This is a genomic window from Methylobacterium sp. E-041 (assembly GCF_022829665.1).
Classification (GTDB): Bacteria; Pseudomonadota; Alphaproteobacteria; order Rhizobiales; family Beijerinckiaceae; genus Methylobacterium.
This window is the reverse complement of sequence record NZ_JAKSYQ010000180.1, coordinates 54,035-106,656: the sequence shown is the minus strand read 5'-3', so window position 1 is coordinate 106,656 and position 52,622 is coordinate 54,035. Positions and strand designations below refer to the sequence as shown.

68 protein-coding genes (1 of these 68 cut by a window edge) are annotated in these 52,622 nt (G+C 67.1%); 37 read left to right on the top strand and 31 right to left on the bottom strand.

The annotated features are described in order from the left end of the window. The first annotated feature begins 176 nt into the window (after positions 1 to 176). Both MKK70_RS16870 and MKK70_RS16865 read left to right on the top strand, forming a co-directional pair. Complete coding sequence (locus MKK70_RS16870; RefSeq protein ID WP_243949028.1) at positions 177 to 1,370, top strand: flagellin; 1,194 nt, start codon at positions 177 to 179, stop codon at positions 1,368 to 1,370. A 420-nt stretch (positions 1,371 to 1,790) separates the two neighbouring features. Then, positions 1,791 to 2,276 (top strand): hypothetical protein, encoded by a 486-nt coding sequence (locus tag MKK70_RS16865; protein ID WP_243949027.1) that lies wholly within the window; start codon positions 1,791 to 1,793, stop codon positions 2,274 to 2,276. 166 nt (positions 2,277 to 2,442) lie between these two features. On the opposite strand, the gene MKK70_RS16860 is transcribed toward MKK70_RS16865, so the two are convergent. Continuing rightward, positions 2,443 to 2,679 carry a DUF2171 domain-containing protein gene (locus MKK70_RS16860; protein ID WP_243949025.1) on the bottom strand — a complete coding sequence of 79 codons (237 nt, stop codon included), beginning with the start codon at positions 2,677 to 2,679 and terminating at the stop codon, positions 2,443 to 2,445. Between the two features lie 11 nt (positions 2,680 to 2,690). Further along, entirely contained in the window at positions 2,691 to 3,260 is a 570-nt protein-coding gene (locus MKK70_RS16855) for a ferritin-like domain-containing protein (protein ID WP_243949023.1), read from the bottom strand. Positions 3,261 to 3,552: 292 nt separating this feature from the next. Here MKK70_RS16855 and MKK70_RS16850 point away from each other — a divergent pair, with 292 nt between their 5' ends. Next, the gene (locus tag MKK70_RS16850) at positions 3,553 to 3,780 is read left to right on the top strand and encodes a hypothetical protein (RefSeq protein WP_243949021.1); all 228 of its coding nucleotides are present in this window, start codon (positions 3,553 to 3,555) and stop codon (positions 3,778 to 3,780) included. Between the two features lie 240 nt (positions 3,781 to 4,020). Here the strand turns inward: MKK70_RS16850 and MKK70_RS16845 are convergent, their stop codons facing one another. Beyond that, the gene (locus MKK70_RS16845) at positions 4,021 to 4,509 is read right to left on the bottom strand and encodes a hypothetical protein (protein ID WP_243949019.1); all 489 of its coding nucleotides are present in this window, start codon (positions 4,507 to 4,509) and stop codon (positions 4,021 to 4,023) included. Between the two features lie 182 nt (positions 4,510 to 4,691). Next, entirely contained in the window at positions 4,692 to 4,946 is a 255-nt protein-coding gene (locus MKK70_RS16840; protein WP_243949018.1) for a hypothetical protein, read from the bottom strand. Positions 4,947 to 6,149: 1,203 nt separating this feature from the next. On the opposite strand from MKK70_RS16840, the gene MKK70_RS16830 reads away from it, so the two are divergent. The 6 genes from MKK70_RS16830 (at position 6,150) to MKK70_RS16805 (ending at position 8,549) form a co-directional block, all read left to right on the top strand. Continuing rightward, positions 6,150 to 6,686 (top strand): DUF2059 domain-containing protein, encoded by a 537-nt coding sequence (locus tag MKK70_RS16830; RefSeq protein WP_243949014.1) that lies wholly within the window; start codon positions 6,150 to 6,152, stop codon positions 6,684 to 6,686. 30 nt (positions 6,687 to 6,716) lie between these two features. Beyond that, complete coding sequence (locus tag MKK70_RS16825; protein WP_243949012.1) at positions 6,717 to 7,016, top strand: HU family DNA-binding protein; 300 nt, start codon at positions 6,717 to 6,719, stop codon at positions 7,014 to 7,016. Next, a complete protein-coding gene (locus MKK70_RS16820; protein WP_243949010.1) occupies positions 7,013 to 7,192 on the top strand; it encodes a hypothetical protein in 180 nt (59 codons plus the stop codon). Before MKK70_RS16825 ends, MKK70_RS16820 begins: the two co-directional genes overlap by 4 nt. After that, complete coding sequence (locus MKK70_RS16815; RefSeq protein WP_243949008.1) at positions 7,189 to 7,491, top strand: hypothetical protein; 303 nt, start codon at positions 7,189 to 7,191, stop codon at positions 7,489 to 7,491. The genes MKK70_RS16820 and MKK70_RS16815 overlap by 4 nt, the downstream gene beginning before the upstream one ends. A gap of 183 nt (positions 7,492 to 7,674) precedes the next feature. Continuing rightward, positions 7,675 to 7,947, top strand: a complete 273-nt coding sequence (locus MKK70_RS16810; protein ID WP_243949006.1) for a hypothetical protein — start codon at positions 7,675 to 7,677, stop codon at positions 7,945 to 7,947. A 62-nt stretch (positions 7,948 to 8,009) separates the two neighbouring features. Further along, positions 8,010 to 8,549: a hypothetical protein gene (locus MKK70_RS16805; RefSeq protein WP_243949005.1), complete on the top strand. Its 540-nt coding sequence runs from the start codon at positions 8,010 to 8,012 to the stop codon at positions 8,547 to 8,549. A 166-nt stretch (positions 8,550 to 8,715) separates the two neighbouring features. Here the strand turns inward: MKK70_RS16805 and MKK70_RS16800 are convergent, their stop codons facing one another. The 3 genes from MKK70_RS16800 to MKK70_RS16790 all read right to left on the bottom strand — a co-directional run bounded on the left by MKK70_RS16800 (position 8,716) and on the right by MKK70_RS16790 (position 10,752). Next, entirely contained in the window at positions 8,716 to 9,576 is an 861-nt protein-coding gene (locus MKK70_RS16800) for a DUF3037 domain-containing protein (RefSeq protein ID WP_243949004.1), read from the bottom strand. Beyond that, the gene (locus MKK70_RS16795) at positions 9,573 to 10,364 is read right to left on the bottom strand and encodes a HipA family kinase (RefSeq protein ID WP_243949003.1); all 792 of its coding nucleotides are present in this window, start codon (positions 10,362 to 10,364) and stop codon (positions 9,573 to 9,575) included. The genes MKK70_RS16800 and MKK70_RS16795 overlap by 4 nt, the downstream gene beginning before the upstream one ends. 88 nt (positions 10,365 to 10,452) lie before the next feature. Continuing rightward, the gene (locus tag MKK70_RS16790; RefSeq protein ID WP_243949002.1) at positions 10,453 to 10,752 is read right to left on the bottom strand and encodes an XRE family transcriptional regulator; all 300 of its coding nucleotides are present in this window, start codon (positions 10,750 to 10,752) and stop codon (positions 10,453 to 10,455) included. 105 nt (positions 10,753 to 10,857) lie between these two features. Between MKK70_RS16790 and MKK70_RS16785 the strand changes: the two genes are divergently transcribed. From MKK70_RS16785 to MKK70_RS16745, 9 genes are all read left to right on the top strand, one after another. Continuing rightward, the gene (locus MKK70_RS16785) at positions 10,858 to 11,181 is read left to right on the top strand and encodes a hypothetical protein (RefSeq protein WP_243949001.1); all 324 of its coding nucleotides are present in this window, start codon (positions 10,858 to 10,860) and stop codon (positions 11,179 to 11,181) included. 10 nt (positions 11,182 to 11,191) lie between these two features. Then, positions 11,192 to 11,590 (top strand): hypothetical protein, encoded by a 399-nt coding sequence (locus MKK70_RS16780; RefSeq protein WP_243949000.1) that lies wholly within the window; start codon positions 11,192 to 11,194, stop codon positions 11,588 to 11,590. A 79-nt stretch (positions 11,591 to 11,669) separates the two neighbouring features. Then, entirely contained in the window at positions 11,670 to 12,011 is a 342-nt protein-coding gene (locus tag MKK70_RS16775) for a penicillin-binding protein (protein ID WP_243948999.1), read from the top strand. Between the two features lie 59 nt (positions 12,012 to 12,070). Then, on the top strand, positions 12,071 to 12,661 hold the full coding sequence (locus tag MKK70_RS16770) for a hypothetical protein (protein WP_243948998.1): 591 nt from the start codon (positions 12,071 to 12,073) through the stop codon (positions 12,659 to 12,661). A gap of 49 nt (positions 12,662 to 12,710) precedes the next feature. Beyond that, complete coding sequence (locus MKK70_RS16765; RefSeq protein WP_243948996.1) at positions 12,711 to 13,397, top strand: hypothetical protein; 687 nt, start codon at positions 12,711 to 12,713, stop codon at positions 13,395 to 13,397. Between the two features lie 14 nt (positions 13,398 to 13,411). After that, positions 13,412 to 14,578 carry a hypothetical protein gene (locus MKK70_RS16760; RefSeq protein ID WP_243948994.1) on the top strand — a complete coding sequence of 389 codons (1,167 nt, stop codon included), beginning with the start codon at positions 13,412 to 13,414 and terminating at the stop codon, positions 14,576 to 14,578. 61 nt (positions 14,579 to 14,639) lie between these two features. Then, a protein-coding gene (locus MKK70_RS16755; RefSeq protein ID WP_243948992.1) for an IS630 family transposase occupies positions 14,640 to 15,700 on the top strand; the annotation gives its coding sequence in 2 pieces (ribosomal slippage) (positions 14,640 to 15,132 and positions 15,132 to 15,700; 1,062 coding nt in all). 126 nt (positions 15,701 to 15,826) lie between these two features. Next, entirely contained in the window at positions 15,827 to 16,378 is a 552-nt protein-coding gene (locus tag MKK70_RS16750; protein ID WP_243948990.1) for a DUF3800 domain-containing protein, read from the top strand. A gap of 163 nt (positions 16,379 to 16,541) precedes the next feature. Then, complete coding sequence (locus MKK70_RS16745; protein WP_243948988.1) at positions 16,542 to 16,694, top strand: hypothetical protein; 153 nt, start codon at positions 16,542 to 16,544, stop codon at positions 16,692 to 16,694. Between the two features lie 567 nt (positions 16,695 to 17,261). Here the strand turns inward: MKK70_RS16745 and MKK70_RS16740 are convergent. The 9 genes from MKK70_RS16740 to MKK70_RS16705 form a co-directional block, all read right to left on the bottom strand. After that, positions 17,262 to 17,906, bottom strand: a complete 645-nt coding sequence (locus MKK70_RS16740) for a helix-turn-helix domain-containing protein (RefSeq protein ID WP_243948986.1) — start codon at positions 17,904 to 17,906, stop codon at positions 17,262 to 17,264. Positions 17,907 to 18,361: 455 nt separating this feature from the next. Beyond that, positions 18,362 to 18,484, bottom strand: coding sequence for a hypothetical protein (locus MKK70_RS30665; protein WP_279603682.1), 123 nt, complete (start codon positions 18,482 to 18,484; stop codon positions 18,362 to 18,364). A gap of 212 nt (positions 18,485 to 18,696) precedes the next feature. Then, complete coding sequence (locus MKK70_RS16735) at positions 18,697 to 19,068, bottom strand: hypothetical protein (protein ID WP_243948984.1); 372 nt, start codon at positions 19,066 to 19,068, stop codon at positions 18,697 to 18,699. Between the two features lie 35 nt (positions 19,069 to 19,103). Then, a complete protein-coding gene (locus MKK70_RS16730) occupies positions 19,104 to 19,319 on the bottom strand; it encodes a hypothetical protein (protein WP_243948982.1) in 216 nt (71 codons plus the stop codon). A 72-nt stretch (positions 19,320 to 19,391) separates the two neighbouring features. Continuing rightward, positions 19,392 to 19,703 carry a hypothetical protein gene (locus MKK70_RS16725; RefSeq protein WP_243948980.1) on the bottom strand — a complete coding sequence of 104 codons (312 nt, stop codon included), beginning with the start codon at positions 19,701 to 19,703 and terminating at the stop codon, positions 19,392 to 19,394. 309 nt (positions 19,704 to 20,012) lie between these two features. Beyond that, positions 20,013 to 20,585 carry a hypothetical protein gene (locus tag MKK70_RS16720; RefSeq protein ID WP_243948979.1) on the bottom strand — a complete coding sequence of 191 codons (573 nt, stop codon included), beginning with the start codon at positions 20,583 to 20,585 and terminating at the stop codon, positions 20,013 to 20,015. Beyond that, entirely contained in the window at positions 20,582 to 20,836 is a 255-nt protein-coding gene (locus tag MKK70_RS16715; protein WP_243948978.1) for a DUF6074 family protein, read from the bottom strand. Before MKK70_RS16715 ends, MKK70_RS16720 begins: the two co-directional genes overlap by 4 nt. Further along, the gene (locus MKK70_RS16710; protein ID WP_243948977.1) at positions 20,833 to 21,078 is read right to left on the bottom strand and encodes a DNA-binding protein; all 246 of its coding nucleotides are present in this window, start codon (positions 21,076 to 21,078) and stop codon (positions 20,833 to 20,835) included. Before MKK70_RS16710 ends, MKK70_RS16715 begins: the two co-directional genes overlap by 4 nt. 11 nt (positions 21,079 to 21,089) lie before the next feature. Continuing rightward, entirely contained in the window at positions 21,090 to 21,767 is a 678-nt protein-coding gene (locus MKK70_RS16705) for a hypothetical protein (RefSeq protein WP_243948976.1), read from the bottom strand. 38 nt (positions 21,768 to 21,805) lie between these two features. Between MKK70_RS16705 and MKK70_RS16700 the strand changes: the two genes are divergently transcribed. After that, a complete protein-coding gene (locus MKK70_RS16700; RefSeq protein WP_243948975.1) occupies positions 21,806 to 23,149 on the top strand; it encodes a tyrosine-type recombinase/integrase in 1,344 nt (447 codons plus the stop codon). A gap of 358 nt (positions 23,150 to 23,507) precedes the next feature. Beyond that, positions 23,508 to 23,810 carry a hypothetical protein gene (locus MKK70_RS16695; RefSeq protein WP_147859572.1) on the top strand — a complete coding sequence of 101 codons (303 nt, stop codon included), beginning with the start codon at positions 23,508 to 23,510 and terminating at the stop codon, positions 23,808 to 23,810. Positions 23,811 to 23,835: 25 nt separating this feature from the next. Here MKK70_RS16695 and MKK70_RS16690 read toward each other — a convergent pair whose 3' ends face one another. Both MKK70_RS16690 and MKK70_RS16685 read right to left on the bottom strand, forming a co-directional pair. Then, positions 23,836 to 24,270, bottom strand: coding sequence for a hypothetical protein (locus tag MKK70_RS16690; RefSeq protein ID WP_243948974.1), 435 nt, complete (start codon positions 24,268 to 24,270; stop codon positions 23,836 to 23,838). A 96-nt stretch (positions 24,271 to 24,366) separates the two neighbouring features. Next, positions 24,367 to 24,690: a hypothetical protein gene (locus tag MKK70_RS16685; protein WP_147859570.1), complete on the bottom strand. Its 324-nt coding sequence runs from the start codon at positions 24,688 to 24,690 to the stop codon at positions 24,367 to 24,369. Positions 24,691 to 24,883: 193 nt separating this feature from the next. Here MKK70_RS16685 and MKK70_RS16680 point away from each other — a divergent pair, with 193 nt between their 5' ends. Further along, complete coding sequence (locus tag MKK70_RS16680; RefSeq protein WP_147724686.1) at positions 24,884 to 25,123, top strand: hypothetical protein; 240 nt, start codon at positions 24,884 to 24,886, stop codon at positions 25,121 to 25,123. Positions 25,124 to 25,133: 10 nt separating this feature from the next. Here the strand turns inward: MKK70_RS16680 and MKK70_RS16675 are convergent, their stop codons facing one another. Further along, the gene (locus tag MKK70_RS16675) at positions 25,134 to 25,376 is read right to left on the bottom strand and encodes a DUF6894 family protein (protein WP_147724688.1); all 243 of its coding nucleotides are present in this window, start codon (positions 25,374 to 25,376) and stop codon (positions 25,134 to 25,136) included. Positions 25,377 to 25,549: 173 nt separating this feature from the next. Between MKK70_RS16675 and MKK70_RS16670 the strand changes: the two genes are divergently transcribed. The 5 genes from MKK70_RS16670 (at position 25,550) to MKK70_RS16650 (ending at position 29,589) form a co-directional block, all read left to right on the top strand. Further along, positions 25,550 to 26,056 (top strand): GAF domain-containing protein, encoded by a 507-nt coding sequence (locus MKK70_RS16670; protein WP_243948973.1) that lies wholly within the window; start codon positions 25,550 to 25,552, stop codon positions 26,054 to 26,056. A gap of 157 nt (positions 26,057 to 26,213) precedes the next feature. Continuing rightward, positions 26,214 to 26,489: a hypothetical protein gene (locus tag MKK70_RS16665; RefSeq protein ID WP_147724692.1), complete on the top strand. Its 276-nt coding sequence runs from the start codon at positions 26,214 to 26,216 to the stop codon at positions 26,487 to 26,489. A 236-nt stretch (positions 26,490 to 26,725) separates the two neighbouring features. Continuing rightward, positions 26,726 to 27,910, top strand: coding sequence for a YihY/virulence factor BrkB family protein (locus MKK70_RS16660; protein WP_243948971.1), 1,185 nt, complete (start codon positions 26,726 to 26,728; stop codon positions 27,908 to 27,910). 61 nt (positions 27,911 to 27,971) lie between these two features. Continuing rightward, a complete protein-coding gene (gene msrB, locus MKK70_RS16655) occupies positions 27,972 to 28,403 on the top strand; it encodes a peptide-methionine (R)-S-oxide reductase MsrB (protein ID WP_147729550.1) in 432 nt (143 codons plus the stop codon). Between the two features lie 265 nt (positions 28,404 to 28,668). Beyond that, complete coding sequence (locus MKK70_RS16650) at positions 28,669 to 29,589, top strand: hypothetical protein (RefSeq protein ID WP_243948969.1); 921 nt, start codon at positions 28,669 to 28,671, stop codon at positions 29,587 to 29,589. Positions 29,590 to 29,678: 89 nt separating this feature from the next. On the opposite strand, the gene MKK70_RS16645 is transcribed toward MKK70_RS16650, so the two are convergent. Then, positions 29,679 to 30,104, bottom strand: coding sequence for a L,D-transpeptidase (locus MKK70_RS16645; RefSeq protein WP_243934567.1), 426 nt, complete (start codon positions 30,102 to 30,104; stop codon positions 29,679 to 29,681). A gap of 258 nt (positions 30,105 to 30,362) precedes the next feature. Between MKK70_RS16645 and MKK70_RS16640 the strand changes: the two genes are divergently transcribed. From MKK70_RS16640 to MKK70_RS16605, 8 genes are all read left to right on the top strand, one after another. Then, a complete protein-coding gene (locus tag MKK70_RS16640) occupies positions 30,363 to 31,754 on the top strand; it encodes a dicarboxylate/amino acid:cation symporter (RefSeq protein ID WP_243948967.1) in 1,392 nt (463 codons plus the stop codon). Then, the gene (locus MKK70_RS16635) at positions 31,751 to 32,677 is read left to right on the top strand and encodes an ROK family protein (RefSeq protein ID WP_243948965.1); all 927 of its coding nucleotides are present in this window, start codon (positions 31,751 to 31,753) and stop codon (positions 32,675 to 32,677) included. Before MKK70_RS16640 ends, MKK70_RS16635 begins: the two co-directional genes overlap by 4 nt. A gap of 69 nt (positions 32,678 to 32,746) precedes the next feature. Next, positions 32,747 to 33,757, top strand: coding sequence for an ArsR/SmtB family transcription factor (locus MKK70_RS16630; protein ID WP_243934569.1), 1,011 nt, complete (start codon positions 32,747 to 32,749; stop codon positions 33,755 to 33,757). Between the two features lie 56 nt (positions 33,758 to 33,813). Continuing rightward, entirely contained in the window at positions 33,814 to 34,734 is a 921-nt protein-coding gene (metF, locus tag MKK70_RS16625) for a methylenetetrahydrofolate reductase [NAD(P)H] (protein ID WP_147728155.1), read from the top strand. Between the two features lie 167 nt (positions 34,735 to 34,901). Next, positions 34,902 to 38,654 carry a methionine synthase gene (metH, locus tag MKK70_RS16620; RefSeq protein WP_243948963.1) on the top strand — a complete coding sequence of 1,251 codons (3,753 nt, stop codon included), beginning with the start codon at positions 34,902 to 34,904 and terminating at the stop codon, positions 38,652 to 38,654. Positions 38,655 to 38,718: 64 nt separating this feature from the next. After that, complete coding sequence (locus MKK70_RS16615; protein ID WP_243948961.1) at positions 38,719 to 38,973, top strand: antitoxin; 255 nt, start codon at positions 38,719 to 38,721, stop codon at positions 38,971 to 38,973. Next, positions 38,973 to 39,374, top strand: coding sequence for a type II toxin-antitoxin system VapC family toxin (locus MKK70_RS16610; RefSeq protein WP_243948959.1), 402 nt, complete (start codon positions 38,973 to 38,975; stop codon positions 39,372 to 39,374). Before MKK70_RS16615 ends, MKK70_RS16610 begins: the two co-directional genes overlap by 1 nt. A 95-nt stretch (positions 39,375 to 39,469) precedes the next feature. Further along, complete coding sequence (locus MKK70_RS16605; protein WP_147728159.1) at positions 39,470 to 39,916, top strand: hypothetical protein; 447 nt, start codon at positions 39,470 to 39,472, stop codon at positions 39,914 to 39,916. Between the two features lie 4 nt (positions 39,917 to 39,920). On the opposite strand, the gene MKK70_RS16600 is transcribed toward MKK70_RS16605, so the two are convergent. Then, positions 39,921 to 40,154, bottom strand: a complete 234-nt coding sequence (locus MKK70_RS16600; protein ID WP_243934574.1) for a hypothetical protein — start codon at positions 40,152 to 40,154, stop codon at positions 39,921 to 39,923. 179 nt (positions 40,155 to 40,333) lie between these two features. Here MKK70_RS16600 and MKK70_RS16595 point away from each other — a divergent pair, with 179 nt between their 5' ends. Then, on the top strand, positions 40,334 to 40,873 hold the full coding sequence (locus MKK70_RS16595) for a formaldehyde-activating enzyme (RefSeq protein ID WP_243948957.1): 540 nt from the start codon (positions 40,334 to 40,336) through the stop codon (positions 40,871 to 40,873). 9 nt (positions 40,874 to 40,882) lie between these two features. Here MKK70_RS16595 and MKK70_RS16590 read toward each other — a convergent pair whose 3' ends face one another. The 6 genes from MKK70_RS16590 to MKK70_RS16565 form a co-directional block, all read right to left on the bottom strand. After that, positions 40,883 to 41,077 carry a hypothetical protein gene (locus tag MKK70_RS16590; RefSeq protein WP_243934575.1) on the bottom strand — a complete coding sequence of 65 codons (195 nt, stop codon included), beginning with the start codon at positions 41,075 to 41,077 and terminating at the stop codon, positions 40,883 to 40,885. 212 nt (positions 41,078 to 41,289) lie between these two features. Next, positions 41,290 to 41,487, bottom strand: a complete 198-nt coding sequence (locus MKK70_RS16585; protein WP_243934576.1) for a Uma2 family endonuclease — start codon at positions 41,485 to 41,487, stop codon at positions 41,290 to 41,292. A gap of 86 nt (positions 41,488 to 41,573) precedes the next feature. Then, positions 41,574 to 42,011 (bottom strand): hypothetical protein, encoded by a 438-nt coding sequence (locus tag MKK70_RS16580; RefSeq protein WP_243948954.1) that lies wholly within the window; start codon positions 42,009 to 42,011, stop codon positions 41,574 to 41,576. Between the two features lie 53 nt (positions 42,012 to 42,064). Then, positions 42,065 to 45,388, bottom strand: coding sequence for an error-prone DNA polymerase (locus tag MKK70_RS16575; RefSeq protein WP_243948952.1), 3,324 nt, complete (start codon positions 45,386 to 45,388; stop codon positions 42,065 to 42,067). After that, positions 45,385 to 46,956 carry a Y-family DNA polymerase gene (locus tag MKK70_RS16570; RefSeq protein WP_243948950.1) on the bottom strand — a complete coding sequence of 524 codons (1,572 nt, stop codon included), beginning with the start codon at positions 46,954 to 46,956 and terminating at the stop codon, positions 45,385 to 45,387. Before MKK70_RS16570 ends, MKK70_RS16575 begins: the two co-directional genes overlap by 4 nt. Continuing rightward, positions 46,880 to 47,887, bottom strand: coding sequence for an ImuA family protein (locus MKK70_RS16565; RefSeq protein ID WP_243948948.1), 1,008 nt, complete (start codon positions 47,885 to 47,887; stop codon positions 46,880 to 46,882). The genes MKK70_RS16570 and MKK70_RS16565 overlap by 77 nt, the downstream gene beginning before the upstream one ends. Between MKK70_RS16565 and MKK70_RS16560 the strand changes: the two genes are divergently transcribed. Further along, a complete protein-coding gene (locus tag MKK70_RS16560; protein ID WP_243948947.1) occupies positions 47,886 to 48,740 on the top strand; it encodes a collagen-like protein in 855 nt (284 codons plus the stop codon). The genes MKK70_RS16565 and MKK70_RS16560 overlap by 2 nt on opposite strands. A 187-nt stretch (positions 48,741 to 48,927) precedes the next feature. On the opposite strand, the gene MKK70_RS16555 is transcribed toward MKK70_RS16560, so the two are convergent. Both MKK70_RS16555 and MKK70_RS16550 read right to left on the bottom strand, forming a co-directional pair. Then, positions 48,928 to 49,611 (bottom strand): spermidine synthase, encoded by a 684-nt coding sequence (locus tag MKK70_RS16555; protein WP_243948946.1) that lies wholly within the window; start codon positions 49,609 to 49,611, stop codon positions 48,928 to 48,930. Next, positions 49,608 to 50,894, bottom strand: a complete 1,287-nt coding sequence (locus tag MKK70_RS16550) for a TIGR03862 family flavoprotein (RefSeq protein ID WP_243948945.1) — start codon at positions 50,892 to 50,894, stop codon at positions 49,608 to 49,610. The genes MKK70_RS16555 and MKK70_RS16550 overlap by 4 nt, the downstream gene beginning before the upstream one ends. A gap of 212 nt (positions 50,895 to 51,106) precedes the next feature. Here MKK70_RS16550 and MKK70_RS16545 point away from each other — a divergent pair, with 212 nt between their 5' ends. Next, a complete protein-coding gene (locus MKK70_RS16545; protein ID WP_243948944.1) occupies positions 51,107 to 52,123 on the top strand; it encodes a TerC family protein in 1,017 nt (338 codons plus the stop codon). A 9-nt stretch (positions 52,124 to 52,132) separates the two neighbouring features. Here the strand turns inward: MKK70_RS16545 and MKK70_RS16540 are convergent, their stop codons facing one another. Both MKK70_RS16540 and MKK70_RS16535 read right to left on the bottom strand, forming a co-directional pair. Next, positions 52,133 to 52,420 carry a hypothetical protein gene (locus MKK70_RS16540; protein WP_243948943.1) on the bottom strand — a complete coding sequence of 96 codons (288 nt, stop codon included), beginning with the start codon at positions 52,418 to 52,420 and terminating at the stop codon, positions 52,133 to 52,135. A 40-nt stretch (positions 52,421 to 52,460) separates the two neighbouring features. Beyond that, a protein-coding gene (locus MKK70_RS16535; RefSeq protein WP_243948942.1) for an N-acetylmuramoyl-L-alanine amidase crosses the window boundary here: on the bottom strand, positions 52,461 to 52,622 show its end. It continues 585 nt past the right edge of the window; only the last 162 of its 747 coding nucleotides appear in the window; its start codon lies beyond the right edge, outside the window — the gene reads right to left on this strand; its stop codon occupies positions 52,461 to 52,463.

Here is a 52,622-nt window from a genome sequence, read left to right as displayed (position 1 = left end):
CGACACGATCTGTTAACGTTGTTTAAACTCCCGTGGGTATAGTGATCCAATAACACGTGCTGAATGCTCGACCTGCCCGATTTGACGGGTCGATTTAACGCGTCGGTAGGTGGCGACATGTTTGTTCACGAGGCCGGCAAAAAGCCGGTCCTCTGATCAAGTATGGATCTCATCTCATGTCCGGCGTCTCCCTCACCGCTGCTACCCGCCAGAACCTGCTCTCGCTGCAGGATACGGCGGCGCTTTCATCGACAACGCAGAACCGTCTCTCCACCGGCAAGAAGGTTTCCTCGGCCCTCGACAACCCGGTCAACTTCTTCACGGCGCAGAGCCTGTCGAACCGCTCCTCGGACCTCGGCACCCTGCTCGACAGCATCTCCAACGGCGTGCAGACGATCCAGGCGGCCAACCAGGGCCTGACCTCGATCCAGAAGCTCGTGGACTCGGCCAAGTCGACCGCCAACCAGGCGCTCGCCACGCAGATCACCACCACCGGAACGGCTGGCGCCGCCTTCTCTGCTACTGCCAACACGATCAATCTCGAAGTGAACGGCACCGCGGTCAACACCACGCTGACCGCCAGCGACACCATCGACACGGCCATCACCAAGCTCAACAGCGCTGTCAGCGCTCAGGGCGCGGGCAACGCGTTCAGCAAGGACGTGACCGGCACGAAGATCGTCGTCAACGCCACCGCCGATATCGAGTTCTCGTCGCCCGCCGATCAGGCCAACCTCGGCTTCACCAGCGGCACTGCCAACGCGGGTCCTCAGTACGGCACCACCTCGACGGCCGGACAGAGCTCGAACCTGACGGTGACCGGGGTCAAGGAGCGGGCCTCCCTGTCGAAGCAGTACAACAGCCTGCTGACGCAGATCGACCAGCTCGCCAAGGACTCGAGCTTCAACGGCACCAACCTGCTGTCGAGCAGTGCGGCTTCGAACAAGCTCCACATCTCCTTCAACGAGAAGGATACCTCGAACCTCGACGTCCAGGGCGTCGATGCCACCTCGACCGGCCTCAGCCTCAAGGCGATCACGGGTGACGCCGGCGCAACGGCGGACGGCAAGGGCAGCTTCCTTCTCGATGCCTCGGTGACCGCTACGCTCAGCAGCCTGACGAGCGCATCCACGACGCTGCGCTCGCAGGCCTCAACCTTCGGCTCGAACCTGTCGGTGGTGCAGAACCGGCAGGACTTCACCAAGAACCTGCAGAACGTGCTCGACACCGGTGCCTCCAAGCTCACCGATGCCGACCTGAACGAGGAGGCTGCGAACTCCCAGGCTTTGGCGACGCGCCAGTCGCTTGGCATCTCGGCGCTCTCGCTGGCCAACACCGCGCAGCAGGGCGTGCTTCAGCTCCTCCGCTAAGCACCGCCCACCATCACGACGCGACGAAGCGGCCGGGGCATCGCCCCGGCCGCTTTTTTTCCATTTCCTCCGTCACTAAGCCGACGACCTGTCGCCTTGTTGTCGCTCATCCTTCAGCAACTTGTCAGGCGCATTCTCATCAACGCTGCATCAACAGCCGGCTGATCCCCCGATCTGCTGCGGCGGTCCTGCCTTCCCCCCACGGCAGGACCGCCACCTATCTCTCGGCTGGTACGTCCCCTCATGGTCTTACGACACGACGTCGGGCCGATGTCGTGCGCACATGGGCTGACAAGGTAAGGCGCAACCCAATCCGATCAGCGGCTGACGCAAATTAATTTCGACCGCTGACTGCTCAGGCCATTTCGACTTTCATGCTGCGGTTGGATCGTAGGGGCTCCACCAACCGGAGCCGTACCGATGTCCCTCGCGACCACCACCGACACCACCGCTATCAAGCCCGCGCTCCTCTCGAAGTACGAGATCCAGCGCAACGAACGCCATGCCAAGGCGCAGATCCGGTCCGACGCCAAGCGCCGCGACAGGAATGCTCCGCGTCGGGACGACATGGCGCGGGCTGCCTACTATGCCTTGATGATGTTCTACGAGGAGGCCGGGACCGAAGCCGATCGGGCGTCATTCAAGGATCCCTTCGTCCGGGTCCTTACCGCGGCCGGCTACCCGCCCGAGGTCTGCTCGGCGCTGTTCGACGGACATGTCGGCAGCCTGCTCGACGACCTCGACGGCTGGCTTGCGCAGCGCTGGTACACCGAGGGGCGCCGCCTGAAGGACAACCGCGGTCGCTACGTACCGTTGGATCGGGGCAACCCCAAGAAGGTCAAGGTCGGCTCGACAGCTCTGTCCTCGTTCCTCGCGCCCTCGGCCAGCCGATCAGCTGCTGACTAGGAGTAACGGGGGAGTATGGGGGGTAAGGTGTCAGCCGCTGATTGGGAAGGGTGTTACCATCCCGAGCCAATCAGGGCGGATAGGCATAGCCTAAATCAGGCAGGGGGTCGGACAACTTGTGAGATCGGGAGAGGGCATCCCCCCTCCCGCATAGCGTTCTCAAGGCCTACTCCGCTGTGCCCCACTCGTCCTTGGCTTCGGCAGCGGTCCTGTTCAAGCGCACCTCACCGTTCTCGACAGCGTCTATCGAGTCGACATGGATGAAGTGATGCACGCCCTCCGCGTCCGGGTCAGTGCGGGTCAGCTTGATGCGCTGCCCATCGAGATGATCGACCGTGCCGACGTGTCCACCGTCGGAACCGGAGACCGGCATGTGTTCCTGAATTTGCGTGATGTCGATCATGGCTGCGGCCCTCAAACTGCCTTGGCCTTGCTAGCTTTGCGCGGCGCGGCCTTCTCCGGCACCTCCGCATCTTCCTCGGCTTCGGGCTGTTCAGAACCCTCGACGTTGATGCTCTCGGCGATCTCAGAGAGGAGCGCGTCGGTCTTCTTCTCCTCCTGCAGGGTCTCGTCGAGGAGCTTGGCCGCGTCCTCATAGCCAAGCTGGCTCGCCCAGGTCTTCAGGGTGCCGTAACGGGCGATCTCGTAGTGCTCGACCGCCTGAGCGCAGCCGACCAGCACCGCATCAGCCGCCGGGGTATCACCGAAGTCCTCTAGGTCCTCCTCCATCTCGGAGGTCAGGCCCTGCATCGCTTCGCAGGTCTTGGCACGGGCTGGCTTGCCGATGATCTCGAACACCTGCTGCAGGCGCTCGACTTGGTTGGCACTCTCTTCGGCGTGGGTCTCGAACGCCTGTTTCAGCTCGGCATGCTCGGCGGCCTTAGCCGACTTCTTGAGCGCTTTCACCGACTGCTTCTCGGCGTAGTAGACGTCTTTCAGGGTCTCGTAGAACGCATCGTGCAGTGTCTTCGACTTGGTGGCCATGTGGCAGGTCTCCGGCTTGCGACGAGCCTTGATCAGGCGTCACTTCGCCGGCCAACGCCCCCATTCAGGATCGGGTCCCGAAGATATTTTTGGCCTGTGTAGGAACTGGGACAATCCGGTAGCGAATGGCTACGGCGCTGAAGCGACCGGTGGGTTCAAAGAGCCGCAAGGCTGCGGAGCCGTCCTCACGCCCCCGTGAAATTGAAGACATGGTTCAGTAACCAGATCGCCACATGCAGATCATGGTGCAGCGGTAGACATCCCCGCTCCTGCGATAAACCGGAGCATGTGCATGGTACTCGCCGACCTCGACAAGCGTGCCGAGCTGACCGTCTGGCCGGGCCATGAGCAGGCTCGTACTGCGCTCGGACGCGAATTCTCGACACTGCGTGAGGCGCTCGCGGCTGCAGCCGAAAGCATGCAGGCCGACGACGCACAGCCCTGGATCATCACCGAAGACGGCGACATCCTCTCGCCGCACTGGATCAAGGCAAACACGGGTCCGTCCCGCTTGCAGTAGGCCGTCTGAAACAGAGGCCATAAGCCGGCGTCGGCGGTTCCTGTTCCCCGCTGCATCCGACCTTCATGCGATCACCCGGCCCGAGGCTTCACGGGCGCGGTGCAGGGAACTGGCCCACACCGGCCTGTCATCACGTGCTCTCTGTGCCGAGCTACCTGTCGGCGTTCGCGACCGCCGCCGGCGCGCAAGCGTTGAGAGGCCTGGCGTGTATCAGATCATCAGCCGCTCCGCAGCATCGGTTCAAGGTGTCCGTTTCACATCAGGCTCTATAGTGAACTCGCTTGCGATCGTGTCGTAGACGCGTGTCAGCCACTCTTCCGCGATCCGTGCCCGTTCCTCAGCCGCCTTCACTTTCTCGTCTGCCGCCTTCAGCAAGGCGTCGGCACGGCTCTGAATTTCAACGGTGCGCGCCTCAGCAGCCCGAACCCGCTCAGCGGCGTTGCGGACATCCTCGCGGACGCGATCGAGCACCTCCTGAACGCGCAGTTCCTGTTCTTGAGCCTGAGCCTCGATTTCGCGAGCATGGTTGGCCGCATGCCGAACCCGCTCAATCAGCTTCGACCAGTCCTTTGATGAGGAGAGAGGCGTCGGCAGTGATCCGCCGCTGATGTTTTCAACGGGCTCAACAAGCCGCACCACTTTGGCTGGACTTGCTTTAGGTTCAAGATCTTCAACAGGAGCGTCTAGAGCTGACAAATTCTGCCAAAGGTACTTCGTTGCCGGGTCCATGATCCTCCCTCTCTAAAGGCACTTGAGGCCTAATTCATCAAAGGCCTTCGGTTAACGGCTTGGTTAGGCGTGCTACCATTCAATCAACGACTCAGCGACGGACTTCTGGAGGCCAAATTAGAAACAGAGAAGGTGTTTCCCAGATAGCACACTAGCCGTTTATACCTTACTCCGAACAGGGCTCACATTCTGTAGTCTTGAGAATGCAACATGAGTTCATTTAGAACCTGTTTCATCAATGGCGGCCATGGCGCCTCGTATTCTTTGAGCAATCGCGCCGCAAGGATCAGAGCTATAAACTTTTCGGCCGGGATAGGGTGTTTTACGACTTGAGCATACCTGACACGTGCAGCGAGCGCCGAGCCCAAGCGCTGAACTTCCGCGACTTTCGCCGATAGGTCATCTTGCATCGCTGCCACGGTCGATTTGTCGTCCATTTTCGTCCTTCCACGACACGGCTCAACCGGTCCTGCCTAGCTTTCGGATGTCAGACGCAGCTTTATCGCCTGCGCCATTCGCCAACTGTCGGCAGCCCTTCTGTCTTCTCCTGCCCTCTAAATTCACAGGGTAAGGAACAGGAGTACTCGTGCCCTGCGGGGATCTGCACCCACCCCCTGATTGACACGGCGCGGCACCGCGCTCGGGGGATCGGGCGAGCCGCAGCCAGGCACACCACTCCCGCGACACGATGCAGACCACGTTGGTATCGCTACGGAAGCGAGCGAGGCGGCGTTCCTCGACGGTGAGGAGGCCGTGCGTTCGAGCCTCACGGATCGCATTCCGCACCATCGTCTCGGATACGCCCGCAATCGCGGCGATGTGTCCGACGGCTAGACGGCAGTCCCCCCGCTTCGCCACCTCCACTGCGATCACGGCGAGCACCGCCTGCTCGGCCAGGGTAAACCGTGCCGCAATGCCCGGTGGAAATCGCCCGGAGGCCGCCCAGCGCCGTCGGCGGGCCATTGAGGCATCCGTGCGCGGCCGGGAGCCTACGGCCTTCCTGGGGGCATCTGTGGGACGCTGGTGCAACTCCGTCGGACGCTCGGTCAATTGCCGGGCTTCGATCAGCCCGGCCAGTGCCTCAGCCTCAGTCTCAGACAGGTGCCCCTCGCCGAACGCTTTCCACAGCGCGGACGCGACAGCCGGCAGCGCGGCGCGCGGAGCCGTCTCCGCCTGTCGGCGGATCTCATAGGCATAGTTCATCGGTCACAGCCCTGCTCGGGCCGCGTCAAAGCAGGGGGCGCAGCGGTAGCTGTCCCCGGCAAAAGGCAAAGCGCCGTCGTCTCGGGAAGCGACCCCGATTGACTCCCGGCGGGAGCTATGGCTTGTGAGGAGTTGGAACCGGCCTCACAGGCCCTACGATTTCGACGGCCTCACCCTTGCCGGGGTGGGGCCGTTGGCGTTTTGGGCTTAGGTCTTTCTCGCGGCCTTGATCCCTTGTTCCAGCCGGCTCACGACTCGCCAAAGGGCGCGCACAGGCCGGACATGGCATGTCGGCCGGGCGACACCGTTAAGTCAACGTTGCGGAGTGGATCGTCACTGGCGTCGTTGGCGGTTGATGCAGCCGACATCGAGCATGGTACGAGAGCATGCGTCCGGCCGCAGGGCTGCGTCGTCCCTAATCGCGATCGGATCAGCCAATGCGCCGCTTAGCCCTTATCGCTTATTGCCTCGCCGTTTCCGTCCCGACCGTGGCAATGGCGCAGTCAGCAGCCAAGCCAGCTGCCCCGGCCGCTACGCTTGATCCTGCGACCCTGAAGGCGGCGCGCGAGGTCGTCGCGCAGATGCAGGGGGATCGTACCGCGCTGCTGAACGCGATGGCGGCACCCATGGTCGGCATGATGCAGCAGATCGGGGTCAAACAGCAGGATCAGGCCCAGGCCTTGGTTCAGGAGGTGGTGCTGCCCACTCTCACGGCACACTTCGACGAGTTGCTGGACATCCAGGCACGCGGCTTCGCTGCGGCCCTCGGCAAGGACGACCTGCAGGTCATCGCCGCGTTCTACGCCACGCCGACCGGCAAGCGCCTGGTCGCTGCTCAGCCTCAACTCGCGCAAGCGCAGCTCGTAGGAACGCAGCAGTGGATGCAGTCGGTGACGCCTGAGATGCAGGGCAAGCTGACCAAGGCGATCCAGGCCCACGGGTGGGGATCGGCCGGACCGGCGAAGCCGCGCTGACGGCACGGTAGCGACGGCGGCCGCACCGCCATGATCCGATCCGAACTGGTCCAGCGCATCGCCGCTGCGAACCCGCAACTCTACGCGAAGGACTGCGAGGCCGTGGTCAATGCCATCATAGGCCGGATCGCAGACGCCATCGCGGCCGGCGATCGTGTCGAGCTGCGCGGGTTCGGGGCCTTCACCATTGTGGAGGCGCGGGCGAGAATGGGTCGCAACCCGAGATCCGGTGCGCCCGTCTCGGTCGAGGCGAAGTCGAAGCTGGTCTTCAAGACCGGCAAAGAGATGCGAGACCGGCTCAACCCGAAGACGCGGACGATGCCACCGTGAGCGACGACCCCTTCCACGAAGCCGTCGGAGCCCTCCGCGCGATCGGCCTGTACGTCGAGCCAACTGGCGACGACCTGAGCCTGTGGCTCGTGAATGGCGAGGAGATGACCGACACGGGCCTGATGAAGCTTGCCGCGCTGTTGGGCCTCGCGCCGGGCTCGGCGACGATCCAGTGACCGGCATTCCGAGGCACCTGCGCAATCCGCGGCGCTGGTACGACGCCGACGGCATCGAGCAGCCGCCGGCCACCATCGCCAACAGCAAGGCGAACGGCGCCCGTGGGCTGCTGGCGTTCTGCGAGTGCGGGCACAGCGGCGCGATGTCGTTCGACGGCTTGCCGGACGATCTGCCGGTGCCCGACGTCGCGCTGCGGCTGGTTTGCTCGGCCTGCGGGCGGAAGGACCGGATCACCACGCGGCCGAACTTCACGGGCGCGCACACCGGCGCCGGGCCGAAGCTGCGGCCGGTGGAGTAGCGCGGCCGGCGGCCGACAGCCGTGTTGCGCCACCCAGCTCGCACCCCTATCCCCGCCGGCCCACATCCGGCGAGACCCATGGCATCACCCGCACCGATCCGACCCACGCTTTCCGACGTACAGGCGTGGCGTGACGCGCTTGAGGCTATGAAGCCTACGGTACCGCCTTGTACGGGGCTCTCGGTGCTGCGCTGGCAGGAGATGCGCGAGGCTGCGATCGACTTCCTCGATCGGTTCGGCGAGGACGCCGTCGCCCTCGGCTGGACGGCCACCGACCTCTTCGGTGTGCACCCGACCGTCGGCGTGGTTCGCGTTGACTACTGCGGCGGCCTGATGATCAACGCGCGCCGCGTCGAGGCGATCGGCGACACCTGGATCCGCTACGGGAACCAGACCTTCCGGCGGGACCGGCTGGGGCGGCCTGTGGGCGTGCCGGTGTGGGAGGTCGGGCGGTAGGCTTCGAATGCGAAAATGGCGCATGTTCCGAAATCGCCTGCCCGAGACGGAGCACCTTCGTTATGAGCCTTGATGTCCCCTTCGAACGTAAAGCTGAGCTAGGGGATAGGCTGAATAACTTGCGTGGCGTTGTAATGACTTGTTATGCGCAGGTCGAATTTGCACTTACAGACATGTCAATTAGATGCTCATATTTAGAATGCTATCGGGGTATAGTTCCGAAGTTCCCCAGAAGAATGGGCGAAAAGATAAAAGCAATTTTGCGCTATGCAAGATCTGAAGGCCCTCTAAATATTCACAAAGAAGAAATTGAAGTTGCTATTAACCACATCACAAATTTTACTGAACTTAGAGATTTAATGGGGCACGCCCGGGCGCATATCGATATAAGCCTTACTCATCATGTCGTGTATTTTGAAATGTATAGAATTGTAAAAGATGGCCACATCGAGTTTATCAGAGATGAAACCAACATAGATAGTCTTTCAAAAAGGACGGAGGCCTTAGTGAATTATACCCACGCAATGATTGATCTGTTTGCAAAAATGTATGAGGGACTGCCTCCGCGATACAGTACGACTGGCCCAATCCCCGAAATCTAAACGATAAAAGCCAACCGGCTCCGGTCGAACGGGCTGACCTAATGAGTTCCCTGCGGCCAAAGCCAAGGGAGGCAGACCCGTCCCCAGGTCTGATCACGGGGCGACGGGTGCTTCGTCTATCTCAGCAGAGTGCCGATCCCAACCCCAGCCGCTCGGAGGGCAATACTCAATCAGAGATTTGTCTCTGTCCATGGGACCGAACTTCATCCTCAATCTGGGAAACCAACTGATCGATCTGCCCATCCTCGAAGATTTGCGGAGAGAACGGGGCCTTTCGCAAGATATCGACCGCTGCCCTATAGGCGGGCTTAAGCTCGTCGTTTTGCGGAGCACCGACAACAAAGTGCAGTTTGATATCGACCGTTGCACCATCTGCGACAGCAGATAAATGGCCTCTCCATTTTCTGGCTTTATCCTTGATACCTTCTGCGTCGGCTAAGTCCAGAGACAGAGGGGTATAAGCGTGCCAGCTCCCATTCTTCCAAGCATGTTGAAATTTGATCGTATCCGTTGCCCCAGATACGACCTTTTCTTCAAGAGTCACTGGAATTTTGCGCTCGGCAATTAGATCCCTGACCGGGCGCCAAACTTCCTCATCTGTTCGACGGGGGTGTGGTCGCCCGTCATATCTCGCGACTTGTCGGGTGTAGATCCGATCCAAAGCCTTTGCAGGATCATCGGTCGTACCAACACAGAGGGGCGACCATTGAAGAGAACTGTTATCTAGGGGAACGGCTTTGTAAGCGAGAGAAAGAGCAGTTCTCTCCCCTTCAAACAAATCCCCTCTCTGAAAATCTGAAGTAACCCGAGCAACGCAGCGGTGGGCAGATGCCATCACGGCCTTAAATGCATGAGCATCAAGGTCTGGAAAAACATTCTTCGTTCGCCCAAGGGTGGCGCGAATTTTATGAAGAAGCCTTTGCTGTGCTGGGACGTAAAGCACAACCCCAACGTTGATGAACTCGCCCGTCATGACATCATGGATGTAGCGCAGGACGGTGTAGCTGTATGGCGTCCTTTCCGTCATGCGAGCACCCGTTGCACCTCTGTCAGGCACGCGTCGATATTGTCGCGAGCCTCCTTGATTAACGCCACCGCAGCCGCTGCGACGCCTGCGCCCGCCGCCCATTCCGGCGGAAGTAACTGGGCATAGCTATCGATCCGCCCATCAGACAATCCCACCCATGCAGCCCGAATGGGGCCGAAATCAATCTGCCGTCCGCGGAGGCCGGCTCGGAAGATGTGGTAGCCCGGCGTTTCCATCGCTCTGAGCCCGCCCTGAGCCCAGGGCGGCCGCCAGCCGATGACAAGGCCATGAGTGAAGGCGAGTTCATGATCGATAATTCGGATTGCATCTCCACGGACTAAACAGTTCGGATTGTCGCTGCGACGATCGACGTTCTGAGTGATCCCATCAAATGCGAAAACTGCGGTGGCAAGCGGGGCGTGAATGTCGAGAAGGGTTGTCCCCGTACTCCACGCTGTGAACTGCGGGCCAGCGAACTTCGATCCGAACGCCACCCGCGCGCTGGCCGCGATCCGCGCCCGTAAGGAGGCATCTGGAATGATGCTTACCCACTGATCATCGATTTCGATTAGCACGGGTTCGGGAAGTGGAAGGCCCAAATCACCTGCGAGACACGCAGCGATGACCTCACGAATAAGATTAGATACCCCCTCGTCGCAAAACGCAGAAAATTTAGCGATTACATCAATGTTATCGCCATCCTGCTTTTCGCAGGTGAGAATTACAGGCTGTGTGCGACCGGACGGGCTTACGCGGACAAAATCTACTGGACGAACGCGAGCGAGCATCGAACGTTTATACTCCCGATCGCCGTTCGTGATCTTTTTAAAGGCGGCTACCCCCTTCGGCCTTTAACCTAAGGTCGGAACTCGCGCTCTAATTTTTTCTCGGGTCGCCTAGCGGCTCGCCAGCTGGCGCCTTCCGCTCCCGGAACCGGATGCCGGCGCCGCCCCCGTTCTCGGGGATGAACTCCAGGCCGGCTCGCTCAAAAGCCTCGACCAAGGCGCGGTTATTCAGGGTCGTTAGGCGCCGGGATGGCTTCCCGTCCACGCTGCGGACCGTCTCAAACGCCTTGATCGTCGGCAAGGGGACGCCCGACGCCTCTGACAACCCTTTCTGATCCATTCGAGCCAGTGCGCGACCTGCGCGGCACATCTCGGGCGTCAATTCGATCACGCGATCATCTCCGATCCTGTCGCTAGAAATATAAGATGCGACCCCCGTTGACAAGGCTGAGCGTTTGTCGCCATAAGTATCGGGTTAGATTTTAAGAGACATCCGATGCGCTACGCCAACCTCATCCCCGCCTCGCACATCGCCCGCAGCGCCGACCCGCGCCTGACCGCCGATGCCCGCCGCGCCTTCATCACCGCGAAGGCCGCCGTCGTCTCCGCCACCGAGAGCGCCAAGCGCTTCGCTCGCACGACCGCCCCCCTGGTCAACCGCGACGGCACCTTCGACCGTTCGGCGATCATGCGCGCTGCGACCCGCTCGGCTCAGGCCCGCATGGAAGTGACCGGCGACGCCTGGGGCGTGTGCATGTCCTACGCCCTCAAGGGCGCCTGGGCCGCCGCCAAGGCTTCCCGCGCCTATCGCGCGCACTGAGGGGGTCGCCATGCTCACCACCGCTCACGCCACCGTCGCGCCCGCCATATCGGCCGACCCCGTGTTCGCTGCGATCGAGACGCACCGCGAAGCGCTCCACGTCTACGAGGCCGAGGTCTACTACCAGAAGCGGAAGCGGAAAGGCCGGTGGGTCGCGAAGGAGGAATTCCGCGAGGCAGCCGACATCTACGACACGATCACGTCCAGGCTCGCCCTCAGCCCCATCGAAACGCTCGCCGGCCTGCGTGCGCTCACGGCCTATCTCGCCAGCCTGAACGCCTATGGGCAGGTTGCGGGGAACGCCTGCCTCTATGCGATCGAGGTCTGGCACCTGTCGGACGCGATGGCGACGATCGCCGAAGCGATGGCCCGGCTGCTGCCGGCCGACGCTCCGACCTCGACGCACTGAGGCCGGACCGATGGCTGACTTCTCCCGCCGTACCGTTCTCGGTGCCTTCCTTGTCGTCGTTGCGTCGCGGATGCCTGCCATGGCCTCAGACGGCGTGCTGCCGGCGATCCGCTGGGCCGAGACCGCCGACGCCGCCTACTCCGCTTCGGGCCATGTCGCGGCCGACCTGGCTGCCGCCGGCCAGCTCATGCCCGCTGGCTGGCGCGCCTACCGCACGTCCCTGGCTCGCGTGCGCCGGCTGGCCCGCCTCGACCTCTACGCGCTCACGCCGACGACCCCGGAGTCTGCCGCGGCGCTGGCGGCCTATCACACCTCCCGCGGCGAGCGTGCCGGTAGCACGGGGGCTCGACGCGCCGCCCGCCGCCGGCTCCGCAAGGTGTTCGCCCGGCCAGGCGCCGTGTTGCCGCCTCACCCGACCTGAACGCCTGAAGTCCAGCCTTCCTCAATCCCTGAAATCACGAGCCCCTTGGAGCCCGAACGATGTCGCACGCCCGTACCATCACGCTCGACACCGCCGCAGACCCGATCCACGTGGCGATCCAGCGCCATTGCGCCGCGATCCTGGCCTACCTCGATGCGCCCTCGCTCATCACGAACGACGACCTCGACGCCGCGACCGATGCCCTGATCGCAACGCCCTGCGCGTCCCGGTTCGGCGCGCTTGCTCTGCTCAAGCACCTGAATGGCTGGCTCAATGCCGCCGCCGACTTCGCCGATGGACACCAGCCCGCCTACAGCCTTGCGAAGGCCCGCGCCGCCGACCTGACGCTGTTCCTCGGCACGAACCTGCCGCCGATCGCGATCCCCTATGCCTTCCCGTCCGGGCGGCTTCCGGCGGTCCCAACCCGCACGTTGCCGGCGGTCGACCGCTACAGCCATTCCGCGCCGTCTGCGCTGCCGAACGAGTCCCTGCCCGGCGAGATCGAGCCCTGGCAGGCCGTCGCCGCGGTTCGGCCCGACACCGCGTTCGTCCGCGCCCGCCGCTTCTTGGATGCCGGCGCCGAACTGCTGGCCGCCGTGGCGATCATCGGCGGCGGCTGCATCCTCACAGGTCTCGCCTCCCTGGTCTGAAATCCCGAACCACCGACACGCGGAAACCCTGAAACACCGAAAGTCTGACATGCGCAATCCCTTCAAGCGTTCCCCGAATGTCGATCCAAAGATGGTTCTGCGCGAGCGGATCGCCGGCATCAAGGCCAAGGCTTCGGGCCTCACGGCCGAGACAAGCCAGGGCCGCCGCGCCATGCTGGCCGGGTCTGTGGCCGCTGCCATGCCGTTGCCAGCGCTCGCCGCCACCGTCCAGGCCGGCGACCGCGAGACCGAGTTCTTGGCGCTCGCCCCCAATCTCCTGCCCTTGATCCGCCGCATCGGCCCCGCGCAGGCCGAGGCCCATCGCCTCTACAGCGCCGGGGATGCTGCGGCCGGGGATTATCCGGGCTGGACCCGTGAGGACACCAGTGCAGCCGATGCCTGGAGTGAGAAGGCCAAGGCAACACGGGACGCCAACGGATATTCGGAGGCGTGGACCTCGGCGAACCATCTCTGCATCGCCCTCGCGCGTCTGGCCGACCCCTACATCAACGAGCCGATGCAGACCCTTCCGGGCATCATGCTCAAGCTTGCGCTCGCCGACTTGGGGGAATGGTGGAGCGAGAGCGCCCTAGCCGATGTGTCCCGGCTCGCAGCCGAGCACTTCGGCCTGCCCGCCCCCGAGCCGTTTTTTCAGGAACTTGTCGAGGCCGGTGTGGAGCCAGATGACGAAGACGAGGACACCGCCGCTGCTTCCACTGTTCCGACGATCGCCTGAGGGGAGCGCGCATCATGACCAAGCACAACGCCGCTCGTCCGCAGGTTCAGCCGGCAGCCGTACACGCTGACCAGCGCGACCGTGCCGCCCGTCTCCGCGATGCCAGCGGGCGGTTCACCAAAAGCCAGGATGCCACCCCTGCGTCGTCGGCGGCAGGCGGCTTGCCGGCCCAGAGCGCTACCATCCCGGCCCCAGCCGGCGCCCCTGACGATGCCTATGCTCTATCCGTTAACGATGACAGCCTTGGGCTGCACGCAGCCCCCGGCTCTGCCATCGTGGTCGCTCCAACCATGCCGACCGGGGCGGGGCTGGCCGTGTTCTACCTCAAAGGGCGAAGCGGAAACGTCGTCTACGATCTGACGCATGGGTTTCGCCCGGAGCGCACAATCGCTTTCGCTCCAGACTCGGAACTGATGCCACTGATTGAGGTGGTCGTGCCAGGAACGGGCCAGACCGGAGGACTACGCGCCGAGATCGTTGAAAAAATTCACCGCGTTGTCGGGGTCTACACGCCCGTCGAGGTCGCTGATAATGCTCCGTCGCTTCCGTCCAAGCTGCCCGTTCTCAGCGAGTGCCCCGAGGGTATGGGCGAGCAGTATGCCTATGATGCAGCGGCCTACCCTCTCGTTCGGAAAGGGGAGACCGTTGTCTACGACCCGTCTCGGCGCGAGCCGACGCACGGCGCCTTGTACGTGATGCAGTGGGACAACGGCAGCGCTCGTGACGTAATGCTGACCAATCTCCGCAAGGTCGGGGGGCAGGGCGAGGCGCGGTGGTGGGTCGATCCGGTCAATCGCATCGGAGTTGGGACGCGCTACGCGAGCGACGGTCCCTACGATGCCGATCACTTGCGCGGAAAGATCGTCGGCGCCGTCGTCGGCGTGCTGGTGCCTCAGCGGGTGAGTGAGTTGGTACAACCCAAAACGGCAGATGAGATCTACGCGGCTGCGGAGCGGGAGCGCAAAGCGGTGGAACGCGCGGCCCTGAACACCGTGGGCCTCACGAGCGGAGTATCGGCTGAGGTGCGAGCCGCGATCATGCGGCATGGCGAGGTCATGCGGGAAACCGAGCTTCAAGGCGATGAGACGGACGAGGAGTTCAACCTAGACGCAGATATGCAGAACGAGGCCGAGCATGCGGTAGCGCATACACCCGCTCATACCAATCGACGCTTGGGGTGACTCACGGGGTTTCGTTGCGTGGGCGGATCTGATTCGATGAGGCGAACCGGGAGGGTTTGCCATGTCGGCTGCGGTGGCGTTGCGGCAGGATTTCACGGCCGATGATCTGCGGAGGCTGGCCAGGGCCGGCCGGGATGCGGGTCAGGGCCGCCGTCTGCTGGCGTTGGCCGAGATTTACGATGGCGGCAGCCGCACGGACGCCGCCCGGATCGGGGCGGTGAGCCTGCAGACGGTGCGCGACTGGGTTTTGGCCTTCAACGCCGAAGGACCGGTCGGCCTGATCGACGGCAAGGCACCCGGCAACCGTCCCAAGCTGAACGAGACGCAGCGCCAGGCGCTGGCGCGGATCGTCGAGAGCGGGCCGGACCCGGATCGGCACGGGGTCGTACGCTGGCGGCTGAAGGATCTGGTCGGATGGATCTACGCCAGCTTCGGCGTCAGCCTGGACGAAAGCACGGTGGGACGCACGGTCAAGCACCTCGGCTTTCGCAAACTCTCGGCCCGCCCGCGCCATCACGAGCAGGATCCGGCCGCCCTGGTGGCGTTTAAAAAAGTCTGCCCTTCGCGGTGAACGCGATCCGCGCAGGCTTGCCGGCCGGCACGGCCATCGAGGTCTGGTGGCAGGACGAAGCCCGTGTCGGCCAGAAGAACACCCTGCCGCGTCGCTGGGCACGCCGCGGAAGCCGGCCCTCGGCCCCAAAGGACCAGCGGACCGCCCATGCCTACATCTTCGGTGCGATCTGCCCCGAGAAAGGCAAGGGCGCCGGTCTCGTCATGCCCCGTTGCGACACCTCCGCTATGAACGAGCATCTGAAGGAGATCAGCCGCATCGTCGATCCCGGCGCCCATGCCGTGCTGATCCTCGACGGCGCCGGATGGCACATCGCACACGACCTCGTCGTGCCCGACAACATCACCCTGCTCACGCTGCCGGCCTGCGCACCGGAACTCAATCCGGTCGAGAATGTCTGGCAATTCCTGCGCGACAACTGGCTCGGCGACCGGATCTTCACCTCCTACGACGACATCCTCGATCGGTGTTGTGAGGCCTGGAAACGCTTCGTCGCCCAACCCTGGCTCATCATGTCCATCGGACTGCGCCAGTGGGCCTATCGGTTATGATCAATGCCGGTTGGTATTAGGTCTGTGCTGTTGCGGTGAAGCGCCTGCCCACCATGCTCACCACTGTCCAAGTCCTTGCTCGTTACTCACCGGCACATTAGGCCGACCTAAAGTCGGAAAAGGTGCATGGCCGGGCAACTCAATAAGAAAGTGCTTTGCTTCGTGGATGAGTACGGCACCGCGGGAGCGGGCGACCTCTATCTAGGCGCTACCATCATGCTCGCGCGCGAAGCTGGGCGCATCGATAAATGTTTTAGCGACCGCCTGGAGTCGAGCGCCAACGAAGTGCACGCCGTCCAAATGGATGATGGATACTTGCAGGGGCTGTTAGATCGCTTTTGGCAAGGCGTTCCTAAGAACTCGATCTTGATGCTCAACCGAAAGTGCGGCGCCGTCGGTGGTTCTGCGCCGACGCTTTATGCCAGCGCTTTGGTCGAAACCGTAAAAATCGGGCTGAAGCGTTTTCGGAGTGAGGTGCTCAAGCAAGACACAATCGGGAACGTGGATCTTATTCTCGATATCAACCACCACAATAGCCATGCAGACTTTGATGCTGCGATCGAAAAAGCTCGCGCGGAAAGCGGCAGCTTCCGAGGCGTAAACAGCGTGGCAAAAATCGACTCAGCCGCTTCCCGTATGCTGCAGCTCGCGGACGTGGTGGCGTACTCGCGCAAATGAATCGTCAACGAAAATACGAATGCAGCTGGTCTGCACGAGCGCTATGGCATTCAGGTTTTATAGCCAGAAATGCGAAAAGCCGCCCATATGAGGCGGCTTTTCAAAAACTTGGCAGGAAGGAGTGTGGTCGGCAACCGGGGGTTTTATCCACCGGGTAACCACGGTGCTCGACAAGCGCGCGGCCGGACAAGTCACCTGCAGGACCTTCCTGCGCCCCTTTTCTACCGCCATTCCCTTTTTTGCTCAAGGGAAAAATGAGCCTGAAAAAACATGGCGGCAAAAAACCATGCCCATTCAGCCGGTGGAACGGATGTGAGCAAAAAAGGTTCCAGCTCATTCCTATTGGCCTAATTCGAAACCCCAGATCTCGGACCACCTTTCTTTGAAGCTCGTGAAGCAGGCCAGCGCGCAGGTGGGAAAGAGAATTCGAATTTTTTGCAATTTCGGCAGAAAATTAAATTCGACGCCGGCTTATTCCCGGTGGCCAGTCGACCAGTTTTTTCTAGGCCGGTCAGAATTTAAAACATATCGGTGGCACCTGATGCGGTGAGAGCCCCCTTCGGTTCCAGAGTTTTGACCCCCCCCTGCTCTGGTCAGCGAAGGGTTGAATGGTCCCGCGGAATTCGAGGAACCAATCAATTCGATCGGATGGCGCAATCACTCGGCTCGCCCTCGCGGGAGGGGGGGGGCATCGAAAGTCTGAAGGTCTAGGGCCTCCAACCCCACCAGGTGCCGAGCGCACAAAACTTTTTCGGCGTCCCAGAATTTCAGGCTCACCTATTTTGGCAAATCTCGAATCCCAAATTGGCTGATACCGACGATCACCGTTGCACGCCGTTGCGCTCTGGATCGAGGCGATGGCGTGCAGAAGGTATCAGGCCGCCTACGCAGATCGTCGAACAGCACCGACCGTCGTCGGTGAGATCCCGAGGCGCCGAGCTATTTCCCGATCGCCATGCCCCTGAGCCAGGAGAGCACGAATAGCGGCGTGCCGTTCGGCTCGGGTTGGGCGGCGTGCCTGTACAGAATGGAAGGGGCCGGTCTGGCTCGGATTTGAACTATAGGATGGGGTCTCGTCTCGCTCGCGAAGCCGCTGTCCCATGCGCTCAATATCGGCGCGCAGGGTGGCTACCGCGGCGCGGTGGTCGTCTCTGCTCTGCTCAGCCTCGCCGTCTGCCCAATGGCTCAGCCACGCTCCGCGTGCGCGCATATCGTGGAGGGAGCGCGCCGGCAGGGTGTTGAGGATCTCTGCCACGATCTGCTGGCGCGCCTCGGTGAATAGGTGCGGCTCGTGATAGCCGTCGACGGTGTAACGCTCACGGGTGAGGCGATCGGTGGCCTCGTATCCAGCCCATGTCGCAGCGACGGTCTCGGGCATTGGCCATGCTTGGCAGACGGCATCCCGCACAGTGGCCGGCATTTGGTGACGAGACCCCAGGCTGCCCCAGCCGTCGAGGTGGTAATCCATTTCCCACGTCTCATGAGGCCCGAGGAGCGGCTCGCACGCGGCGCGCAAGGCCTCTTCCATTGGGGTATCCGCGAACACCGCACCTTCCGACCCGTGCCGCTCAAGGATCGCCGCAACCTCGATCCGCAGGCGCGCATCTCGCTTGATCCACTCACCCCGAACTCGGGCTGGCTCATGAACTCGGCGAAGGAATCAGCCATAGCCCGAGCGGGCGCCTTCGGGGCGTCCAATTTGGACAAGGCCTGCTCAACGGTGAGCCCGGCTTTACGGGCAAGGGTCTTCATCCGTGCAGCGGCCGCCGCCTTCTGGCCGGGTTCGAGGTGCTGTCGTGCAGAGCGAGGACCTTAGCGAAGGTCTGAAGGCCGGCCGTCATTCCACGCTCCCGGTCGGGTGCCGCGCGCACGTGGTCGCCACATCCTCGGCCGCTTCTTTTTTTCTTTTTGCAGACACGGTCCGACGGCCTCGCGCTGGCGGATGGTCACCACCAGCGGCGGCGACCATCGAGATTTGAATTATCAGTAGGTCGAAGTCAGGTAGGGGGCGACGGTCTGGAAGGCATAGGCGTAAGCAGCCGGATAGGGTGCGTTCAGGTCAGAGTCCTCGCCGTAAAGACGTGCCCAGAACTCGGCGAGGCTCATCACAGACCTGACGTCCGGGCCCATTCCATATTCGGTCCACCGCATTCGGCGAGCGAGCTCGAGTGGGCCACGATGTGCAGCCTCGGCAAGGGCCAGCAATTCGGCCCGATCGCTAATTTCCCCGAAGGCGCGGACCGCCTCGAATTGCGCGACCGCTCATTCCTGCTCGGGCGAACCGTCAGACATCCAGGGGTGCATCCGCTTTCGGCCCGTCATGATGCACGCCCTCCGATCGCAGGGCGACGCTTGGTGCGGCGCTCGACGACGACAAGTGGCCGAGATGCCGGCTCCTGCACAGCGGGCGCGGGCGACAGCGGTGGCGACGGCTCGGGTTCGATCAGCGCTTTTTCGGTCACCACTTCGACAGGCGGGGGCAGCACCGCGTCGACCTCACAGAACACCGCGAACTCGCTACCGAGGCGCTCGGCCATTACGACGGCCTGAGCTCTCGCCTCGCCGGCGAAGGCATGGTCGTAAGGTGTTTCCCCGAGGGTGATCAGCCGGCCCCTTCGATCATCTCGCCTGACGATGATGAAGCCGCCTCGTATCGTGGCCGGCGGCTTATTGGGGTTGGGCGTCGGCACGTTCGTGGCGAAGGCCCTTTATCCGTCGGTGCTCATCAGGCCTGCCCTCCAAATTCGAGGCGATTGCCGATGTCCTGCAGGCGATCGAGCCGCGCCAGGTCGTCGGTAATTCGAGACAGGAGCGAAGCACGGAGCGTCTGAAGTGCCGACCGCTCGGGATCAGCGTCGCGCATCGCGGCGATCGCGACCGTGACAGGGCCACGCCGAGGGCGTGCGTGCGGGTCGGCCGGAGCCGTGATATCGATATTCATGATCGGATTTCCTGCTGAGAGGGTTTGGTCGAGGCTCGGGGGCGCTGGCCGGCGCTTCCCGAGCCGCTTCGTTCAGCGTCGGGCCGTTGCAGCAAGCTGATTGGCGAGATTGCCGAGTTCGACGATCATCCCCGCCGTGACCGCACCGTGGGCGTAGGATTGCGTTTCGACAGCCTCGAGAGCTGCTCGGGTCGCCAGAGGGCAGACGGTCTGCTCAACCCAAATCCCGAACTGCAGCGCGGCCATCATCATCAGCACGAGCGTCCGGTGATCTACGGGCGGATTATTCCAGTCATCGCCGATGCAGACGGAATCCAGCAGTTGCTCAAATTCGGCACCGGTGAAATCACGGCGGCCGGCATTGGCGTAGCTCTTCTCAGCCATAACAACGGCCATCGTGACCGCCGGGTGGATCAGGGTAGAGACGCGGTGAACGTCCTTTTATTTTTCAGACATGACTGCTCCTTCGGGCGTCAGCCCGGCTGCACACCGCCACAGGTCGCGGCGGATCTCTGGAATGATGGATGCCTAGAACGAGCTCCGCGCGTTCCCCGCTGCCGTAGGCCCGTCCTCGCAAGATATTAAGAGTAGTGACGCTTCCGTCACTGGGCCTTGTAGTGACGCTTCCGTCACTGTCGTGAGTATCACTAGCGTCACTGGAAACGGTAACGCTTGCGTCACTGGCTTTTGAATTTATTCCGCCGCCCTTCGTAATTGCGGAATTGAATTGGCCTCTTGTTTTTTGCGTGGAGCTCGTCGCGCTGCGGCGGATTGGCGAACCTGCTTCGCGGCACGTTCGGCGGAGGCGAGAGTCTGGAATCGCCGCCATCGTGCATTCGCAGGCTCACCGGTTGCCGTCGGCAGCCATGAGAGACGGAACAGGTTCGGTTTGCCTGGAAGATCGCCGTAACCCCGTGTTCCTTTCTCGACGAGGTCGACGAACCCCATTGCGACCGCCTCGTTGATCGCGGAAACGATGCTTCCCCGCCGGATCCCGAATTGCTCGAAATTGTCAAAGGTCACCGGCAGAGCGCCATTCAAGGTGCCCGCGTGGCTCATGTGCTCAATGGCGATCCGATCCACTACCAATCGGGCGTTCCCGGACATCACGCGCCAGGTTGGCGATTCGATCATCTCCTTCGTGAGCCAGATGAAGGGCTCGCCACCCGGTGCCTGATTGCGCTTGCGGTGTTTCGAGTCAGCGAGTTCCGTCGTCGACCTTCCTGTTGCGTCGGCTTTTCGGCCGAAGAGGTGGTCGTTATTCACGCGACGCCTCCCGGAACTGCCGACGAGCGGCAGTACCCCGCCCGGATATTCCCCTCGATCGCTATTAGCTCCGCCTGGATCATCTCGAGCGTCACACCGCGGCGTTCGAGGGTGCCCCGCTGGATCTGCAATTGGCGCTGCAGGTGCGCCTCTGCCTTCGCCGTCGTCGCTGCATTCGCCATGTGGTCGGCGTGCCGGCTGATGAACGCACGGTCGCGGGAGCGTGGAAAGGGCAGGACGATCGCTGTCACGCGGCGCTCTCCTGGGCTTCGATCCACCGTAGGATCGTGCTGCGACGGGCGCACAGCGTGCCGCCGAGTCGAAATGTCGGAAGACCGAGCTTGTCGGCGGCGTGGTAGACGCGGCGCTTGTTCGTCTCGGTCGCATCGCCAAACATGAATTTGGCGATTGCCTCAGCTCCGGTCATCATATCCTCAGCTAGAGGCAAGCCGGTATCGTTCGCGCCAGAGAGGCGCGCTGCATGCGTGCTCATTACTGATCCTTTTATTTAGAGATAACATCCGATACTACTAACAGAGTTCTTTGACTTATCGTTATTACTTCGCGCCTGTCGGGAGTGCTTCGTTTTGCCAAAGCAATGGGCGATCCATACAAACCTCGTCCAACACGTCGAGTGCTCGGAATTCCGAACTCATCCTCCGTCGTCTCATTGATTAAAATAAAGACGTGAGCAACAGGGCGATTAAACTGAACCTCGATTTCAAGCTCAGCTGATTCTAGTTTAAGCTTTAGTTCCGGTTTTCCGCAAATTTCTACAAGCTCGACAATGGCCGAAAGTAGGCTTTGCCCTTCCTCACATACTCCAGGATATTCAGTCTGCGTCTTCCAGACGTTTTTGAGGTCTCCAAAATACTTCACAAACTTAGGCGCATCCTTCGCGGTAATCGAGGAATTCAAGCCAATCAGAAATCGGGCTGCATCAAAGGAGCTCATATGTGCTGCACCGCGGCCCCGGCCGGCCTGAGTGAGCAGTCCTGCCTCTCGGAGATAGCGAGCAACGCCGCTCGCATACGCGGTCTCGACGCCTTCTATTTCTGCAATCCTTTCCACCAGGGTGCTTAGAAGTGCCATTGCGTCCGACCGCTTCTTCTGTAACCGTTGCAAATGAAGCCTGCAAGCGTTATCTGCGATCGTAGCAGATAAAATCGCATGGTGCTTCATACACGGTGCGGTTTTCCAAGGCGTGGAGAGGAGACTCAATGGCGACGATTCGAAAGCGGACGCTGCCGAGCGGAAAAACCGCTTGGTTGGCGAGCTACAACGACAGCGGTGGCGAACGACGCTTCAAGCAATTTCCAACACGGAAGGAGGCCGATGCCTTCATGGTCCGCGTGCGGGGAGAGGTGGCAGTAGGAAGCCACGTGCCGGACCGGGCCGCCAGTACGGTCGATCAGGCCTACGCGTTGCTGATCACGGCGCTAGAAGCAGACCAGGCGGCCGGCGCCACAATCCACAATTACCGGGTCTATTACCGGAATCACGTGGCGCCGTTCCTCGGCACGCGGCTGCTGCCGAAGCTGCACCCGGCCGATATCGGCGATTGGTTGGAGAAGCTGAAGGCCGAAGGCCGGACAGATGACACCTGCCGCCGGGCCCGGATCGTCCTCGGTGCGGTCTACGATGAGGCGATTCGGCGCCGCCTCGCCTACGTGAACCCGGTCCGGTCACTACGCAGCCGCAGGAAGACGCGGCGGGCGGAGATCCGGCAGGCCGAGAACACCGTGCACATTCCCGAGCGGGAGGTCGTGAGGGCGCTCCTGGCGACCGCGGCGGACACAGAGGCACTGTTCCTAATCGCGCGCGAGCGGACGGCCGCAGGGCTTCGCACGATCGATGTTCGGCGCATCGACACGGCGCACCCCATTCGGTCAGTGCGCGCCTTCCGAGCCGAACACCCCACGGCCGAGGTGGACACCTTCCACGCGGCACGCTGGCTCCGGCCGTTCCTCGCTACGTTGGCGCTCGCCGGCCTGCGGATCGGAGAGGCGAGGGGACTCGACTGGTGCCGTGTTCGGCCGGAGGATCTTCAGGTTCGCGAGGCGGTCGACCGCTACAACGTCCGCGACGCGGTGAAGACCGTGGCGGCCCTTCGCAGCGTTCCCGTCGGCCCGCAGCTCGCCGGGATCCTCGCCAACTGGAAGGCCACGAGCGAACGCGCCAACGGTCTCGTCTACCCGTCAGAGAAGGGGACGCCGATCGGCTATCCGAACATCGTCAACCGTCAGCTCGCGCCGCTTCAGATCGCCCTCGGCATCGTCTCCGCCGACGGCTCGCCGCGGTGGACGGCTCACAGCTTCCGGCACTTCGCCGTGAGCCTGTGGATCGATGAGGGGGCCGCGATCAAGCAGGTGTCCGAATGGGCAGGGCACGAGAGCCCCGAGTTCACGCAGCGGGTCTACGGCCACCTGTTCGATGCCGGCCGGACGGACCGCCGAGCGATCACCGCGGGTGAGATTTCCGTGCTCGGTGCGGCTGAGCCTGCAACACGAGCGCAACACGGCAACGACAACGCCTCCGAAACCCAAGCCTCCGCAATAGCTTAGTTCTACGCTTCGGCCGCCTTCTAAGCGGCAGGTCGTTGGTTCGAGCCCAACCGGGGTCGCCACCGCTCCGTGCGGCCGCAGACGGCGCGAGACGCTGTCGGCATCGGCACCCAATCATCGTCCGGTTCTACGATTCGGCATCGCGTCTGGTGCCGCCTCTGCCCCGCACCGCATCGTCGACCAGGGCATCTCCGATACCTCCTTCGGACGATCGGGACCGTCGGAAGGGTTCCGCGTGAGGAAAGCCCGCGGGACTTCGCGCCCAATCGCAGGATCGACAATCATCAAAAATTAAGACAAGTCCGCCGCGATTGCGTTACTTGGGTCTCGTCAACTCAGTTCCGACTTGGAGGCACCAATGATCCCTTATCGCGTGAGCGTGCTGGCACCCAACGCCGACGACGACCGAAGCCATAAGGTGATGGTGTTCGGCACCTATGCCGACACCGATGGCGAGGCCTTGCGGACCGTGTCCGGCGCGATGCCGGACGGGTGGCGGGTGGATCGCATTGCCGGTCTTCTGTCTCGGGCCGAGGTCGAACAGCTGCGCCTCGCTCACGGCGAGGTCCGCGAAGTCTCGTCCTTCACCATCGATGGCTTGCTGACGCCCGAGGATGCGCTCTATGCCAGCCAAGAGCGTTCGCGGCCCGAAGCGCCGTGAGTGCCCGGTGAGCCGGATGGCGGGCTCATCGCGGGGCGAACACGGTGATGTTGCTGTTGAGCTGATACGTTCCGGTCGGCGGCGTGTTCACGAAGCGCAGGTAGATCGGGCTCTCGCCGAGGATCGCGCCGAAGGACGGCGTGACCGGCATCGGAAAGCACTTGGCGAGGGCCGCGTCGGCCGCCTCCTGATAGTGCCGCTGCGCCTCGGCATCGCCCTTAAGCTGGCGCGCGATGATGCGCGGCGTGCCGCGGATCGCCCCCGTCTTGTCGAGGCCGAAGCGGTAGGCGAGGAGCGAGCCGTCCGTGCCCGCCGGCACCGTCCAGCACGTCGCGAGGGCGGACCGCATGTCCGCCCAGTTGTTGGCTCGCGCTCGCGCTTCGGGTTCCGCCCCGGCCGGCCCGGCGATGCCGCAGAGCACCGCCGCGGCGGCGGCGAGACGGGCGGGGACCTTTCGCATCGGCGAGCGCTCCTGTGGGAAAGGCGCCCCTTCGCGCCATCCGCGTCAACGTGCCGAAGGCCGCTCGGGCTTCACGTCCGTCGCGTTCCGCGCGCCTCACCGCTTTCCCCCTCGGATCAGCCGGAGACCGCCCATGCCCGGCGGCAGGTCGGGCGGGCCGGCCCGGTCGAGATCCGGAAAGTGGGCCTGGCACCTTGGCACGTACTGGTTGCCCCTTCGCGCGCCCGGTCGTTCCCGCCAGGGGCAATCGAGGGCGATGCGCTCCAGCACGTCCGCCAGCGGGGTCTCCGGGCCGAACTTCGCCGCAAGGCGCGCGAGGCGGTAGCTTCCGCTCCGGTGCGGGCAAAGGGTGCAGGCCACCCGGACGACGATGAAGGGGTAGGCCGCGAGGCATGGGACCTCTGGCCGTCTCGGTGGCACCGCATCGACTCCCTGGCTCAACCCACGGTGAGAACGAACAAGGAACGAGGCATGCCACCATTGGTTCGGTCAAGCTCGCTCCCGACATGCCTCCGGGATCTGTCCCGGGCTTGGCCGCAGGGCGGGGCGGCGACCGGGTGGCGAACTGGTCCGGCGGATGCTTAGAGACCCGCCCGCCACCGCAGGGATGCCGATGCACTGGCCCGCCGCCTACGCCGACTTCAACGTCTTCCGTCGCCGCCGGAGGCCCGAGCTGCGCTGCGCCGTCCGGCAGGATCGTCCGGTCCCGCGCTTCATCGACGGCGCGATCTGGGAGTTCAGCGGCACCGTGGTGGGCGAGCGGCCGCCGGCCGGCTTCCAGTCGCTGGAGGCCCATGAGGCGATGCTTTCGGCCGGCTACTACCTGTTCCGGTCGCCCGGCGCGCGGAACTGATGGCGGCCCTTCACACCGCGTCCACCTCCTCGAGATCGAGCGTGAGGGTGGCCCGCATGACGACCTTGCCGTTCTGGTCCCGGACGATGGCGAGGTAGTCCTGTCGGTCCGAGACGGCGTCGAGCAGCTGGGCCACCCGCCGCATCACCTGCACCAGCCGCGCCTGCGCGGCCGCGATGTCGGGGAGGTCGAAGCCCTGGGTGTCGCGGACGAAGTTCGTTCCGTCGTGAAGGTCGATGTAGAACAGCGGCATCGCGCGCACCTGCCGTCGGCAAGCCCGCTCCGTACTACGCAGGGGGCGGCGTCCGGTACGGATACGTGGTCGCAGGTCGCACCCGGACCGTGGCGTCGTCGGCCGCGGTGAAACCTCCGCAGGATGCTTCGCATCGCGTGCACGGGAGCCGCTTGGCTGATAGGGTGCGCGCCATGGATGATGCACGCCTCGAAGAGGCTCGCGCCCGGCTCCTCAGGGTCTCGTCGCTGCCCGACCTGGTGGCCGCCCTGCGGGACACCGCCCGTACGATCGCTGGCGCCGACGGCATCTCGGTGGTGCTGCGGGACGGCGAGTTCTGCCACTACGTCGCCGAGGACGCGATCCGGCCGCTGTGGAAGGGGCGCCGCTTCCGGCTGCAGGACTGCATCTCCGGCTGGGTCATGCTGAACAAGCGCCCGGCCGTCGTTCCCTACATCGAAGGCGATCGTCGCCTGCCCGTCGAAGCGTATCTGGCGACGGCGATGTGCAGCCTGGTGATGATCCCGATCGGAGTGCCGGAGCCCGTGGCGGCGCTCGGCGCCTACTGGAGCGCCTGGGTCGAGCCCGACGACGCCACGGTCTCGCGCCTGCAATCGCTCGCCGACATGGCGACGGCAGCCCTCGCGCGCATGCGCCCGGTGGCAGGCGGCGCCCTCCTGGAGCCAGCACTCAGCGCCTGAGCAGGCCCCCCGCATCGGCGTCCCGACGCGTCGCGCAGGATCGAAGCCATGGGCTGCCGGGACGATCCCCGAAGAACGCCCGCGCTGTGCCGGAACGTCGCACCCCAACCCTGGGTTAGCAAACGCGTGGTTCACGCCGAAACCAGGGAGAAACGCCATGAAAATCCTCACGCTGGCTCTCGCCGGCACGCTGATGCTCGGGTCGGCCGCCATCGCGGCGGAGGGTGGCTCGGGCACCACCAAATCCGGGACCATGAACAGCACCGGCCCGAACGACGCCGGTGCCGGGTCGTCCCCGGGCGCGGCCGGAAGCGGCCCGACAACGGGCGACAAGAGCCGCTCCGGAACGTCCAACAGCACCGGCGCCAACGATGCCGGGGCCGGCTCGACGCCCGGCGCATCCGGGAAGGGCACCGCCGCACCGACCCGCTGAGTCGCGGCCGACCTGAATCGGGTGCCGGGCTCCAGCCCCGGCATCCGCCTGCGATGAGACGCGCCGCCGGTGCGGACTCGACGAACGGTCGAACCTTCGCCACCCCCCGCGCGCGATCGCGAAAGCCCGATCCGCCCCGCGGAAGACCGGCCGGCGTGGTGGGCGCCGGGGAACGCACCGCAGCAGCCGACGTTCTAGCCGGGAAGCGCGGCTGTTCGCGCCCGGGTCCTCTCAGAATGTCTACGCCCAACCCCGGTCCGAGGAGCCCGTCGTCGGAGGACGGCTCGGTCGTCTGGATCCTGATGCTGGGATCGGCGCTGATCGCCCTCGTGGCGGCGCAGACCCGGAAAGGCACGCCGGCGGTCCAGCCCGCGGCCGAGCGGGTGGTCGAGCGGCGTCCGCCGCAGCGAGTGGCGCCGAGCGGGCAGGCGGGAGCGCGCTCGCATTCCGGCCGGGCGGCCCAGCGCATCGCCGAGACCCAGCCCGAGCGCGGCCGCGCCGCGACCAACCCGACCGAGATCACCGCCGCCGGCTGGAAGGACGTCGCGGTGCGCACCTTCCTCGAGTTCAACAAGGACCGGGTCCTGTCGGTGGCGGCGGGCGTCACCTTCTACACCCTGCTCTCTCTGTTTCCGGCGGTCGCGGCGCTCGTCTCCTGCTACGGCCTGTTCGCCGACGTGAACGTGATCAACGATCACCTCGCCAGCCTCCAGGGCGTGCTGCCGTCCGGGGCAATCGAGATCATCGGCGATCAGGTCAAGCGCATCGCCGCCAAGGGCGGCGGCACCCTCGGGCTGACGTTCTTCACCAGCCTGGTGCTGTCGCTGTGGAGCGCCAACGCCGCGATGAAGGCGATGTTCGACGCGCTCAACGTCGTCTACGAGGAGGAGGAGAAGCGCAGCTTCGTCATGCTGAACCTGCGCTCGCTCACCTTCACCGTCGGCGCCCTGGTGTTCACGATCTTCGCACTCGCCTCGATCGTGGTGCTGCCGGTGGTGTTCAACTTCATCGGCATCAGCGCCGGCGCCTGGTACGTCGCGGCCCTGCGCTGGCCGGCCCTGGTCCTCGTGCTGCTCGGTGGCCTGTCGCTGCTCTACCGCTACGGCCCGAGCCGCGAGCGCGCGCGCTGGCGCTGGGTCGGCGTCGGCAGCCTGGTCGCCGGCCTGCTCTGGCTCGTCGCCTCGCTGCTGTTCTCCTGGTACGTGGCGAGCTTCGGCAACTACAACGAGACCTACGGGTCGCTCGGCGCGGTGATCGGCTTCATGACCTGGATCTGGATCTCCTCGACGATCGTGCTGCTCGGCGGCGAGATCAACGCCGAGATCGAGCATCAGACTGGGCAGGACACCACGACGGGCGCGGCGCTCCCGCTCGGCGAGCGCGAGGCGCGCATGGCGGACACCGTCGGCGCGGCGGCGTGACGGGCTCGCAGCGTCAGCCCTCCGGCCCCATATCGGGTGGATCATGCATGCGGAGGACGCGATGAGCGGATCGGACACGATGTCGGCGCCGGAGACCCGGACCGAGGCCGAGTGGCGGGCGGTGCTCTCGCCCGAGCAGTACCGGGTCTTGCGCGAGCACGGCACCGAGCGCGCCGGAACGAGCTGCCTGCTGGCCGAGAAGCGTCCCGGCACCTTCACCTGCGCCGGCTGCGGCACGCCGCTCTTCGTCAACGAGACCAAGTTCGAGTCCGGCACCGGCTGGCCGAGCTTCTTCGAGCCGCTGCCCGGCGCGGTGGAGACCCAGGTCGACCGCAGCCACTGGATGGTACGCACCGAGGCGCATTGCGCGCGCTGCAAGGGGCATCTCGGCCACGTCTTCGACGACGGCCCGGCGCCGACCGGCCTTCGATACTGCATGAACGGAGCATCCCTGGCGTTCACGCCGAAGGAGCCCGGGCCGGACTCGGTTTGAGGCAGGATAGTAAACGCTATCCAAGGTCCTGCGCCGCCGCGGTCTTGATTTCGGCGGCTTTTTGCTTAGTCCCTGAGTGATCGATGGGCAGCGAAGGCCCTGTCCGAAGCGGACGTGACGCGTGCGCCGCCAGGATCGACCCGCGGGACGGCCTCGCGCTCTGCGTGTGGCGCGGCCTTTCCAGCGGTCTTCGTCGCACGGAGCAGAACGGGCCGAACGGCCGGCGGTCACCGACCGCCGGAGCGTCCTTGAGCGGAGGTTGAGTATGAGCGTCGTCCGGCGGTTTCTCGTGGCACCGGCCCTGGTGCGTCTGATCCGCAAGGAGCGCGGCGGCGCCCGTATCACCGAAGGCTACTTCGCGCCGCAGGGCGGGCGGACCTCGTTCGTCCGGGTCGACGGGCAGCAATGCCATCTCGTCCTGATCACCAAGGATGCGGAGGGCGCCTCCGCCGAGGAGCGCACGGACGTGCCCCGCGCGCACGGCGACGCGCTGCTCGACGTCTGCTCTGGCAAGGCCGCCTACGACCGTACGGCGGTGTCGCTCGGGACGAAGGAGGCGGTGATCGACCGCTACGTCAGCCCGGGCAGCCTGGATCTCGTCAGCGTCACCTTCGACGAGGCCGGCGAGGCGTCGGCCTTCACCGCGCCGACCTGGTTCGGCCGCGACGTGACCGAGGATGCCGCCTACGACCGCCAGGCGCTGGCGCTCCAGGGCATTCCCTCCACCGGCGAGATCGGCCTGAGCAATGCCGCCCTCGATGCCGTCCTCGACCTGATCGAGCCGCGCTTCGGCTTCGGCCGCTACGGCGCCAACACGCGCTCGGGCGAGAAGCCCGCCGAGAAGGACGGCGTCGTCGACGCGCTGCGCCGGATCGCGGGCACCGGTGCGCCGGCCGCCGCTCCGGTGGCCGCCGCCGTCGCCGCGGCTCCCGTCGTCGAGGCGCCGCCGCCCGCGCCGGAACCGGCCGCAGCCGAGCCGGCGCCGGAGCCCGCAGCCATCCACCCACCGGAGCCGGAAGCCGCCGCCGAGACGGCACCTCAAGATGCGCGGATCGACGACGTGATCGAGAGCCTGTCCCAGGCCCTCGGCGCCGCGATCCAGCAGCCGCAGGAGCCCGCCTCCGACGATCCGGCCTCGACCTTCGAACGCTGGACCGTCCGCCCCCGGCGCACGCAGCAGACCTGAGCGTCTGCCGCTTCGGACCCCGACGTCACCGACCTTCGAGGACCGCCGTTGCCCCCGCAGCGGCGGTCCTTCGCGTTTGGCGGGCGACCTCAGTTGCGGATGATCACGCTGGCGCCGCCATGGCTGCGGGCGAGGCCGAACAGCCGGCTGGCATGGCCGGGCGCGAGGCGGATGCAGCCGTGGCTGGCGCGCCGTCCGAGATGGCCCACCGCGTAGGTGCCGTGGATCGCGTAGCCGCCCCGGAAGAACATTGCGTGCGGCATCGGCGAGCCGTGATACTTGTGCGAGCGCCACATCGGTGCCATCAGCCCGACCCGGAAGTTGCCGTTCGGGGTGACGTAGCCGTTCCGTGCGGTCGAGACCGGCCAATCGTGCGAGAGCGCCCCGTCGACGTAGACGCGCATGCGTTGGCGCGACTGGTCGATCTGGGCGACGATGCCGGCGCTCGCGGGAACGACGAGGGCCAGGCTCAGGAGACCGCTCGCGGCGGTGAGGACGGCACGGACGAGGGGCACGACGAAGCTCCGGTGCTCGGAAAGATCGGCCGACGGACGCGGACGTCCGGCGTCGACTTCGACGCGACCGCGATGACTTCAGTGCCCACTGTACTCTGCCGCGAAAAGACCGTTTTTCCTGTAGGAACAGGTTTTTGTCACACCTTCGGCGTGTCGAAATACTCAGCCGCCGTTGAGGCCCGAAGCCAACTTCGCTAGCCTCCGGCCAAATGGGAGGGTGCACGGCAAGCGTGCACGGGCGAGATCATGGCGCAGGCGATGCACGGTTCGACGAACGTAGCGGTGACCGAGAAGGCGATACGCCCGGATCCCTGGTACAAGGTGCTCTACATCCAGGTGCTGATCGCGATCGCGCTCGGCATCCTGCTCGGCTACCTCAGCCCAGATTGGGGCAAGTCGATGAAGTGGCTCGGCGACGGCTTCATCGCCCTGATCAAGATGATGATCGCGCCGATCATCTTCTGCACCATCGTGCACGGCATCGCCTCGATCGGCGACCTGAAGAAGGTCGGCCGCGTCGGCCTCAAGGCGCTGATCTATTTCGAGGTCGTCTCGAGCTTCGCGCTGCTGATCGGCATCATCGTCGGCGAGGTGGTCCGGCCGGGCGCAGGCTTCGGCGCCGACCTGTCCAAGCTCGATGCCAAGGCGGTCGAGGGCTACGCCAGCAAGGCGGCCGCCGACTCCACCGTCGCGCACATCCTCGGCCTGATCCCGAAGAGCTTCTTCGACGCGATGGCGACCGGCGACCTGCTGCAGGTGCTGCTGATCTCGATCCTCACCGGCTGCGTGCTGACCGGGATGGGCGCCAAGGGCGAGGCGATCACCCACGGCATCGACGCGGCTGGCCAGGTGTTCTTCCGCATCATCGGCCTGATCGTGAAGCTCGCTCCCATCGGCGCGTTCGGCGCGATGGCCTTCACGGTGGGCCAGTACGGCATCGGCAAGGTCATCGACCTCGCCTGGCTGGTCGGCACCTTCTACACCACCTCGCTGCTGTTCATCTTCGTGGTGCTCGGCGGGATCGCGGCCTTCTGCGGCTTCTCGATCTTCAAGTTCCTCGCCTACATCAAGGACGAGCTCCTGATCGTCCTCGGCACCTCCTCGTCGGAGACGGTGCTGCCGCACATGATGACCAAGATGAAGCGCCTCGGCGCCTCGGATTCGGTCGTCGGCCTCGTGATCCCGACGGGCTACTCGTTCAATCTCGACGGCACCAACATCTACATGACGCTCACGACGCTGTTCCTGGCGCAGGCGGTGGGCGCGGACCTGACCTTCGGGCAGTACGCGACGATCTTCCTCGTTGCGATGCTGACCTCGAAGGGCGCCTCGGGCGTCACCGGCGCGGGCTTCATCACCCTGGCGGCGACGCTGGCCGCGATCCCGGGCACCCCGGTGCCGGTGGCGGCGATGACGCTGGTGCTCGGCGTCGACAAGTTCATGTCCGAGTGCCGCGCGCTGACCAACCTGATCGGCAACGGCGTCGCGACCGTGGTCGTCTCCCGCTGGGAGGGCGAGCTCGACAAGGCCAAGCTCAACCAGGTGATGGCGCACCCCGTCTCGATCGGCACGCACATCTCCGACGAGACGCCCGAGCCGATGACGGTCGAGAGCGGTCCGCGCGCGCCGAAGGTCGCCGCCGCGGAGTGAGCGCATCGCATACCGGGGCGGCCCACCGCCTCGGCATCGATCTCGGAGGCACCAAGACCGCCGGCATCGTCCTCGATGCCGGCGGTCGCGTTCTGGCCGAGGCCCGCCTTCCGACACCCCGGAACGATTACGCCGGCACGGTGCGAACGATCGCGGACCTCGTCGCCAGGCTGGAGGCGGAGGCGGGCGGCACCTGCACGGTCGGCGTCGGGATGCCGGGCGCGATCTCGCCGGCCACCGGCCTCGTGAAGAACGCGAACTCGCACTGGCTCAACGGGCAACGGTTCGGTGCCGATCTCGAGACCGCGCTCGGACGGTCCGTCCGCATCGAGAACGATGCGAACTGCCTCGCCGTGTCCGAGGCGGTCGACGGCGCAGGCGCCGGGTCGAGCCTGGTCTGGGCGGTGATCCTCGGGACCGGCGTCGGATCGGGCATCGCCTGGGATCGGCGCCCGCTCGCCGGCCGCGGCCGCATCGCCGGGGAATGGGGCCACAACCCGCTGCCGCGGCCTGGCGACGACGAGCGGCCCAGCCCGGCCTGCTATTGCGGACGTCGCGGCTGCATCGAAACCTGGGTGTCGGGGCCGGGCCTCGCGGCCGACCACGCCCGCCGCACCGGGATCGCAGTCTCGGGCGAGGCCGTGGTCGGGGCGATGCGCGAGGGCGACGTCGTCGCGACAGCGACCTTCGCCGCCTATCTCGACCGGCTCGGCCGCAGCGTCGCGCACGTGGTCAACATCCTCGATCCCGATGTCGTCGTGATCGGCGGCGGGCTCTCGCGGGTCCCGGAACTGATCGCCGGCCTGCCGGCGGCGACCGCACCGCACGTCTTCTCGGACCGCTTCGACACGCCGATCCGCGAGAGCCTGCATGGCGACGCCTCGGGCGTGCGCGGTGCGGCCTGGCTGTGGAACGCCGGATAGCCCGGCGCTCGCCCGCGACGCGCGAAAAGGTACTTGTCACCGGCCGCGATCGGACATAAAGATATCTTTATGTCTAACGATCGCGCCAGCCCGACGGCACCGGTCTCCTTCCCCGACGCGCTGGGCGTGTTGCGGGCGGCGGCGGAGGAGACGCGCCTGCGCATCCTGGCGCTGCTGTCCGAGGGCGAGCTCTCGGTCTCCGACCTCACCGACATCCTCGGCCAGTCCCAGCCGCGGATCTCGCGTCATCTCAAGCTCCTGGTCGAAGCCGGGCTGATCGAGCGCCATCGCGAGGGGGCATGGGCGTTCTTCCGGCTCGCGGAGACCCGCGCCGGCCTGGTCGACCCGCTGATCGCCGGCCTGTCGCGCGACGGCGCGCCGTTGTCCGAGGATCGTGCCCGCCTCGACGCGGTCCGCAGCCAGCGGGCGGAGACCGCAAAGACCTTCTTCGCGCGGCTGGCACCGAAATGGGACGAGCTGCGCTCGCTCCACGTGCCCGAGGCCACCGTCGAGGCGGCGGTGCTCGCGGCTTTGGGCAATCGTCCGGTCCGCAGCCTGATCGATCTCGGGACCGGCACCGGGCGGATGCTCGGGCTGCTGGCGCCGCTCGCCGGCCGGGCGACCGGGCTCGATTCGAGCCACGCCATGCTCTCGGTCGCGCGCGCCAACCTGGAACGGATGGGGTTGGCGCGGGTCGACCTGCGCCAGGGCGACATCCACGCCCCGCCCTTCGCCCGCGGCAGCTTCGACCTCGTGGTGGTGCATCAGGTGCTGCATTACCTCGACGAGCCGGCGCGGGCGCTGCGCGAGGCCGCCCGCCTCGTGGCGCCGGGCGGCCGCCTGCTGGTGGTCGACTTCGCCCCGCACGACCTCGAGTTCCTGCGCGAGTCGCAGGCCCACCGCCGTCTCGGCTTCGCCGCCGATCAGGTCTCGGGCTGGCTGTCCGAGGCCGGGCTCGACACCGTGGTGACCCGCGACCTCGCGCCGACCGAGCAGGCCCAGCTCACCGTCACCCTCTGGCTCGCGGCGGACGGCCGTGTCGCCCCCGAAGCCATCCAGCCCGAACGCGCCGTCGCCTGAGGCGGCCGACGCCCTTCCACGATCGTCTGAACCGAACGACATTGAGGACGAAGCCCATGCCGAACGCCAACCGCCACCGCGCCAGCCGCGACGGCTACCACCCGATCCGCGTCTCGATCGAGTTCTTCCCGCCGAAGACCGAGGAGATGGAGAAGATCCTGTGGTCCTCGATCGAGCGGCTGGCGCCGCTCGGGCCGAAATTCGTCTCGGTGACCTACGGGGCCGGCGGCTCGACCCGCGAGCGCACTCACAACACCGTGGCCCGCATGGTGACCGAGAGCGGCCTCAAGCCGGCTGCCCACCTGACCTGCGTGGACGCGACCCGCGACGAGATCGACGCGGTGGTGCAGTCCTACTGGGATGCCGGCGTGCGCCACATCGTGGCGCTGCGCGGCGATCCCGCCGAGGGCGTAGGCCACGCCTATCGCCCGCATCCCGGTGGCTACGCGCAGACCTCGGACCTCGTCGCCGGCATCAAGCGCATCGGCGACTTCAAGGTCTCGGTCTCGGCCTATCCCGAGAAGCACCCCGAGGCCGCCTCGCTAGACGCCGACATCGACGCGCTGAAGGCCAAGGTCGACGCCGGCGCAGACCAGGCGATCACGCAGTTCTTCTTCGAGAACGACGTCTACCTGCGCTACGTCGACAAGGTGCGCGCCGCCGGCATCGACATCCCGATCATCCCCGGCATCCTGCCGGTGCAGAACTTCAAGCAGGCCGCCAACTTCGCCCGCCGCACCGGCGCTTCGGTGCCGTATTGGCTGGCGGCGCGCTTCGACGGGCTCGATGGCGACGTCGAGACCCGGCGGCTGGTGGCGGCGGCGGTGGCGGCCGAGCAGGTGCTCGACCTCGTCGACGAGGGCGTCAACGACTTCCACTTCTACTCGATGAACCGCTCCGACCTCGTCTACGCGATCTGCCACCTGCTTGGCCTGCGCGCCCAGGCACCGAAGGTGGCGACGGCGAAGGCGGCCTGATCGATCGACCTCCCGTCATCCCGGGGCGCCGCGGGCGCGCCCGGGATCCAGACGCGCGAACCTTGCCGACAAGTCTTTGACGGCAGCCGAAACCGGCCTTCCGGACCCGTCGCGGTTCTGGATTCCGGGCTCCGCTGCGCGGCCCCGGAATGACGAGTGAGACATCCATGACCGACCTTCGTCCCGTCGACGGCACCGAGATCGAAGCCGCCCTGCGCCAGCGCGCGCGGGAGAAGATCCTCGTCCTCGACGGGGCGATGGGCACCGTGATCCAGCGCCTCGGCTACGGCGAGGCCGACTTCCGCGGCGAGCGCTTCAAGGACCACGCCCACGACCAGAAGGGCAACAACGACCTGCTGATCCTGACGCAGCCCGATGCGATCCGGCAGATCCACCTCGACTACTTCCTCGCCGGCGCCGACGTCTGCGAGACCAACACCTTCTCCGGCACCACGATCGCGCAAGCCGATTACGGCATGGAATCGGTGATCCACGAGCTGAACGCGCAGGGCGCGCGCCTCGCCCGCGAGGCCGCCAAGCTCGCTGAGGAGCAGGACGGCCGCCGCCGGTTCGTCGCCGGCGCCGTCGGCCCGACCAACCGCACGCTCTCGATCTCGCCGGACGTGAACAACCCCGGCTACCGCGCCGTGACCTTCGATCAGGTCAAGCAGGCCTATGCCGAGCAGGTCCGCGGCCTGATGGACGGCGGCGCCGAGCTGATCCTGATCGAGACGATCTTCGACACGCTGAACGCCAAGGCGGCGATCGCCGCCACCTGGCAGGTGTTCGACGAGCGCGGCGTCACCCTGCCGATCCAGATCTCCGGCACGATCACCGACCTGTCCGGGCGCACCCTGTCGGGCCAGACCCCCGAGGCGTTCTGGAACGCGCTGCGCCATTGCCGGCCGCTGACCTTCGGCCTCAACTGCGCGCTGGGCGCCCGCGAGATGCGCGGCCACATTTCGGAGCTGTCCCGCGTCTGCGACACGCTGGTCTGCGCCTACCCGAATGCCGGCCTGCCCAACGAGTTCGGCCTCTACGACGAGAGCCCGGAGGCGATGGCCAAGCTCGTCGCCGAGTTCGCCGAGGGCGGCATCGTCAACATGGTCGGCGGCTGCTGCGGCACCACGCCGGACCACATCCGCGCCATCTCCGAGGCCGTCGCCGGCAAGACGCCGCGGGTAATTCCTGAGATCGCGCCGCTGATGCGCCTGTCCGGCCTGGAGCCGTTCACGCTGACGAAGGAGATCCCCTTCGTGAACGTCGGCGAGCGCACCAACGTCACCGGCTCGGCCAAGTTCAGGAAGCTCGTCACCGCCGGCGACTACGCCGCCGCCCTCGACGTCGCCCGCGACCAGGTCGCGGCCGGGGCCAGCATCATCGACGTCAACATGGACGAGGGCCTGCTCGATTCCGAGAAGGCGATGGTCGAGTTCCTCAACCTGGTCGCCGCCGAGCCCGACATCGCCCGCGTGCCGGTGATGGTCGATTCCTCGAAGTTCCACGTCATCGAAGCCGGCCTGAAGTGCATCCAGGGCAAGGCGATCGTGAACTCGATCTCGATGAAGGAGGGCATCGAGAAGTTCGTTCACGACGCGAAGGTGTGCCGCTCCTACGGCGCGGCCGTGGTGGTGATGGCCTTCGACGAGGACGGCCAGGCCGACACGCTCGAGCGCAAGGTCGAGATCTGCACCCGGGCCTACAAGGTGCTGACCGAGGAGGTCGGCTTCCCGCCCGAGGACATCATCTTCGATCCGAACGTGTTCGCGGTCGCGACCGGCATCGAGGAGCACAACGGCTACGGCGTCGCCTTCATCGAGGCGACCCGCATCATCCGCGAGACGCTGCCCCACGCCCACATTTCGGGCGGCATCTCGAACCTGAGCTTCGCCTTCCGCGGCAACGAGCCGGTGCGCGAGGCGATGCACGCGGTGTTCCTGTACCACGCGATCAAGGTCGGCATGGACATGGGCATCGTCAACGCGGGCCAGCTCGCGGTCTACGACCAGCTGCCGGCGGAGCTGCGCGAGCTGTGCGAGGACGTGGTCCTGAACCGGCGCGACGACGCCACCGATCGCCTTCTGGAGGCGGCCGAGCGCTTCAAGAGCGGCGCCTCGGCCCAGGCCAAGACCGCCGACCTGACCTGGCGCGAGGGCACCGTCGAGAAGCGCATCGAGCACGCGCTGGTCAACGGCATCACCGAGTACATCCTCGCCGACACCGAGGAGGCCCGCCAGGGCGTGGCGCGGCCGCTCCACGTCATCGAGGGCCCGCTCATGGCCGGCATGAACGTAGTCGGCGACCTGTTCGGCTCGGGCAAGATGTTCCTGCCGCAGGTGGTGAAGTCCGCCCGCGTGATGAAGCAGGCGGTGGCCTACCTCGAGCCGTACATGGAGGCGGAAAAGCTCGCCAACGGCGGCGACGGGCAGCGCCGCGCCGCCGGCAAGGTGCTGATGGCCACCGTGAAGGGCGACGTCCACGACATCGGCAAGAACATCGTCGGCGTGGTCCTGGCCTGCAACAACTACGAGATCATCGACCTCGGCGTGATGGTGCCGGCGACCAAGATCCTCGAGGTCGCCAAGCGCGAGAACGTCGACATCGTCGGCCTCTCCGGGCTGATCACGCCGTCGCTGGACGAGATGGTGCACGTCGCCGCCGAGATGGAGCGCGAGGGCTTCGACGTGCCGCTGCTGATCGGCGGCGCCACCACCAGCCGCGTCCACACCGCGGTGAAGATCCACCCGTCCTACCAGCGCGGGCAGGCGATCTACGTCACCGATGCCAGCCGCGCGGTCGGCGTGGTCTCGAGCCTGATCTCGAAGGAGACCCGCGGCGGGGTGATCGAGAAGGTGCAGGCGGAATACGCCAAGGTCGCCGACGCCCACGCTCGCTCGGAGCTCGACAAGCAGCGCCTGCCGCTGGCCAAGGCCCGCGCCAACGCGTTCAAGATCGACTGGACCGATTACGCGCCGAAGAAGCCGAGCTTCACCGGGACGCGCGTCTACGGCTCGTACGAGGTGGCCGACCTCGTGCCCTACATCGACTGGACGCCGTTCCTGCAGACCTACGAGTTCAAGGGCCGCTACCCCGCGATCTTCGAGGACCCGAACCAGGGCCCGGCGGCCAAGGCCCTGTTCGAGGACGCGCAGGCGATGCTCAAGCAGATCGTCGCCGAGCGCTGGTTCAACCCGAAGGCGATCCTCGGCTTCTGGCCGGCCAACGCGGTCGGCGACGACATCCGCCTCTACACCGGCGAGAGCCGCTCGGAGACGTTGGCGACCTTCCACGGCCTGCGCCAGCAGCTGTCGAAGCGCGACGGGCGGCCGAACACCTGCCTGTCGGACTTCGTGGCGCCTGCCGAGACCGGGATCGCCGACTACGTCGGCGGCTTCGTCGTCACGGCGGGCCTGGAAGAGGTGCGGATCGCGGAGAAGTTCGAGCGCGCCAACGACGACTACCGCTCGATCCTGGTCAAGGCGCTCGCCGACCGCATCGCCGAGGCGTTTGCCGAGCGCATGCACGAGCGCGTGCGGCGCGAGTTCTGGGGCTACGCGGCGGACGAGACCTACACGCCGGAAGAACTGGTGCGCGAGGAATACGACGGCATCCGCCCGGCCCCGGGCTACCCGTCGCAGCCCGATCACACCGAGAAGGTCACGCTGTTCGACCTGCTCCAGGCCGAGCGCCGCATCGGCGTGAAGCTCACCGAATCCTACGCGATGTGGCCGGGCTCGTCGGTCTCCGGCCTCTACCTCGCCCACCCGAAGGCGCACTACTTCGGCGTCGCCAAGGTGGAGCGCGACCAGGTCGAGGACTACGCGATGCGCAAGGGCATGGACCTGCACGCCGTGGAGCGCTGGCTCGGACCGATCCTCAACTACGATCCGGCGCGCTACCTGGCGGTGGCGGCGGAGTAGGCCGCCTCGACTTTGCGGCTCCGGCCTCCCGATCTATCCTCGTGACGGACATCGGGAGGTCGGCATGTCGAACATCGCGAAGATCATCCGATCGGACGGGGAGGAGGCGGTACAATTGCCGCCCGGTTTCCAGTTCGAGGGCGACACGGTGCGGATCCGACGCGACGGCGAGGCGGTCATCCTCGAACCGATCGTGGATGAGTGGGCTTGGCTCGAAGCCATCGCCGTCAAGCTCGACCCTGACGTCCTCGATGCCATCCTGAAAGCCACGGATGAAGATGTGCCGCAGCAAGACCGCCCGGCGCTCGACGAACTCTGATGCTCTATCTGCTTGATACCAATGTCGTAGTGGCTTTGCTGAAGCAACGACAACGGGTTTGGGAGCGGTTGCGAGCACATCGGCGGCGCGATTTCGGCGTTTCGGCGATTGTTTCGCACGAGTTGTTCTTCGGCGCCTATCATGGTGATCGCCAAGACGAAACGCTCGCCGGGATCGATGCCCTGCGCTTCCCCGTGATCGATTTCACCGTCGCCGACGCCCGCCAGGCCGGCGAGATCCGTGCGGGCCTCGCCGCGGCCGGAACGCCGATCGGCCCCTACGACGTCCTGATCGCCGGGCAGGCGCTCGCGCGCGACGTGACGCTCGTCACCCGCAACGTCCGCGAATTCTCGCGCGTCCCCGGCCTGCGGGTCGTGGATTGGGAAGGCGGCGGCGCATAAGCCGGCGCCTGTGTCCCGGCGGAGCTTGACCGGGCGGCCCTCGCGGCTTCAATGCCCGTGCGGGTCGTCCGCGGGTCGGTTGCGTGGAGACGGGTATGAAGCGGCTGGCGTTTGTCATCGCCGTCGCGACGGGCCTCGCGGTCACCGGATGCACCGGGTTTTCCCACATCTCCAAGACCTATGTCAGCCTGACGCCCCAGGTCGTGACGATTTCCTGCAACGACCCGTACGAGGTCTACGACCAGCGCCAGCAACGGCGGATGCTGATCGTCTCGAACGCGGTGCGCGAGTTCACCGGCTGCGGCATCGGCGACCGCTATGCCGACCGCGACCCCGGCGAGACGCGGGCGGCGCGCTTCCGCCTGGCGGCGCGGACCTACCTCGACGAGACGGTGCGCGAGGATTGCAGGATCACCGGCGAGACGGTGTTCACCGACCTGCAGACCGAGTTCGTCTACGCCTGCGGCGCCCCGATCGAGCCGCGCACCGCGAAGGTTCCGCGCCTGCCCGGGCGCACCAATCCCGGCATCGGGCTGCGCTGAGCCGCTATCGCTTGGCGGGCTGCGGGAAGCTGCGCTCGGCGGCGTCGCCCGAGGCGGCGAGCAACGTGCGGGCGAAGGCGCGCGCCTCCGCCCGGCTCAGGCTAAGGATGGCGGTGACCGGCTTTCCGTCGAGGTCGGGCAGCCCGAGCTCGAGGCGCACGCCGTCGCCCGCCGCCGCCGCGGACAGGCTCCAGCCGCGTTCGCCCGCGGGGCCCGGTTCCTGCTCCGGATCGCTCATCGTCGTGCATTCCCGTTCGGTCGCCGTCCTGCATGACCGATCGCGCCCGCGGAGGCCAGAGCCGGCGCCGGGCTTTATCGAGGCGGCCGCCCGGTCCGGCGGTTGACGAAGCTCTCCGGGGATGATGTCTGCGCGGCCGACCGCGCCTCGCCGGGGCGCCGCTTCCAAGGCCGAGAGACATGTCCGAGATCTGGTTCCGCACGGGCGAGGCGACGGTGCTCGCCGCCGAGGGGCAATACACCGACGCGATGCCCGAGGTGCTGATCGGCTCGACGCGGGGCCCGGTCGGCCAGGCCTTCGCCGGCATGATGGGCCAGGTGCAGGGCCACACCCGGATGTTCGTGGTGCGCGACCTCAACCAGCTCGTGCGCCCGGCGACGATGATGACCACGAAGGTCACGATCCACACCGCGGAATACGCCGAGCTTCTCGGCGGCGTGGTTCAGGCCGCGACCGGCGACGCGATCGTCGATTGCGTGATCGAGGGCATCCTGCCCAAGGACGGCTTGGACGAGCTGTGCATGATCATCATGATCTGGCTCGACGAGCGCTGCGGCGCCGATCCGAACGTGGACCGCAAGGACCTCTACCGCACCAACTACGAGGCGACGAAGCTCGCCATCGGCCGGGCCATGCTGGGCGAGCCGACGATCGAGGAGCTCATCGCCAATCGCAAGACGGTGAAGCACTACGCCCTCGAGGACGTGGTCGAGTACTGAGGCGAACGCTCAGGCCGTCCTCCGCGCGCGTGCCAGGGAGGTGCGCGCGTAGAGGTCGACGACCCGGCAATCCAGGCCGGCGGCGGACAGGATCAGGCGCTCGCCGGGATCGGTCAGGCGTCGCGTGATCCAGCCGCCCGGGTCGCGGATGGCGAGCGTCACCGCGACGACCGGCTGTTCGATCAGCAGGACGACCTCGCACATCGGCAGGGCCTGGTAGCCTGCCAGCTTGATCGCGATCTTCCCGCGGTTCGAGCCCGAGGGCTTCCGGCGGTCGCTGGTGGAGATGATCTCGGCGCGAGGTAGCAGGTCCCGGAAACGCTTCGGCCGGGCTCGAAGTCGGATCGATCGATCACGGCGGCGTCGGGAACGTAGGCGTTCCCCTCGATCACCGGCCGAAGGTCGATCGCCGGGTTCTACAGGACCACACGGTCGGAGCCGATCCGTTCGAGGCCCTCACTCAGCCGCCGGTCGAGGTTTCCGGCGATGATCTGATGATCGATGCTCGGCTGCGCCTGCATGACGAAACGCCCTTCGATGAGTTCCCATTTCTCCTCGTCGATGGGGCGCGACGAAGTCCCAGAAGCTTCGATGCGCGTCGAGGCGGGAAGCATCCGTCAGCAAGGCGGGCATGATGGGCTCCGTGCCGAGAACGTCTGCGAGAGAGATCGGCCCGACCGCGCGACCGGTCAAGAGCATGTCAGCCCGGCGGGATGCGGCCGACCGAGCAGAGGGTGCGGATCGAGCCGGTGCTGTCGGTGTAGCAGCTCGCCGACCAGCCGTTCTGCTGGACGAACGACTTGCGCCGCTCCGAGAGCGCGGTGGCATGCGCCGTGGCGATGATGCCCTGGACCGCGCCGGCCGACTCGCCGACGAGCAGCTCGGAGGCGATCGACAGGTCGCGGAAGAAGGCGGCCGACGGCGTCGTCTCGCCGGAGCTCGCCTGGACGATCGGCTCGGCCCGGCAGGTTAGGTCGAGCTTGATCGCGCCGGGCACCCCGATGTCGATGCTGGGGCCGGCGCGGCGCCCGACCTTGCCGCCTGTGGCGGCGGCGATCCTCTGGGCGAGGCCGTCGCATTCGTCGGCGCGGGCAGCGGCGGGGATCAGCAGGAGGCAGGCGAGGGCGAAGCGAAGCATGGCCGCACCATACGCGCAGCCGGTCGGCTGTCGAGGCTCGGCGCGCGGCGCCCTCAATGGAAATCCCGGCTGCGATAGGTCCGCCGGTCGGTGGGAGCCCCGAAATCGTTGGTCTCGGGTGGCAGGCGCACGCCGCCGGCGCGAAGCTCGAGCAACTGCTCCGTCAGGTCGCGGAACCGCTCGGCGACGAGGTGGACCACGCCCTCGGCCCGCTGCACCCGGCCCTGCACCGCGAGGAAGCGGGCGTTCATCGCGGCGCGGCGGTTGGCCTCGAACACCTTCTTCCAGACGATGACGTTGGCGATGCCGGTCTCGTCCTCGAGGGTCAGGAACACCACGCCCTTGGCGGTGCCGGGCCGCTGCCGCGTCAGCACCAGCCCGGCCACGGTGACGCGACCGTTCTGGGGAAAGCCGGGATCGTGATGCTCGCGGGCCGGGACGGCGCCGATCCGGGCGAGCCGGGCGCGGAAGAACGCGACCGGGTGGCCCTTCAGCGAGAGCCCGGTGGCGGAATAATCCTCGGCCACCTGCTCGGAAGCCGGCATCGGCGGCAGCGCCACGGTCGGCTCGTCGCGGAAGAGCCCGTCGTCGGCATGGAAGGCGAAGAGCGGCAACGGCGCCTCCAGCAGGTGCGCGCGCCGGCCGAGGGCTTCGTGCGGCACGGGCTTGGCGATGCGACCGCCCTCCAGCGTCCGCACCATCCACAGGGCCGCCCGCCGGTCGAGGTCGAGGGACCGGAACGCGTCGGCCTCGGCCAGCCGCTCCAGGGCGTTGCGGGACAGCGCCAAGGCCGCCTGCAGGCCCTCGATGCTGGCGTAGCCGTTGGCCCGCAACGCCACGAGCCGGCGCATCGCAGCCTGCGGCAGCCCGGTGATCTGCCGCAGGCCGATCCGCACCGCGAGCCGCTTCGGCACCCCGGGCGGGGGAACCTCCGCGGCCGGCTCCAGGGTGCAGTCCCAGTCGCTGGCATTGACGTCGGGCCCGCGCACCTCGACGCCGTGGGCGCGGGCGTCGCGCACCAGCTGCGCCGGCTGGTAGAAGCCCATCGGCTGCGAATTGAGGATCGCGGCCAGGAACACGTCCGGGTGCCGGCATTTCAGCCAGGCCGAGGCGTAGACCAGCAGCGCGAAGCTCGCCGCATGGCTCTCCGGGAAGCCGTAGGTGGAGAACCCGCGGATCTGCGCGAAGCAGCGCTCGGCGAAGTCCCTCGGGTAGCCCCGTCCGGTCATCCCTCCGATGAATTTCTCCTCGAAGCCGCCGATCGTGCCAACGTGCCGGAAGGTCGCCATCGCCCGGCGCAGGCCGTCGGCCTCGGCCGGGGTGAAGCCGGCCGCGGTGATCGCGATCTGCATGGCGTGCTCCTGGAACAGCGGCACGCCGAAGGTCTTTTCGAGGACCTTCTCCAACTCGTTGGCCGGCCCGTGATCGGGGTGGGGGGCCGGGTATTCCACCGGTTCGGCACCCGACCGCCGCCGCAGGTAGGGGTGCACCATGTCCCCCTGGATCGGGCCGGGGCGGACGATCGCGACCTGCACCACGAGGTCGTAGAATGCGTTCGGCTTCAGCCGCGGCAGCATCGACATCTGCGCCCGGCTTTCGACCTGGAACACGCCGACGGAATCGGCCTTCGACAGCATCGCGTAGACCTCCGGATCCTCCGGCGGCAGGTCGGCGAGGGTCGGGTAGTCGAGGCCGTAGTCGCGGGCCAGGAAATCGAGCCCGCGGCGGATGCAGGTGAGCATGCCGAGCGCCAGCACGTCGACCTTCATCAGGCCGACCACGTCGATGTCGTCCTTGTCCCATTCGATGAAGGTGCGGTCGGGCATCGCGGCGTTGCCGACCGGCACGGTCTCGTCGAGCCGCCCGCGGGTCAGAACGAACCCGCCGACGTGCTGCGACAAGTGCCGTGGGAAGCCGATCAGCGAGACCGCGAGGTCCACCGCCTGCCGGATCGCCGGGTTTCCGGGATCGAGGCCGGCCTGGGCCACGTGCTTGTCCGGCAGGTCCTTGCCCCACGACCCCCACACCGTCTCGGCGAGCGAGGCGGTGATGTCCTCGGTCAGCCCCAGCACCTTGCCGACCTCGCGGATGGCCGAGCGCGGGCGGTAGTGGATCACCGTCGAGCAGATCGCCGCGCGCTCGCGGCCGTACTTGCAGTAGAGGTACTGGATCACCTCCTCGCGGCGCTCGTGCTCGAAGTCGACGTCGATGTCGGGCGGCTCGTCGCGGTTCTCGGAGATGAAGCGGGCGAACAGCAGGCGGATCTGGGTCGGGTCGACCGCGGTGATGCCGAGGCAGAAGCACACGGCGGAGTTGGCGGCCGAGCCGCGGCCCTGGCACAGGATGCCCCGGCCGCGCGCGAACTCCACGATGTCGCGGATGGTGAGGAAGTACTGCGCGTAGTGCATCTTCGCGATGAGGGCGAGCTCCCCATGAAGGGTCCTCTCGATGTCCTCGGGGACGCCGTCGGGGAAGCGCCAGCGCGCGCAGTCCCAGACCCGTTCCTCCAGGTAGTCCTGAGGCGTCCGGTTCGGCGGCACCGGCTCCTCTGGGTACTCGTAGCTCAGCATCCCGAGGGAGAAGCCGCAGGCCTCCGCGATCTCGACCGTGCGGGCGAGCGCCTCCGGATGGTCGGCGAACAGCCGCGCCATCTCCGAAGGCGGCTTGAGATGGCGCTCGGCGTTGGCTTCCAGGCGGTAGCCGGCCTCCGCGAGGGTGCAGCCCTCGCGGATGCAGGCGATCACGTCCTGCAGCGGACGCCGGTCGGGATGGTGGTAGAGCGCGTCGGACACCGCGACCATCGGCGCGCCGAGGCGATGCCCGAGCTCGGCGAGGAGCCCGAGACGCCGGCGCTCGTCGCCGCGGTGGCGGTGGCTGGCACCGAGCCAGACCCTTCCGGGGGCGGCGGCTGCCAGCGCCTCGACCCGGGCGGAGAAGGCCACGGGCGGCACCAGCCGCCGGCCGGGGGGCATCGCGATGAAGACTTGGCCCTCTGCCGCCTCCAGCATCTCCGCGAAGGAGAAGCGGCATTCGCCCTTGCGCGCCCGCCGGTTGCCCGAGGACAGCAGCCGGCACAGGCGGCCGTAGCCCGCCCGATCCATCGGGTAGGTCACCGCCTCGAACCCGTCCTCGGTGACGAGCCGCACCCCCGGCAGGAACGGGATGTTCCAGATGTCCTTTGCGCCCGGTCGCTCCGGCTTCACCCGCGCCGCCGCATAGGCGCGGACCACCCCGGCGAAAGTGTTGCGGTCGGCGATGCCGATGGCGCGGAGCCCGTAGGCGATCGCCTGCTCGACGTATTCCTGCGGATGCGAGGCGCCGCGCAGGAACGAGAAGTTGGTCGAGACGGCCAGTTCCGCGTAAGCCGCCGCCGTCACGCGAACAGCCCGTGCACGAACCACGCGGCCGGCCGGTCGGCCAGGTTCGGGCCGTCGCGGTAGAGCCAGAGTCGGCGGCCGGATTCGCACTCGACGACGTAGTAGTCGCGCGGGACGCCGGACTCGCGCCACCATTCGGGCTCGATCCGTTCCGGCCCTTCCGAATGCGCGATCCGATGGAGGCGGGAGCGCCAGCGGAAGCGGCGCGGCGGCCCCTCCGGCACCAGGGCGATCACGTCCTCGGCCGCCTCGCCGCGGTCGAACAGCACCAGCGGCCGGGGACCGATGCCGGCATCGGGATCGGGCCAGTGCAGGACGACGCGCTCGATGCGCCAAGGTTCGGTGCGCCAAGGTTCGGTGTCCCAGGGGGCGATGCGGTCGGCGCGCTCGGGCACGTGGCTCGCACGGGGGCTCAGGCGGATCACGGGTCGGCCGAAGCGCTGGCGCAGGGCGTCGGCGAGGCCGGCGGTCCGGTCGTCCTGAGGGGCGGGGCCGGTGGCGAGGGTAGCCTGGCGGCCGGGCATCGGGCCGGTGGCGGACACGTCCAGGCGGACTGTCTCGAAGCCGAAGCCGGCATCCAGGCCAGAGCCGAGCCGTTCGAGCCGAAGCTGCAGCAGGCGCGCGACATGGTCGGGGCTGCGGCTCGGCTCGGACAGGCCGAGGTCGAGGGCGCGCACCACGTCGTCGACCCGGTGCAGCGACAGGCGAAAGCCGCGGGCGCCGAGCCCGTCCGCCTCGAGGCGCGGCGCGATCTCGGCCATCAGCCGCCGCACCGTGGCGACGATGATCTCCTGGCTGCCGATCGGATCGAGGAAGCCGCGGGCGGCGCCGTAGCGCACGGGCTCCATGACCGGGACGAGCGGCTCCGGCCGCCGCCCGGCCGCCTGGTCGAGGCGAACGAGGAGTGCCGCGCCGAAGCGGCGGGCCAGCGGCGGGCGCGGCGCGTCGAGGACGGCGCCGATCCTGCGCAGGCCGAGCCGCTTCAGGGCGACGGCGACGGCTGGCTCGCAGCGCAGGGCCTCGACGGGGAGGGGCCTCAGGGCCTGCTCGGTCCTCTCCGATGGGACGCACATGGTCTCGCCGCGCCCGTATCGCGCGAGGGCGAAGGCCGCGCCGGGCGTGTCGGCAAGTGCGATCCGTGCCGGGATCCCGGATCGCGCGAGGCGCGCGGCGAGGTCCGCGACCAGATCGGCTTCGCCGCCCAGGAGGTGGGCCGCCCCCGTGACGTCGAGGTACAGGCCGTCGCAGGCCTCGGCCGGGCCGAAGGGGACGACGCACGGCGTGTAGCGCTGCGCCCAGAGGCAGAGCCTGGCGAACGCCGCTGCGTCGGCGGCCGGATCGGCTGGGTGGACGTGGAGCGGGGTCGAGATCCGCGCCCGCACGCGGCCCAGCGGCTCGCCGCGTCGCAGGCCGAGGGCGGCTGCGGCGGGGTTCACGGCGGTGAGCCGTAGGCCGCCGGCCCCGGCGGCGGCGATCACCAGGGGGACGCCGTCATCCGGCGCGGCTCCCGCGCGCATCAGGCGCGCGACGGGCCAGTCCGTCAGGCAGATCGAAACGATGCGCGGCATGATCCCACTCCAGGAGCCAGTCGCCCGGCCTGCCGTTGCGGCAGCGGTCGAGCCGTGCGCGCCAACGGGGACGCAGGGTGCAGCCGAACCGGTCGCGCGCCGCGCCGCCGGCCGCGATCCGCCAGCGCGTCGCCGCGCCGTTCGGCAAGTCGGCCCGGCCGGGCCGCAGGATGAGGAGAAGGGGCGGCGCGGTGCCGAAGGATCCGGCGGCCAGCTGCAGGCGCCGGCCCGGCTTCAGCGGAAGCCCATCCGCGACGAGCCCGGCCACCGCCGCGAGGTGCCCGGCGCGCAGCGTCTCCTCGAGGGCTCCGAACACGGAAGCGTCGGCCTCGGCCTCCAGCAGCAGCAGGCGCCCCGGATCGAGCCCGAGCCCGGTGAGGCCGTGGCCGTAGGGGATGGGATGGCCGGGGGCGACGACGAGGAGGGCGTCGCCCGCCGCCCGCGCGAGATGGCGGGCGACCAGGGCCAGCACGAAACCGAGGGCCGAGGCTTCGTCGCCCGCGCCCTCCGGGGCGACCTCGTGCAGGAGGCCGAGGCCGAGGCCTCCGCCGGGAAGTCGGGCGTCGAGGTCGGCGACGCCCAACGGCAGCACGCCGCCCGCGCCGGGGCGCCGCTCCGCGTCGAGGCGGGCCCGCAATTCTGCGAGCCGTTCCGCCGTGGACGGTTCCTGCTCATCCGGCTCGTCACGCGACCGCTCCATCCCATCCCAGCTCCGACATGACGTCAGATAGGAACAAAACAAGAACACTTTCAAACGCTTTCGCACTGCCCGAAAATAGTCCCGCCGGGGCAGCAGCTTGGCCTGTGGACGGGTGTGGAAGGGTGTGGATCGGCTCCATTTGAAGGCGGCCATGGCCAGGGTTGACCCCGGTGGCAGCCGGGCGGCAATGTCCCGCCGCCGCGCGATCCGGCGGCGGGGAATGTCCGACATGATCCTTCATCGCGCGCGCTTCGCCACGCTGATCGCCGGATGCCTAGTTCTCGCCGGCGGCGCGCAGGCCCAGCAGCCGGCGGCGCCGGGACTCGATGCGCCCGCCGCGTCCGCACCGGCCCACCAGCGTGCGCGTCGGCCTCAGGCGCCGTCCCAGCCGATCATGGTCTACGACGCCCGCATCGAGGCCGGCGACCTGCGGATCTCGGGTTCGGTGCGCAAGGGCGGCGCCGTCGTCGTGATGGACGAGGACGTGTCGGTGATGGCCGATTCCCGCGGCCGCTTCCTGTTCCGTCTGCCCTACCGACCGGGCAGCTGCGTCGTGTCGCTGAAGAGCAACGAGGACGAGCGCGAGGCCGTGATCGCCAACTGCGCCCCCGAGGGACAGGCCGGCGCCAAGGGCGAGACCGGGGTGCGCGGCGAGCCCGGCCCGCAGGGCGTGGCGGGGCTTCCCGGCCCGGCCGGACCGGCGGGCGAGGCCGGCCCGAAGGGCGAGACGGGTCCCAGAGGCGAGACGGGTCCTAAGGGCGAGACGGGTCCGAAAGGGGAGGCGGGCCCCAGAGGCGCGGCCGGCCCCCAGGGAGATGCGGGACAGAAGGGGGAGGCCGGCCCGGCGGGACCTGCCGCCGCCGCGCTCCCTGCCGCGGCCCCCGCAACGCCTTTCCGGGCGGTACGGAGCGAGACCTGCCCGGCCACCGGCTGCGAGATCGCCTGCGCGGGCGGCGAGGTCTTCGTCTCGGCCTACTGCCTCAAGGCCGGCACCCCGGTCTTCTCGCAAGGCACCGACGGGACGGCGACCGCCTCCTGCCCATCGGAAGCCGCCGGGATGGTCGGGTTCTGCGCGCGGATGTGACGGTCGCGTCACCGGATCGATCACGCGAGGCACGGCGCGCTCCCCTTCCAGAGGGGGAGGGTCGGGGTGAGGGGCGTGACTTCTCCGCAAAGCTCACGCCCCTCAACCTGTCCTTCTCCTTATGGGAGATGGGACCCGCGCTTCGAACCGTCCGGTCGGTCGCGGAGGAGAAGGAGCCATCCGGGCCTCAGCCGCGGCCGGAACGTACGGCGAGCCAGATCACGTGGCGGGCGCCGCCCTTCCGGCCGTTGGCGCGGGTGGCGACCTCCTCGACGCTCAAGCCCGCATCGTGCAGGCGGCGGCCGAAGCTGCGGTCCGGCCCCGCGGACCAGACCGCGAGGACCCCGCCCGGACGCAGGGCGGCATAAGCGGCGCCGAGGCCGGCCGGACCGTAGAGCCGGTCGTTGGAGGCCCGCGTCAGGCCGTCCGGCCCGTTGTCGACGTCGAGCAGGATCGCGTCCCAGGCGGCCGGACGCTCGCCGATCGCGCGCGCCACGTCCACCTCGCGCAAGGTTACGCGGGGATCGTCGAGGATGCCGTCGAACACGCCGGCGAGGGGTCCGCGCGCCCAGGCGGCCACAGCGGGCACGAGCTCGGCCACCGTCACCGCCGCTCCAGGAGGCAGCGCACCGAGCGCGGCGCGCAGGGTGAAGCCCATGCCGAGCCCGCCGATCAGCACGTGCGGCGCCCTGCGCGATGCGATCCTGCCGCAGGCCAGGGTCGCCAGCGCCTCCTCCGAGCCGCTGAGCCGGCTGTTCATCAGCTCGTTCTGGCCGAGCATGATCGCGTACTCGGTGCCCCGCCGCCGCAGCCGCAGGGTGCCGCCGTCGCCGGGGATCGAAGCGGTGTCGAGGTTCTCCCAGGGGATCATGCGGCGCTCACGTCCTCTCGTCCGGCAAGCCACGCCGCCATCCCGGCCGCCGCCGCCCGACCGCTGCTGATCGCGCCCTGGAGCAGGTAGCCGCCGGTGGGCGCCTCCCAGTCGAGCATCTCGCCGGCCACGAACAGGCCCGGCCGCTTCCGAACCATGAAGCCCGCGTCGAGCCCGTCGAAGCCGACACCGCCGGCGGTTGAGATCGCACGCTCGATCGGAGCCATCGCGTGCAGGCGCAACGGTGCGGCCTTGATCAGCCCGGCGAGCGCATCCGGGTCGGCCGGCAGCGCGACGCCCGCAGCCTCGCGCAGCACCCCTGCCGCCACTGGCGACAGACCGGCCCCCTTGCGCAGGCGGGTCGCCATCGATTCGCCGGGCCGCGGGTCGGACAGCCTTTCGGCGAGGGCGCTCCTGCTGAGGTCGGGACGCAGGTCGAGCACGAGGCGGGCGGCGCCCTTGCCTCCCGCGTCCTTCCCGCTCCTGTCCTGGCGCTCGATCATCGCGCGCAGGGCCCGCGACACCGCGTAGATCGCACCGCCCTCGATGCCGTCGGCGGTGATCAGCGCCTCCCCCCGCACGATCACGCCGTCGGCGGTCAACCCGATCCGCTTCAGGGGCTGCCCGGCGAAGCGCTCGCGGAAATGGTCCGACCACGCCACCGCGAAGCCCGCATTGGCCGGGCGCAGGGGCGCGACGGCGACGCCGAGATTCGCCAGCATCGGCACCCAGGCTCCGTCAGAGCCAAGGCGGGGCCAGCTCGCGCCGCCGAGCGCCAGCAGCACCGCCTTCGGCTTCGTCCAGCTCTTCCCGTCCGGCGTCTCGAACACCAGCGTGCCGTCCTCGACGGCCACGAGCCGGTGCCGGGTGCGGATGCCGACGCCCGCGCCCTCGAGGCGGCGCAGCCAGGCCCGCAGAAGGGGCGAGGCCTTGAACGCCTTCGGGAACACCCGCCCGCTCGATCCGACGAAGGTTGGCTCCCCCAAGCCATCGCACCAGGCCCGCAAAGCATCCGGCGGGAACGCCGCGATCGCCCCGGCCAGGCTGCCGGACGGGTGGTAGCGCCGCAGGAAGTCCGGGACGGGCTCGCTGTGGGTCAGGTTCAAGCCCCCGCGGCCGGCGAGCAGGAATTTCCGGCCGACCGACGGCATCCGGTCGTAGATTGCGACCCGGTGCCCGGCCGCAGCCAGCACCTCGGCCGCAGCCAGCCCGGCTGGGCCGCCGCCGACGACCGCGACCTCGTTCCGGGAGGCGTCGTCCTGCGCCACGTCGTCGTCTCGCATGTCCATCGCAGCGGAAGGCGTCCGATCGTCCCCGCTGTCAAGGCATGCCTGCATGGCCCGGCATCGCTCGAGCCCGCCCTTGATTCGCCGCGTTCGGGTCTTTAACTGCCGCTCATCGGCTGCGGGCCCCTCTGGCGGGATGCTCTCTCAAGATGCTTCCGTGATGTCGGAGCCGATGCTTTCCTTGCAAAAGAAGCATCACGGTCCCGCTCATGGTCGATTTCCTGTACGTCGAGTGGCTCGGCAAGCCGATCTGGATGTGGCTCGGGTTCCACGCCCTTGTCGCCGCCCTGCTCGCCTTCGATCTCGGCCTGCTCCATCGCGACAAGGAGCACGAGATCGGCGTCAAGGAGAGCCTTCTCCTCACCGCCTTCTACTTCAGCCTCGGCCTCGCCTTCGGCGGCTGGATCTGGTGGTACCTCGGCGCGCAGCCCGCCCAGGAATACGTCACCGGGCTCGTGGTCGAGAAGTCGCTGTCGATGGACAACGTCTTCGTCATCGCGGTCATCCTGTCGGCGCTCGGCATCCCGCTCGCCGCCCAGCACAGGGTGCTGGTCTGGGGCATCCTCGCCGCGGTGCTGCTGCGCGGACTGATGATCGGGCTCGGCGCCGCCCTGGTGCATCAGGCCGCCTGGGTGCTGTCGTTGTTTGCCGCCTTCCTGATCTATGCCGGCCTGAAGATGCTGTTCTCCAAGGAGGAGGACGCCGGCGACTTCCAGGATCACGCCGCCGTGCGGTGGCTCAGGGCGAAGCTGCGGATCACGCCCGAGCTTCACGGCCAGCATTTCCTGGTGCGGAAGACCGATGCCAGGACCGGCAAGACCGCCCTGTGGCTCACTCCGTTGGCGCTCGCCCTGGTGCTTGTGAACGGCGCCGACGTGATCTTCGCGGTCGACAGCGTGCCGGCGATCTTCGCGATCACGACCGACACCTTCGTGGTCTACACCTCCAACATCTTCGCGATCCTCGGGCTTCGCGCGCTCTACTTCGCGCTGGCAGCAATGGTCGATCGCTTCGCCTACCTCAAGACGGCGCTCGCCTTCATCCTGATCTTCATCGGCACGAAGATCGTCGTCGCCGACACCTTCGGCCTCGTCCACGTGCCGCCGTGGGTGTCGCTGGCGGTGACCGTGGTGCTGCTGACGATCGGCATCCTCTACAGCCTGTGGCGCACCCGGGGCGAGGCGCTTGCGGATGCGCGCGAAGCCGAGCTGCACGGTCGGGCCTGAGCCCGAGGGTCAGCCGCCCCGGCGGTAGACGCTGCTGAAGCTGATGTTCATGCCGCCGCAAGCCCTGTCGCGGCAGGCGGGCGCGAGGCTCGAGCAGGTGGGGTCGGCATCCGCCGACTCGAAGAATGGCACGCGCCCCTCCGCCACGACCCGTGCGACCTGGCGCGGCCGGCCGAGATCCGGCACGTCCGGACGGGTCGCGGCGGGCGCAGCCGAATTCATCGACGCCCTCCCGCCCGCGTTCTGGGCCGAGGCCGGGGTGGCGAGGGCGGCCAGCAACGCGAGTCCGGCCGACATGGGAGGGAGGCGATCCGGCGATCGCGCCCTGACGGCCGCCTCAGCTTGGCCGCGACGCGATCAGGTCGCGCAGGGTGGTGATGGTGGAGGCGTCGGCGATGCCGTCGACCCGCGCCTGACGGAAATGGCGCTGGAACGCGGTGACGACGTCCCGCATGTGGCGATCGAATGTGCCCGTCACCGGCTGCTCGTAGCCGTAGAG

Excerpts from the sequence above, each read along its gene's own strand:
- MKK70_RS16870 (WP_243949028.1), top strand. The coding sequence starts at position 177 with ATGTCCGGCGTCTCCCTCACCGCTGCTACCCGCCAGAACCTGCTCTCG.
- MKK70_RS16865 (WP_243949027.1), top strand. The coding sequence starts at position 1,791 with ATGTCCCTCGCGACCACCACCGACACCACCGCTATCAAGCCCGCGCTC.
- MKK70_RS16860 (WP_243949025.1), bottom strand. The coding sequence starts at position 2,679 with ATGATCGACATCACGCAAATTCAGGAACACATGCCGGTCTCCGGTTCC.
- MKK70_RS16855 (WP_243949023.1), bottom strand. The coding sequence starts at position 3,260 with ATGGCCACCAAGTCGAAGACACTGCACGATGCGTTCTACGAGACCCTG.
- MKK70_RS16850 (WP_243949021.1), top strand. The coding sequence starts at position 3,553 with ATGGTACTCGCCGACCTCGACAAGCGTGCCGAGCTGACCGTCTGGCCG.
- MKK70_RS16845 (WP_243949019.1), bottom strand. The coding sequence starts at position 4,509 with ATGGACCCGGCAACGAAGTACCTTTGGCAGAATTTGTCAGCTCTAGAC.
- MKK70_RS16840 (WP_243949018.1), bottom strand. The coding sequence starts at position 4,946 with ATGGACGACAAATCGACCGTGGCAGCGATGCAAGATGACCTATCGGCG.
- MKK70_RS16830 (WP_243949014.1), top strand. The coding sequence starts at position 6,150 with ATGCGCCGCTTAGCCCTTATCGCTTATTGCCTCGCCGTTTCCGTCCCG.
- MKK70_RS16825 (WP_243949012.1), top strand. The coding sequence starts at position 6,717 with ATGATCCGATCCGAACTGGTCCAGCGCATCGCCGCTGCGAACCCGCAA.
- MKK70_RS16805 (WP_243949005.1), top strand. The coding sequence starts at position 8,010 with ATGAGCCTTGATGTCCCCTTCGAACGTAAAGCTGAGCTAGGGGATAGG.
- MKK70_RS16800 (WP_243949004.1), bottom strand. The coding sequence starts at position 9,576 with ATGACGGAAAGGACGCCATACAGCTACACCGTCCTGCGCTACATCCAT.
- MKK70_RS16795 (WP_243949003.1), bottom strand. The coding sequence starts at position 10,364 with ATGCTCGCTCGCGTTCGTCCAGTAGATTTTGTCCGCGTAAGCCCGTCC.
- MKK70_RS16785 (WP_243949001.1), top strand. The coding sequence starts at position 10,858 with ATGCGCTACGCCAACCTCATCCCCGCCTCGCACATCGCCCGCAGCGCC.
- MKK70_RS16780 (WP_243949000.1), top strand. The coding sequence starts at position 11,192 with ATGCTCACCACCGCTCACGCCACCGTCGCGCCCGCCATATCGGCCGAC.
- MKK70_RS16775 (WP_243948999.1), top strand. The coding sequence starts at position 11,670 with ATGGCCTCAGACGGCGTGCTGCCGGCGATCCGCTGGGCCGAGACCGCC.
- MKK70_RS16770 (WP_243948998.1), top strand. The coding sequence starts at position 12,071 with ATGTCGCACGCCCGTACCATCACGCTCGACACCGCCGCAGACCCGATC.
- MKK70_RS16765 (WP_243948996.1), top strand. The coding sequence starts at position 12,711 with ATGCGCAATCCCTTCAAGCGTTCCCCGAATGTCGATCCAAAGATGGTT.
- MKK70_RS16760 (WP_243948994.1), top strand. The coding sequence starts at position 13,412 with ATGACCAAGCACAACGCCGCTCGTCCGCAGGTTCAGCCGGCAGCCGTA.
- MKK70_RS16750 (WP_243948990.1), top strand. The coding sequence starts at position 15,827 with ATGGCCGGGCAACTCAATAAGAAAGTGCTTTGCTTCGTGGATGAGTAC.
- MKK70_RS16740 (WP_243948986.1), bottom strand. The coding sequence starts at position 17,906 with ATGGAAGAGGCCTTGCGCGCCGCGTGCGAGCCGCTCCTCGGGCCTCAT.
- MKK70_RS30665 (WP_279603682.1), bottom strand. The coding sequence starts at position 18,484 with ATGAGCCTCGCCGAGTTCTGGGCACGTCTTTACGGCGAGGACTCTGAC.
- MKK70_RS16730 (WP_243948982.1), bottom strand. The coding sequence starts at position 19,319 with ATGAATATCGATATCACGGCTCCGGCCGACCCGCACGCACGCCCTCGG.
- MKK70_RS16725 (WP_243948980.1), bottom strand. The coding sequence starts at position 19,703 with ATGGCTGAGAAGAGCTACGCCAATGCCGGCCGCCGTGATTTCACCGGT.
- MKK70_RS16710 (WP_243948977.1), bottom strand. The coding sequence starts at position 21,078 with ATGAGCACGCATGCAGCGCGCCTCTCTGGCGCGAACGATACCGGCTTG.
- MKK70_RS16705 (WP_243948976.1), bottom strand. The coding sequence starts at position 21,767 with ATGAAGCACCATGCGATTTTATCTGCTACGATCGCAGATAACGCTTGC.
- MKK70_RS16700 (WP_243948975.1), top strand. The coding sequence starts at position 21,806 with ATGGCGACGATTCGAAAGCGGACGCTGCCGAGCGGAAAAACCGCTTGG.
- MKK70_RS16695 (WP_147859572.1), top strand. The coding sequence starts at position 23,508 with ATGATCCCTTATCGCGTGAGCGTGCTGGCACCCAACGCCGACGACGAC.
- MKK70_RS16690 (WP_243948974.1), bottom strand. The coding sequence starts at position 24,270 with ATGCGAAAGGTCCCCGCCCGTCTCGCCGCCGCCGCGGCGGTGCTCTGC.
- MKK70_RS16680 (WP_147724686.1), top strand. The coding sequence starts at position 24,884 with ATGCACTGGCCCGCCGCCTACGCCGACTTCAACGTCTTCCGTCGCCGC.
- MKK70_RS16675 (WP_147724688.1), bottom strand. The coding sequence starts at position 25,376 with ATGCCGCTGTTCTACATCGACCTTCACGACGGAACGAACTTCGTCCGC.
- MKK70_RS16670 (WP_243948973.1), top strand. The coding sequence starts at position 25,550 with ATGGATGATGCACGCCTCGAAGAGGCTCGCGCCCGGCTCCTCAGGGTC.
- MKK70_RS16665 (WP_147724692.1), top strand. The coding sequence starts at position 26,214 with ATGAAAATCCTCACGCTGGCTCTCGCCGGCACGCTGATGCTCGGGTCG.
- MKK70_RS16660 (WP_243948971.1), top strand. The coding sequence starts at position 26,726 with ATGTCTACGCCCAACCCCGGTCCGAGGAGCCCGTCGTCGGAGGACGGC.
- msrB (WP_147729550.1), top strand. The coding sequence starts at position 27,972 with ATGAGCGGATCGGACACGATGTCGGCGCCGGAGACCCGGACCGAGGCC.
- MKK70_RS16650 (WP_243948969.1), top strand. The coding sequence starts at position 28,669 with ATGAGCGTCGTCCGGCGGTTTCTCGTGGCACCGGCCCTGGTGCGTCTG.
- MKK70_RS16640 (WP_243948967.1), top strand. The coding sequence starts at position 30,363 with ATGCACGGTTCGACGAACGTAGCGGTGACCGAGAAGGCGATACGCCCG.
- MKK70_RS16630 (WP_243934569.1), top strand. The coding sequence starts at position 32,747 with ATGTCTAACGATCGCGCCAGCCCGACGGCACCGGTCTCCTTCCCCGAC.
- metF (WP_147728155.1), top strand. The coding sequence starts at position 33,814 with ATGCCGAACGCCAACCGCCACCGCGCCAGCCGCGACGGCTACCACCCG.
- metH (WP_243948963.1), top strand. The coding sequence starts at position 34,902 with ATGACCGACCTTCGTCCCGTCGACGGCACCGAGATCGAAGCCGCCCTG.
- MKK70_RS16615 (WP_243948961.1), top strand. The coding sequence starts at position 38,719 with ATGTCGAACATCGCGAAGATCATCCGATCGGACGGGGAGGAGGCGGTA.
- MKK70_RS16610 (WP_243948959.1), top strand. The coding sequence starts at position 38,973 with ATGCTCTATCTGCTTGATACCAATGTCGTAGTGGCTTTGCTGAAGCAA.
- MKK70_RS16605 (WP_147728159.1), top strand. The coding sequence starts at position 39,470 with ATGAAGCGGCTGGCGTTTGTCATCGCCGTCGCGACGGGCCTCGCGGTC.
- MKK70_RS16600 (WP_243934574.1), bottom strand. The coding sequence starts at position 40,154 with ATGAGCGATCCGGAGCAGGAACCGGGCCCCGCGGGCGAACGCGGCTGG.
- MKK70_RS16595 (WP_243948957.1), top strand. The coding sequence starts at position 40,334 with ATGTCCGAGATCTGGTTCCGCACGGGCGAGGCGACGGTGCTCGCCGCC.
- MKK70_RS16590 (WP_243934575.1), bottom strand. The coding sequence starts at position 41,077 with ATGTGCGAGGTCGTCCTGCTGATCGAACAGCCGGTCGTCGCGGTGACG.
- MKK70_RS16585 (WP_243934576.1), bottom strand. The coding sequence starts at position 41,487 with ATGCTTCCCGCCTCGACGCGCATCGAAGCTTCTGGGACTTCGTCGCGC.
- MKK70_RS16580 (WP_243948954.1), bottom strand. The coding sequence starts at position 42,011 with ATGCTTCGCTTCGCCCTCGCCTGCCTCCTGCTGATCCCCGCCGCTGCC.
- MKK70_RS16570 (WP_243948950.1), bottom strand. The coding sequence starts at position 46,956 with ATGCCGCGCATCGTTTCGATCTGCCTGACGGACTGGCCCGTCGCGCGC.
- MKK70_RS16560 (WP_243948947.1), top strand. The coding sequence starts at position 47,886 with ATGATCCTTCATCGCGCGCGCTTCGCCACGCTGATCGCCGGATGCCTA.
- MKK70_RS16565 (WP_243948948.1), bottom strand. The coding sequence starts at position 47,887 with ATGTCGGACATTCCCCGCCGCCGGATCGCGCGGCGGCGGGACATTGCC.
- MKK70_RS16555 (WP_243948946.1), bottom strand. The coding sequence starts at position 49,611 with ATGATCCCCTGGGAGAACCTCGACACCGCTTCGATCCCCGGCGACGGC.
- MKK70_RS16550 (WP_243948945.1), bottom strand. The coding sequence starts at position 50,894 with ATGCGAGACGACGACGTGGCGCAGGACGACGCCTCCCGGAACGAGGTC.
- MKK70_RS16545 (WP_243948944.1), top strand. The coding sequence starts at position 51,107 with ATGGTCGATTTCCTGTACGTCGAGTGGCTCGGCAAGCCGATCTGGATG.
- MKK70_RS16540 (WP_243948943.1), bottom strand. The coding sequence starts at position 52,420 with ATGTCGGCCGGACTCGCGTTGCTGGCCGCCCTCGCCACCCCGGCCTCG.